This is a genomic window from Ruoffia sp. FAM 26254, assembly GCF_045528545.1.
GTDB lineage: Bacteria > Bacillota > Bacilli > Lactobacillales > Aerococcaceae > Ruoffia > Ruoffia halotolerans.
In genome coordinates this window covers 57,672-115,342 of the sequence record NZ_JBGQQY010000002.1, presented here as the reverse complement: position 1 = coordinate 115,342, position 57,671 = coordinate 57,672, and the positions used below count along the sequence as shown (strand labels likewise).

Sequence of the window (57,671 nt, the reverse complement as noted above, 5' to 3'; positions counted from 1 at the left end):
AATTACGCACTTACAAAATGAAACGAAAATAACACGAAAATCAATTGTGGAAATTTTAACTCAATCGGGTAATTTAGGTAAATTTAAACAAAATCCAATCAGTTATATGATGCAAGCAGCCAAAATTATAAATCAACATAAAGAAAATATGATTGTTGATAATATTGAATATTATAAAACTGGTGAAGAATTTAACGATCTTATCTTTAGAGATACGAGCCAAGGTTCTACTTACGTAGATGAAAGTTCCACTGATTATAAAGTTATAAACAACTCAGATAAAACTATTGTTGATTTTATTCGAACAGATTCTAATGTTGAACGAGATTTTGCTCAAGAATTGGATCAAAGTCGTAGTATTAAGTTTTATGTTAAACTACCAGACAAATTCACAATTGATACACCAATAGGCGGATATAACCCAGATTGGGCGATTGTAAAAGAGGTCGATGGTGAAAATAGAATTTATTTTATTGCTGAGACTAAAGGATCAACGAATCGAATGTCATTAAGAGTAACCGAAAGACAAAAAATTAATGCCGGTGAAAAACACTTTGATTCACTTCAGACAGGAATTGATTATGAGGTTGTTACAAAATTAGATGATTTACATTAATATGTTCATAAATAGCAACTCTTCAATAAAGGAGGGTTGCTATATGTTCTCATTAGGTTTATATAAGTAGATTGGATTTTAACAGAATCGGTTGTAAGCGTAATCAATTTGTGCTGTAGTATTAAGTACCTTGTTAATAACAATCTATCGAATTTAGAGAGGTGTTTGTAGTGAAATTAATTGAAGTAAAAATAAAAAACTTTAGAGGTTATAAAGAAGAGACAAAATTAGAATTGAATAATTTAACAGCCTTATTAGGAAAAAATGATGTAGGTAAATCTACGATTATGGAAGCATTAGAAATTTTTTTTAACAATAAAACAGTTATAATTGAGAAAGAAGATTTATCAATTAATCATGATGAGAACAACAGAGATATTGAAATAACATGCGTTTTTGATAATTTGCCTTCTAGTTTATCTATAGATACATCATCTACAACTACATTAGAGAGAGAATTTTTGTTGAATAGTGATGGATTATTAGAAATTAAAAAGAAATTCAGTGCTACTACTCAGAAACCTAAGCCAAATACAAAGATTGTATGCCAACATCCAATTAATCAAAATTATAATGACTTGTTAAGTCTCAAAAGAACAGAATTAAAGAAACGGGCAGAATATTTAAATATAGACAAAAATATATATGATGCAAGAAATAATGTGAGTATGAGAGATGCAATCTATAATGATTGCACGAATATCGAGTTAATTAGAAATGAAATTGAAGTAGATATTGCTGATGGCAAAAAAATATTTACTTCAATAGAAACTTATTTACCAGCATTTGCATTATTTCAAGCTGATAGAAATAGTTTGGACACTGATGTAGAAGTAACTGATCCTATGAAAATTGCAGTTCAACAAGCTTTAAGTACAGTAGAGAATGAAATAAATATTATTAAAACTATAGTACAAGAAAGAGCCCTAGATACAGCAAGAAGAACGTTGGATAAGCTACAAGAAATGGATGAAACACTGGCTGCTACTTTAGAACCTGAATTTAAAACAGAGCCCAAATTTGATTCTCTTTTTAAGTTAGCTATAAATTCAGATGATGGCATATCTCTGAATAAAAGAGGTAGCGGAGTAAGAAGGCTCATATTAATGAATTTTTTTAGAGCAGAAGCTGAAAGAAGATTAAATGATAATGAGAGAAATACAAATATCATATATGCAATTGAGGAACCAGAAACTGCACTTCATCCAAGTCAACAAAAAATGCTTATAGCTTCTTTAAAAAAATTGTCTGAAAAAAAAGATTGTCAGATTCTCGTTACCACACATAATCCTGCATTAGCAGAATTAATAGAATTGGAAAGTTTAAGACTTATAAAGAAAGAAGACTTAATCGTTTCAATTAAAGGGGGGGATAGTAATATTTATGATGAAATCACTAAAGAGTTAGGAATTTTTCCTGAACCTATTTACGAGAATGTGCGAGGAGTAATTCTTGTTGAAGGGAAAGATGATATTAAGTTTTTAGAACATTTATCAAATGTTCTAAAAGAAGAAAAAATATGTGAAGAAAACTTTAATGATAGGAAAATTTCTATTATTCCTACAGGTGGTTGTAACAACTTGAAATTTTGGGTTCAAACTAAAATAATCGAAGAATTTAACATCCCGTGGGCCGTATTTTTAGATTCTGATAAAAAAGAAGAAACAATGCACACAGATAATGTTCGCACTATAAATCTTTATAAAAAATCCGGTCATATAGCAATTTGTACTAGGAAAAGGGAAATAGAGAATTACTTTAGTCCTGAATTATTTAACCACGAAATTACAATCCAAGATTTTAACGATGCAAAACAGGAAATTAAAGATTTTAAAAGAAGTAAAAGTATAAGAGATAAAGGTAGTCCAATCCAGTTGTACTGGCCACAGATGGAGCTTAAACATATTGAGGTTTCGGGTAATTACATAAATGAAATTGGAGAAGAGTCTAATGAATTATACGAAATCAATGAAGCACTATTGAATATAGTAGAGTAATTATCATTAATAGTTTCTTTACATATGTCATGTTAATATTTAGTATCAAATTTAAGGGGTACACCAACCAATTAATTTACATAAAACATAGGCGTATGCGTGAGGATTTAGTACAAACCATTACCAAAACCATTACTATATGACTCAAAACATTGATGTGAAGGGGCTCAGATGAGCCCCCTCATCTCCATCTTGATTTTCCCGATAATACTGAAAACAAATATTTTTAACACAAGATTGTAGAAAGAGTAAAACACTTCATAGTCTTGTGTTTTTTATACCCCAAGAAACAAAAAAGAGATGCAATTTTTTTTGCATCTCTTTTAGTCATATAATTAATTAAACACTCCAAAGATATCTCGCATGAAGTTAGTAATCGCGTTGTCACGGTTGTTTTCAATTGGGGTACTATCTTCTGTCGTTGTATCTTCTTGGGCTGCTTCTTCCACTAATTCCTCAGCAGGCTCTTGTGCTTTGAGGTTAGTAGGTAGGTCAAGGTCGATCACCTCTGGATGATCTAATAAGCCGTCTAACAGGATTTCGATCTCCCAGTATGAGCTCATACCTTCACCAAAAGTTCCCATCGCTACCGCAATAAAGTCACGGTCTGCTTGATTACCTGTTGCCACAAAGTTCAATCCAGCAGCATCAGTGAAACCAGACTTCAAGCCAGTAATACCAGAACGACCATAAGTGCCACCTTCAAGTAATTGGTTTGGATTGAATAAAATTTGTTCCTCGTCTGTACCTTCCATATAGGTATATTCGCGGGTTGTTGTAATATCTAAGATTTGTGGATATTCTTCAATCGTATGTTGGGCCACTAAGGCCATATCTGCTGCGGACATCGTATTCTCGCTCATCTCATTCGAACCAGGCATCCACCATGATTCTGGAACTTCAATGTTTGGAGCACCTGAAGTTGAGTACATCTGAGCATTTGTTATTCCCCACTCAGTTAACTGATCTTGCATCGCTTGTACAGCAGCTTGTTCGCTACCATAGATCTCCCACATTAAAGCAGAAGTCGCATCATTGGCAGATTGTAACATGACGGCATACATTAAATCCTCAACGGGGTAAGTAATCCCTTCTACCAACCAGACGTTTGATAATTCTACATTAGATGAGATATCTTCCACTATTTCTGTTGGAATCTCGATCTCTTGGTCAAGTTTCAAAGTACCTTCATCTAAGGCTTGATAGATTAAGTACATTGATAATACTTTCGTCATTGAAGCAATAGGGTAAGGAACATTCCCTTCACGATTGGCAAGAATTTTGTTTGTTGCCTGATCAATCATGACATACGAACGAGCGTCCATATTACTATCGTACCATTCTTGCAATTCACTAGGGTAATCTTCTGGCAGTTCAATTGGTTCTGAAGGTTCTAACAATACATTGTTAGAGTTAAAGATAGGTGTTTTACTTACAGCTTGGGCTGTAGTTGGATATAGATTGGCATAACACATGCTTGTTAAAGAAAGCACGGTAAGCCACTTTATTGTTCGTTTATTGAACAAAGTGATGACCTCCTCAAATTTAATACCAATTAATTATAGCGAACTATTTACGCATTTCAAATAGCCTTGGAATATTTTTACTTTATTACATATCTTTTCACACAAAATTCAAACTTTGTTTATGCATTTTCTTGAATTTGTATTATTAAAAAGTAATAAAGTAGACTATAATGTAAATAATCACATTGAGGGGGATGAGAAATGAAATCGGCTTGGAAAAAATATATTCGGCCTAATTTGTTTTATATTGTTTCTATTGCCATATTACTACCTATTTATCTTCACGCTGTTGTACTATTGCTTGCGATTACCTACTTAATATGGCAGAAACGTAGCTTAACAATGCGAACGTTTATTAAAAACAAATGGTTGAGCATATTTATACTTTATGTTCTAATCGTTTCATTAATTAATCGAAACTACATCGGTGTTTTAATCACCTTAGTCTTTTTCTTATTTGTGATTTACTTTAGTAGTTACTTGAAGTGGATCACAGTAGAAAGATACTTGAAGACGTTGAATATATTCGTACTGGGAAGTATTCCTGTCGCTATCTATGCACTCCTTGTCTATGTCTCTTATGTATTCCGTGAAGGTTACACTTTACTCTATGTATTCCAATATGCGAATGTTCAGACGAGGGCAGAGTCGACCTTCTTTAATCCGAATTATTACGGCTTATACTGTATCTTTGCGATTAATATTGGTATGTATCTACTATTAAAGAGTGATTATGCTAAGAGATTTAAAGCCTACTATTATTTTTCATTTGTCCTGAATATCATGAGTATCTTACTAACGGCTTCGCGGATGGTGCTCCCTACAGTCGCGGTGGCGATTGTTTGGTTTGTCTTTTGGACGAAGCGGTCATATGTATGGTATATGTTGGGACTGGCAGCAGTTGGAGGGATTGCTTTATTCGTTAATCCAGACTTAATCCCTAGGTTTAGCTCGATTGCTTACGCCTTTCAGGATCGGTTTGCGCTATGGGATGTTGGTTGGCAGATTTTTATGAGTAATCCGCTGTTTGGTCGTGGGGCCATGAGTTATATGAATTTATATTACTTATATACTGACAAAGCAGATATGCATGCACATCAGTTAGGGATTAATACCTTAGCTGATTACGGTGTGATTGGGGTCATTATCTTAGGCTTTATGATGAAAGATTACTTAAAGTCTATAGTCAGATTAGCGAAGCAGATGGAGTACCGTAAGGAATTTGCTTTAATTTCAACGATGCTCGTGACTGTGATCGTCCATGGAATAATGGATGTATCAATCCTTTGGACACAAACGGGGTACATTTTCCTAGCAGTTGTCTTGCCAATACAACAATTAACAGAAAAAACAAAATAAATTTAAAAAAACATTGCACTTCGATAATCTATGTGGTACTATGTGTTAGTTGAGAAAACAAGTAGAAACGAGCCGTTTCTCGCCAAAGTGAATTTGGCAAATACATAGTCTGCCACTAGGAGTGGTGTGTCTATATTTAACGGCGAGTTTATATTTATTTTATAAACTTGCTTTTTTTATTGTTACTTGTTTCTCAAAATACATGGAGGTGGAGATCATAAAAGAATTACCTATCAATGATGGCATTCGTGCACGTGAGGTACGTGTTATTGGAGATCAAGGCGAACAGATTGGCGTTAAGTCTCTTCAGGATGCTCTTACTATTGCCGAGTCGTTTGAATTAGATTTAGTGCTTGTGTCTCCTAACGCAAAACCCCCTGTCGCTCGAATCATGGATTACGGTAAATATCGTTATGAGCAACAGAAGAAAGAGAAAGAGCAACGTAAGAATCAAAAAACTGTCAGCTTAAAAGAAATTCGTTTAAGCCCAGGGATTGAAGACCATGACTACCAAACAAAATTACGTCAAGCAATTAAATTCCTTGAAAAAGGAGACAAAGTTAAAGTTTCAATTCGTTTCCGCGGCCGTGCAATTACACATAAAGACTTAGGACGCGACGTTATCATGGATTTCCTTGATGACGCGAATGCAGTGTCAACTGTTGAAACAAAACCTAAGATGGATGGGCGTAGTATGTTCGCAATTCTTGCTCCAATAAGTAGCGAAGAATAGAACATTATTATTTAAAACATAGGAGGATTTATCATGCCAAAACAAAAAACACATCGTGGATTAGCAAAGCGTGTTAAAAAGACAGGTTCAGGGAAATTAAAACGCTCTAGAGCCTTTACTTCTCACCGTTTCCACGGTAAAACTAAGAAACAACGTCGTCAATTACGTAAAGCAGCGTTAGTATCTAGTTCAGATTTCAAACGCATCAAACAACAAATTTCACAACTATAATATCAACGAACTAAAAGGAGGAATTCACAATGGCACGTGTTAAAGGTGGATACGTTACTCGTCAACGTCGTAAACGTACAATTAAATTAGCAAAAGGTTATTACGGAGCAAAAAGTATTTCATTCAAGATGGCTAAACAACAAGTCATGAAATCTCATACTTACGCTTACCGTGACCGTCGTCAGAAAAAACGCAACTTCCGTCGTTTATGGATTACGCGTATTAACGCAGCAGCTCGTATGAACGGAATGAGCTATAGTGTATTAATGAATGGTCTAAAAAAAGCAGGTATCGAAATGAACCGTAAAATGTTAGCTGACTTAGCAGTTAACGATGAAGCAGCTTTCTCAGCTTTAGTAGAGCAAGCAAAAGCAGCTTTAGCTTAATCTAAGATTTGAGTCTCAGTAATGAGACTCCTTTTTTATTGTTAAAAATACCAAAAAAAATGAAATATTACATCTGTATTTGTTGCCATAATAAATACGGATGTTTAAGATAGAACTTAGACAAAGGAGGAATCATATGAATTATATTTGGCGTTATATTAAGAATTATCCCGGACTGCTTGCATTAGATGTGTTCGGAAGCCTTTTTTTTGTATTAGTAAACTTAGGCTTACCTACAGTGCTATCAATTATGATTGACCAAGCAATTATTCCAGGGGATCAAAGTTTATTATTTACTCTAGCCATGGTGATGTTAGGGATTATTATATTGGGTGCACTTGGACGTATTCTATTATCCTATGCCTCAAGTAAATTAACCAATATCATGATCCGAGATATGCGTAATGACATCTTCGATTATACGCAAAAGTTCTCACATGAAGAATTTGAAAAGATTGGTGTTCCATCTTTAGTAACGCGTGTAACAAACGATGCATTCGTGTTAATGCAGTTCGCTGAGATGTCACTGCGTTTAGGTGTGAATACACCGTTAATGTTCTTCGGAAGTATTGTGATGATCATTATAACCAGTCCGTCATTGGCTTGGATTGTAGCTGCGTCAATGCCGTTTCTGTTAGTTGCGATTTATGTCATTGCTAAGAAATCTAGACCGTTATCTGAAGCTCAACAAACGTCTCTAGATACAATTAACCAATATGCGAGAGAGAATTTAACAGGACTACGTGTGATTCGTTCTTTTGCTCGTGAGGAGTATCAAGAAAATCGTTTCAATAAAGAAAGTCGTCATTATTCAAATATCGCCACGCGTTTATTCAAATTAATGGCAGCAGCAAACCCAATCTTCATGCATATCCTCGTTTGGATGATTGTTCTTATTATGGGACTATCGCTACAACCTTTAGCAGTTGGAGAATTACAAGTAGGTAACTTGGTTGCTTTTGTGGAATATGCCTTTCACGCTTTATTTTCAGTGATGATGTTCTCACAATTATTCATTATGTATCCAAGAATGAATGTTTCTTCGAATCGTTTACAGGAAATAATGAATACCGAGATTTCGATCTCTGTGAATGAAGATGGTATAACCCAAACTGAAACACATGGTTACGTAACTTTTGATAATGTGACATTCGCTTATCCAGGAGAAACTGAGAATCCAGTCCTTCATAATATTAGTTTTGAAGCGAAACCTGGAGAAATGGTTGCCTTTATCGGAAGTACCGGAAGTGGTAAGTCGACTTTAGTTCAACTTATTCCGCGTTTCTTCGATGTTACTTTAGGACGTATCATAATCGATGGTGTGGATGTACGTGATTATAACTTAAAAGCTTTACGTCAAAAGATTGGTTTCATTCCTCAGAAAGCATTGTTATTCACTGGAACGATTGGAGAAAACTTACGTTACGGGAAATACAATGCAACGGAAAACGAATTAGAACGTGCCAGTGATGTGGCGCAAGCAAGTGACTTTATCCATAAGACTCAAGAACGTTACCACTCATTCTTAGCTGAAGGTGGAACAAACTTATCTGGTGGACAAAAGCAACGACTATCGATTGCGCGTGCAGTTGTGAAACAGCCCGATGTATATATCTTTGATGATAGTTTTTCTGCACTGGATTATAAGACCGATGCGGAATTACGTCGTCGCTTGAAAGAAGTGACAACAAATTCAACGGTATTAGTCGTTGCTCAACGTGTGAGCTCAATTATGAATGCTGATCAAATCATCGTTTTAAACGAAGGTGAGATTGTCGGACGCGGAACGCATGAAGAATTAATGGTTGAGAATGAGATTTACCGTGATATTGCAAATTCACAAATGAAAAATCCAACTATAGAAGAGTAAAGGAGTGAGCTAGATGAAAGAAATAAAAACATTTGGAAACTTATGGAAATACTTAAAAACATATAATAAACAACTAATCCTAGCCCTCGTACTCTTAATCATTAACGTTTTAATGACAGTGGTTGAGCCGTTCGTATTAGGATTAGCTATTACGGAAATTACTCAAAACGTCGTGGATATCGCCCGTGGAGCTGAAGGAGCGGCAATCAATTATGAATACATTATTACCATTCTAATTGTTTATGTCATTCGTGGATTTATTGTTCAAGGGACAAATTATGGATCGAACGTCTACATTACAATTGCGGTTCAGAACATGACCCGTGATTTACGTGATGATATCATCCGTAAGATTCACCGTCTCCCCGTGGCTTATTTTGACCGTAACCAATTTGGAGATATCTTAGGACGTATTACTAGTGACGTTGAGACAGTTTCCAACTCACTGCAACAAGGAATAATTCAAGTGACAACAGCATTCTTTTCGATTATCTTTGTCACGATCATGATGCTGACTTTGAATTGGCAATTAGCGCTCATTGTCTTTATTAGTATGCCGATATCTTACTTTGTTGCTCAAAGTGTAGTGAAGATTTCTCAACAACACTTCAAGAAACAAGCGGATGTCTTAGGTAGAATGAACGGTTTCGTTCAAGAGAACTTTACTGGGTTTAATATTATTCGTTTATATGGGCGTGAAGATAGTTCTGTAGAGGAGTTCCGTACGATTACGGGAGAGTTAGCAGATGTCGGCTTTAAAGCAAGCTTTTTATCAAGTTTAATGATGCCCTTAGTATCCGTCGTATCTCACTTAGCTTACTTAGTTGTTGCGGTGGTCGGTGGTATGTTCACGATGGCAGGACGCTTAACGGTTGGTAACTTACAGGCCTTTACTCAATATGTATGGCAAATTAACCAACCGATTCAAATGGTGACTCAAATTACTGGGTTATTACAAGCGGCTGTTGCTGCAACGCAACGTATTTGGGAAGTATTAGACCAAGAAGAAGAATTGAACGAAGTAACGGAAGAAATACCTTCACCTGTGACAGGGCAAGTGACTTTCGATGATGTTTCTTTCCAATACACTCCAACAAAACCATTAATTAGAGATTTCTCTGTAAAGGTTAAACCGGGTGAAACGATTGCGATTGTTGGTCCAACAGGTGCAGGTAAGACAACGATGATTAACTTACTGATGCGCTTTTATGATGTGGATAAAGGGTCGATTAGATTGGACGGCGTAGACAACCGAGCCGTTTCAAGACAAAAATATCGCGAGCAATTCGGGATGGTATTACAAGATGCTTGGTTGTTCGAAGGAACGATTAAAGAAAATTTACGTTTCGGTAATTTAGATGCGACAGACGAGCAAATTGTTGAAGCTGCCAAAGCGGCTAACGTGGATCATTTTATCCGTACGTTACCAGGTGGTTATGAGAATCGTATGAACCAAGAGTCGAGTAACATTTCTCTCGGTCAAAAACAATTACTAACGATTGCACGTGCTTTATTATCTGATCCTAAAATCTTGATTCTAGACGAGGCGACAAGTTCGGTGGATACTCGACTAGAGCAGTTGATTCAAAAAGCGATGGAACGCTTGATGGAAGGGCGTACGAGTTTCGTTATTGCCCACCGCCTTTCAACCATCCAAGATGCCGATCGTATCTTAGTGATGAAAGATGGTCAAATCATTGAACATGGTAACCATGAGCAATTATTAGAACAAAAAGGCTTCTACTATGACTTATATCAAAGCCAATTTAATACTTAATATATAAAGATTGAATGCAACCTTTCATTTAATGCTAATTTCGATTACAATATTAGCAATAGATAATGGAAAGTGACATTGAATACAATAAACCCACAGTCACTCATCAGAGCAATCTGAGTGACTGTGGGTTTTTATTTTTGGGGGAATTTGGATGCGTATAGGATATCAAGGTGTTGCCGGTTCTTATAGTGAGGCAACGTTACAAGATTATATAAAGACATTGGATGATACAACGACAGAGATAGTACCAGTACCTTATGGAGATTTTAAAGCGGTCGTGAATGATTTATTAGATGACAAGTTGGATTTAATTGTCGTTCCAGTTGAGAACTCAACGACCGGCATCATTGCTCGTGTCACAGATTTACTGCGTTATAAGCCTGTCATGGCGATTGCAGAGGCTTACCAACCTGTTCGACATACTTTATGGGGAGTGGAAGGAAGTCGCTTAGAAGACATTCAGATGGTATATTCACATCCTGAAGCCTTGTCGCAATGTCAGGTGTTCTTTAATTCGTATCCACTGATTGAAAGCAAGGTATATGAAGACACTGCCAAAGCTGCGTCATATATTCAAACATTAAATCGACGAGATATTGCTGCAATTGCGAGTCCTCGAGCAGGGGAGTTACATCAATTAGTTCCATTAATGGAGAATGTGCAAGACGAATCAACAAACACGACCCGTTTCTATGTGATTGAAAAGATTCAAGAAAGAGAATATACCGGGACTTGCTTAAGTCTATATGTTGAGACTCGTCACGAATCGGGTGCTTTATCTAAGTTGCTTCAAGTATTTGATATTTTCAATTGCAACTTACAAAACTTAAGCGCCAGACCGATTGAGAATCAGCCATTTACTTATGGATTCTTTATAGAAGTGTCGATTAAAGAGATGAGTTCACCCGTGAACATATTGATTCAGACTTTATATCAAGTATCAGAATACCTTCAAATCATGGGGCAATATGATCAAGTGTCAAAAAGTATTTATTTAGACGTTTAGGAAGGGGATAAAAATGAAAAAGATTGCAATTGTTGGTTTAGGTGTCATCGGAGGTTCCTTTGCGAAAGCATTTAAGGCTTCGGATAGTTCGAATTATTATGTGATGGGAATTGATAGAAACCAAGCGACACTCGACAAAGCCCTGGAAGCCGGTGTGATTGCAGAAGGTGAAGTTGAGAATGAAACGATTCTACAACGTGCTGATATCGTTATTATTGCCCTATACCCTGAGAATATTAAAGAATTTATCCTACAAAACTCAGACGCTTTCAAAGAGGGTGCCATCCTAACTGAAACGACAGGGATTAAACAATATGTGATTGACAGTATCTTGCCAATTTTACCTAAACAAGTCGACTTTATCTTTGGACACCCAATGGCAGGGCGAGAATCACAAGGCTTTGAATACTCAGACCACACAGCCTTTATAGGAGCGAATTATATATTAACACCACTCGCTTCGAATAAGTCAGAGAACCTGGAAGTATTTAAAGCCCTTCTTAAGAAAATTGGCTTCCAAAGATTAACCCAAGTAACGCCAATCGTTCATGACGAATTAATCGCTTATACGAGCCAATTATGCCATTGTATTGCAGCGGCGTTAATTAATAGTGATCAACCTGAACGTAATACGGTTCAATTCATCGGTGACAGTTACCGAGATTTAACTCGAATTGCGAAACTAAATGAGAATCTGTGGTCAGAATTGATGTTAAATAATAAGGATGTGCTTGTTCAAGTTATTAGCGAATTTGAAGCAGAAATGACAAAAATTAAAGAATCGCTCTTAACGAATAATAAACGTGAATTAGAAGAAGTCTTTATTGAAGCCACTCGCCGCCGTGAAGATTTTGAAAAGAATGACTTAATGATTTAATTTCAATTTAAAGTATTAAATTCCTTGCAATTAGAATCTAAGTGAGTTATATTATAATCACATTAAAAATAAATGATAAAAGAGGTTATCTTATGTTTACCCATTTCAACAATATTATTATTGTCATTCAAAGACCGGACTTGTTAAATTGATTTTATAATCAGTTTAAAAAGTCCTATTCGTCTTGAATGAATGGGAACAGATAACAAACCCCCATTCTAGTAATCTAGAGTGGGGGTTTTTATTATTCAAAGGAGTGGTAAAACGATGAGTGACATTGAAAGCGACGTCCATATTTATCAAATTACACAGAAAACAATAGGAGGATTCATCCATGAATTTATTTAAACAATTTAATAGCGCTTTTACAAGTAACCTGTCAATGTTCGTAGTATTAACGGCTTTATTAGCCTTAATGTTCCCAAGTTTTTTCACACCTTTAAGTGGTTATGTGAGTGTATTACTTCAAATCATTATGTTCACCATGGGCTTGACATTGAAAGCATCTGACTTTTCTCATGTTCTTAAAAACCCAACGAGCGTGATTATGGTTTCTGCCATCCAATACTTATTTATGCCACTGAGCGCTTTTGCAATTGCGAAATTATTCGGTCTATCAGGTGATGTGGCTTTAGGTTTAATCATAGTTGGATCAGTTCCTGGAGGGACCGCATCGAACATTATGGCTCTCTTAGCTAATGGGAATGTGCCACTTTCAGTGAGTGCTACAACGGTGTCTACATTATTATCCCCATTCGTTACACCACTTCTGATCGCGACTTATGGCGGAGCATTTATTGAAATTGCTTTTTGGCCAATGTTCTTATCCATCACACAAATCGTCTTAGTGCCAATTGTCTTAGGATTAGTTGTGTCTCATCTCTTAGGGGACAAGTCAGAAAAGATCAAGACAGCGATGCCATCATTCTCATCGATGGCGGTACTGTTAGTTCTCGCTGGAACAGTATCAGTGAACCGTGAGAATTTACTAACCGGTGGTCTAACGGTTGTCCTAGCAGTATTAGTTCATCATTTATTAGCTTATGCAATTGTTTACTTTATCTATGGGTTATTCAATGCTTCTGCGATAACAAAACGTACGTGTGCGATTGAAGTTGCGGCACAAAATACAGGGCTATCCGCAAGTTTAGGTTTAACGCATTTTTCACCAGAAGCAGCCTTAGCGGGTGCAGCTGGAACGATCGTCCATACACTTGTTGGAATGATGTTTGGTAGTTTATGTGCTAAGAAAGATATGAAAGAAGCCGAGGGAGGAAAAGCAGCAGCGCGAGCAAGAAATGCGAGATCAACAGTTTTACAAAGAACATATTAATTTTAGATTTGTGTGGAGTGTCAATAGGTAAGTGAGTGAAAAACACACGCACCACCCAAACAAAAAAGGCTCAACAATCGTGGTGACATTTGTCCACAGTGTTGAGCCTCTTGTTATGCGCATAAAAAAGAAGGGCGATAGGTCAGCCCCTGTTAAATTAAGTTTTATAGAAGTCGTAATGCTGCCACATTCGCACCTGATTCTTCATGATTAGTGCCATCACATATTAAAGCATCAATCTCATCTAAGATTGTTTCTAAAGTTATTGGATAGCCTTCTAATAACCTTGCTTCGCCTGTGACGTATTCATAAATAACTAGAGAAGGGGTAGATTCAACTGACATATCGATGGCAGTCTTTTGGTCTTTTAAGAACAAATGTTTAACAAAATCCGACTGCATATCTTGTTGAAATATCTCGACATCTAGTCCAACGTCATTGGCAAGATCAATTGCGAATTCTTCACTAAATTTAGAAATATCGCCATTGATTGTCTCCTGAAGGCGCATTAAGAAATAACGACCTAATCGTTTCCCTTGCATACATGCTGCTTTATATGCGAGAGATGCCCGGTATACCGATTGAAAGATGTAATTTCTCTCCTGCAAGTTTGTTTTTTTGATACCAAGTTGTTGCATATAGTCTTCAACTAAACGTTGATTATGAAAAGGTAGGATGTGCAAATCTATGTTTGACGTTACTAAATCAATTAATTTTAAAACTTCATGTTGACAAGTGTAACAATTTTTCCCTAATGGATTAACGAATAAAAATAATTCAAATACACTTGGAACGCCATTGTGTCTATATTCGATTTGATATTGACTCATTTAGAAATTCCTCCTCCTTTCTTATATTTGGTATAGTTAATATTAACAATAAAGTAAACTATTAGCGAATGATAGGCTTGTTCATTTATTCATTTGTAGAGTATCGATGTGCGCGTGATAACTTCGTTTCTGCTTGTTTGTAAGATATATCAACACTCGCTAACAGTGAATTAAATTGTTCTAAAGCAACTTCAATATCTTGAGATTCAAGTTCCAATTCGTAATCTTCAGCTTGCGGATATTGAGTATAGTCTAACGCATATAATCCATAAGGAACGTCGATATTATAACGTTCTGTAATGAGACTCATTGTTCTTTTAATATCAGTCCAGACGATATTTCTTGAAGCAATAAACTCTTGGATATCCGCTGAATAAATAATGTCTTCATTCAATGATTGTGGCACGTCTATCACTTTCTCTCGATTGAATTGAGTAAGTTCAATCGATTCAAGTTCAGACACTCTCTCTTTAATTGTCCATTCACTCGAACCATTATCAAACACTCTTAATCTCAGCGCTGAATTATTTTGCTTGAAAATTTCATCTGCTGTATCATAATAGTAATTGGATTGAATGATTTTTGGTTGATTTTGTAAATTAAAATAAGTATAAAGCTTTTCATACTCAGCTTTACTTAGTAGTGTTTTTAATTCTCTTTCAATTGAAGATACCATGTATATATCCTTTCTTAGCTAAATTATGTACAATGTAATATATACAAAAAATAAAAAAACTGTATGTCCATTACAGTCCGTCATTTATCCTATAATAATTCATTACTATATGCAAATAAATATACTTATACAAAAATAAGAAAGTCGGTGACTAAATTGATAGAAGATAATTTTATCGAGAATTGGGACTTATTCTTAGCTCCTTATGAACAAGCTGTAGAAGAATTAAAGCTGAAACTAAAGAATATTCGAAAAGAATACCGAACTTTACACCGCCATACGCCGATAGAGTTCGTTACAGGACGTGTGAAGACACGCGAGAGTATTCTCGAGAAGATGGAAATGCGAGAAATTGAACCTGAAGATATGTTAATTGGTGTTCAAGATATCGCTGGAATCCGAATCATGTGTCAATTTGTTGAAGATATCTATGAAGTAGCCGAATTAATAAAAGAACGGACGGATTTCAAAGTATTATTGATTCGTGACTACATTCACCACCATAAGCCCAGTGGCTACCGATCATATCATATGGTTATTGAATATCCTGTACAACGCGCAAAGAATGTGGATACCGTCATTGTAGAGGTTCAAATAAGAACATTAGCGATGAATTTCTGGGCGACGATCGAGCATTCGCTGAACTATAAGTATCAAGGAGAGTATCCAAAGCACATTCTTGAACGACTGGAAAGAGCTTCAGAAGCAGCATTTATGCTGGATCAAGAAATGTCAGAGATTCGAGAAGAGATACGCGAAGCGACACAATTCTTCGAACAAAGATATGAGGACCCCGATACAGCAATAAATAAAGGGAATTATGAGGTGAATCAATGAAACCAACGGTACTAATTTATTCAAATACAAAACCTCAATCTCAATCTATTAAAACTGAACTCACAAACAAATTAAATAAACACCAGATTGAAATTGTGGATGAACGTGAACAACCAGATTTTATTATTTCAATTGGAGGAGACGGAACCTTCTTATCTGCCTTTCATCATTTCGAACAATATATTGAACATTCGAGATTCGTCGGAATCCATACTGGACATCTAGGCTTCTATACGGATTGGCTTAGCAATGAAGTGGATGCGGTTGTGGATGGATTATTAAATGCATCCGATCAATCGGTGTCTTATCCTTTACTCAATGTCGAAATTTATTTAGAAGATGGGCGGTGTAAGAAGATGTTAGCTTTGAATGAATTCTCCATCCGTTCAACGATGGGAACCATGGTGAGTGACGTCTATATTAAAGACCACTTCTTCGAGACTTTCCGAGGAGATGGCATTAATATTTCAACACCAACCGGATCAACAGGCTTGAATAAATCATTAGGGGGAGCAGTCATCCATCCGCGCCTAGATGCGATTCAAATGACTGAGATGGCTTCAATAAATAATCGAGTGTATCGTACCTTAAGTTCTCCAATTATTATTCCTTCAGATGAATGGTTTACTTTGAAACCAGAGAATACGCAATCTGCGATTCTTTCCGTGGATAATCAAAGTTGGTTGAATTATGAAGTATCCAAAGTGACTTGTCAGGTTGCTAAACAACGGATCCATTTCGCAAGCTTCAAACATACCCACTTTTGGGATCGGGTTGAAAATGCGTTTATTGGGAGAAAACAATCACTTTAAAGGAGAATGTTATAAATGCAGCGGATTTTGAAAGTTATAGGTCTAGTCATGACGGTTGGTTTGGTAGTGGCTTGTAGTAGCCAGAGCGATGAGTTTGAACATACCGCACTCGCCGGAGTTGAGCGAATCAACGCACCCGTTACTATTCCAGGAGATACGTCGTTGTTAACAATGAATGAGGACGCAAAAGGCATGATCTATGATTCTCTAGATAAGATAGGGACATTTGCCGAAGGAACGCAATCTCCAGTGGATTATTCACAGATTGAAGCGGTTCAAACAGAAGCAGATTATATTGAGTTTCTGCAAGAGACGAGTGACCAAGCGAAGTTATTATATATTGGCTTTGATGAATGCCCTTGGTGTAAAGCTTTATCACCTAAGATTAACCAAATTGCTAGTGAATTAAACGTTCCAATCTATTACTATAATACTCGATTACACGAACACGATGCGACCTTCCAAGGAGCCATGCAAACATTTGGTGTCGAGACTGTTCCGTATGTCTTTGTGATGGAAGATGGCGAAGCAAAAGAGCGAATCAGTCATGAGTCATCAATGGAACAAATTGAACAATTCTTCACGCTCTATACTGAAGAATACCAATAGAAAATTTTAACAAGTTAGGAAGATAATGTGATTTTAACATGGGAGTATCAAGATACTTTAGAACAAACGATTAAACACTTTTTACACTTTGAAGGGATACCAAGAAATTTTGTAAAAGCGGTGAAGCACAACGGTGGGCAGATCTTACTGAATCAAGAAGAAGTGACCGTGAGAGCAACTTTAAACCAAGGTGATGTATTAACACTCATCGCACCGGATGAACACGGACATGAAACGGTAGCACCGTCAGATATCCCGATTGATGTCGTTTACGAAGACCGTGATTTCTTGATTGTGAACAAACCGAGTGCTTCGGTTTCCATTCCTTCAAAGCAAAATCCAGATAGCTCGATGGCAAATCGTATTAAAGGTTATTATGTAAGAGAAGAATATAAAGACCAAGTGATTCATATCGTCACTCGTTTAGACCGCGATACGACCGGGTTGATGTTGATTGCTAAACACCGTCTTGCCCATGCATACATGGACCGGATGATCCAAAGCAAAGGTTTAACTAAAATCTATTATGGTTTGTCACATAAAGTGGATTGGGATAAACATGGTTATATCGATGCACCGATTGGCCGTAATCCAGAATCAATTATCAGTCGAATAGTGGATCCAGCAGGGCAAGCTGCTTTAACTGAGTATTGGTTAAAAGAACAAGTAGAAGAGGCAAGTTTACTAAGAATGCAGCTTCACACAGGACGTACACATCAAATCAGAGTTCACTTAGCCCACAAGGGTGGGCCTTTAGTTGGCGATGATTTATATGGCGGAGTAAAAGATTCCGTGATATCAAGACAAGCCTTGCATTGTGGTGAGTTACAGTTTGTTCATCCATTTACAGGAGAAGACATCCACATCAAACAAGCCATACCAGAAGATATGCACACGTGGTTAAATATCAGAAAAGAGGAGATAGAAAATGGAAATATTTGAAAGATCTCTTGAAGAGAGTATCGAAACGTTTAAAAAATTATTGAACGAAAACCGAATGACTCGATTTAGAACCGAGTATCTAGCCTTACATAATTATGAGCAAAGTATGATATTTGCGAATTTGGAAAAAGAGGATCGTGAAAAGATTTATCAATATTTATCTCCTTCAGAATTAGCAGATGTCTTCGACATGCTCGAATCGCAAGACGAGACGATTGATATCTACTTTGAAGAGATGTCTCCACCTTATGCTGCGTCAGTTCTAGGCGAGATGTATGCCGATAATGCGGTTGATGTGTTGAATAGCTTAAAAAACCGTGAACGTATTAATCTCTATATGAACCTAATGCCTGCAGAAAGTGCTCGTGAAATCAGCTCGCTGATTAATTATTTAGACGAGACAGCTGGGGCGATTATGACGACTGAATTTATCTCTGTTCAAGAAGGCTTAACTCTAGGTGCCGCTTATCACAGACTGAGAGAGCAAGCGATTAAAGCTGAGACAATTTACTATGTATATGTTGTAGATGAAAATAATCGTCTCGTTGGTGTAATCTCATTAAAGGATTTAATTATTAATGATGAAGATAAGCTGATTCATGACGTGATGAATACGCGTGTGATTTCGGTTCAAGTAAATGATAACCAAGAAGAAGTAGCCAAGATGGTTCAAGATTATGACCTATTAGCGCTTCCTGTTGTTGGTTTTGACCGTGAATTACTCGGTGTCATTACGGTTGATGATGTCTTAGATGTTATACAAGATGAGGCAGATAGTGACTACTCTGGTTTAGCGGCGGTTGACGTTAGCGAGAGTCATGACACGCCACTATCAGCGGCAAGAAGTCGTCTTCCTTGGTTGGTCACTTTACTATTCTTAGGAATGGGAACAGCGACTTTAATTAGTCAGTATGATGCGCTAATTTCTGAAGCAAGTGTCTTATCTGCTTTTGTTACTTTAATTACTGGTACAGCCGGAAATGCTGGGACACAGTCATTGGCCGTAGCTGTAAGGAAATTGACAAATAAATACGATGACGAGAACTTCTTTACTTCATTAATGTTTGAATTAATTACTGGCGCGATTACTGGACTCATTGTCGGAATTACAGTGATGTTAATCGTCTTAGTCTGGCAACAAAATCTTGTTCTAGGTGCAGTGATTGGAATAGCGATGATGGCTGCAATTATTGTAGCAAATCTTGCAGGTTCATTTATACCGAAGATTATGGACAGACTTGGTTTTGACCCTGCAGTTGCGAGTGGACCATTTATCTCAACGCTGAGTGACTTAACATCAGTATTTATCTACTTTAGTATTGCTCAATTATTCTTATCAGCTATTATTTAAAGCAATACATAACGAACGACCCTTTGACTATTTTAAAACAGTCAAAGGGTCGTTTTTTAATTGATTTGTTTTTCCATGTCATGATGAGGGATGTTGGCATCCAAGTAGCCTTCTTCATTTGTGATTGCGTAATTTAATTTCTCATAGAAGGGGATAGCTGGATCTTGAGCAGATAAGCTAAGTACCTCAATGGAAGGGTTAGTTTCTCTTGCCCATCTTTCAATTTCTTCCATCAATTTAAATCCTAAGCGCTGACCTCTTTGTTCTTTTAGAACTGCCACACGTTGGATCTTTGCTTTTGTCTTAGCGTCATTAAGATTGATTCGTGCCGTTGCGACGGGACGATTGTCAATATATCCAATTAGGTGAATTAATTGCTGATCCAAACCATCTAATTCAAGTCCTGGATCAACATTTTGTTCGTAAATAAAGACTTTCTTACGAATATCGAATGCGTCCTTTAATTTTGAAGTGTCTCCATCTAATACCCAAGTAAATTTCATTTAAAACCCTCCACGATTTCATGTATAATTAATCACAGTGACATTATTGACGTTATTTTACTATAATACAGAATATAAATACAATGAGCAAAGGGTGTTTTTTTATGACAGAAATAAAAGAAGTATCAAAAAAACGATTAGAAAATGTAAAAAACTTAACAACGATTCCATCTCCAACGGGTTATACAGCAGATATTATTCACTATATTTGTGGTTTGTTTGATGAGATGGGAGTCACTTATGAAGTGACGCCCAAGGGCGGGTTACTTGTAAGTATCGATGGTAAGAATAAAGAAAGTCACCGCTTTGTGACAGCTCATGTGGATACATTAGGTGGAATGGTTCGTGCGATTAAACCGAATGGTCGCTTAAAACTTGATTTGATTGGTGGCTTTACTTTTAACGCGATTGAAGGAGAGTACTGTACCGTTCATTCAAGTTTAGAAGATAAAGAGTATAACGGAACAATCCTTATGCACCAAACGAGTGTTCACGTCTATAAAGACGCGCGTACAGCCGAACGTAATCAAGATAATATGGAAATTCGCTTAGATTATAAAGTGAAGAACCAAGAAGATGTTGAAGAACTTGGTATTCAAGTGGGCGATTTTATCTCTTTTGACCCAAGAGCTATGATTACAGCCGAAGGCTTTATTAAATCACGTCATTTAGATGACAAAGTCAGTGTTGCGTTATTAATTGAATTGGTTGAGAATATTCACCGTAATCAGATTGATTTAGCACATACAACGCATTTCTATATCTCAACCAATGAAGAGATTGGTTATGGAGGTAATTCTAATATTGCTTCTGAAGTGAAAGAATATCTTGCGGTAGATATGGGAGCCATGGGCGATGACCAACGGACGGATGAATATAGTGTGTCGATTTGTGCGAAAGATGGATCTGGTCCATATCACTTAGGCTTACGTAATCAATTCGTTCAATTATGTAAAGCAAATGATATTGAATATCAATTAGATATTTACCCATTCTATTCAAGTGATGCATCAGCAGCCATGAGAGCTGGGGCAGATGTTCGTCACGGTTTAATCGGAGCAGGCATTGATTCTAGTCATGCTTACGAGCGCACTCACTTCGAATCTGTAGACGCTACATATGAATTAATTGCAAGTTATTTAGAATCAGAAATGATTGATTAAATTAATATGTAAAAAGAACGTGTAAAATGCCTTGAAATTTGCTACTATAAGAAGTACATAACATAGTGAGAGTTAGAGTGTAGAGGAGTGATATGAGTGGTAGATATATCGAAAAGTTTATTTGGCTATAATACAAGTCAAGTAGATTCGATGATGAGTCAACAGACAAGTAAAATTGACGAATTGGAAAAGAAGATTGAAAGCTTAGAAAGTCAACTAGCGACCTATATCGAATTAGAGTCAGCCCTAAAAGAAGGAATCGTTGACGCAAGACAAAAAGGTTCACAAATAATCGAAGATTCAGCTGGACAAGCTGAACAAATCATTAGTAAAGCGAATGAGCAAGCAACTCAATTAAAAGAGGAAACAATTAATCGTGGGAATGATTTATTGAATGGTGGGAATGCTTTAAGAGATCGCTTAACATTCATGAAAGACGAAATGCGTGAAATGGTTGATCAAGTATCAGAGTTTATTGATGGCACAGATTTTGAATCACTATTCCCTAAAAGTGAAGTGGATCAATTTACGATGCAGATTAACGAATTTTCAGATGGCAAAGTTGAAAAACGCAAAGAAAGCGACGAAGAGTCAGTCTCTGAGAGTACTTTAACAGATGAAGAAAAACGTGAATTAGAGAAATTAATTCATGAAGTGATTGCCAATGATGCAGCTTCAAAAGAAACTCAAGGACCTGAACGTAATATCGAGAAAAAATTAATCGAGTTGAGAACACTAAACGGATAATTTTTATGTTATGAACAATGCAATGATGAACTCAATCACATTGCATTGTTCCATTTTTTTGAAACGGACAATAACGAAAGGAAGTAACTATTTGGTAAATAATTTAGAGCAAGAAGTCAAAAGAAGACGGACATTTGCGATTATCTCCCATCCGGATGCGGGTAAGACAACCATTACCGAAGCAATGCTGTTATACAGTGGAGCCATACGTGAAGCAGGGACAGTTAAGGCAAAGGGTAAAAAATCAAACAAATTCGCAAAATCTGACTGGATGGAGATCGAGAAACAAAGAGGGATCTCTGTAACCAGTTCGGTGATGCAAGTAGATTATGACGGACATCAAGTTAATATTGTCGATACACCGGGACATGAGGATTTCTCAGAGGATACGTATCGTACATTAATGGCCGTGGATGCGGCAGTTATGGTTGTTGACTCTGGTAAAGGGATTGAGCCACAGACGAAACGATTATTCGAAGTTGTAAGTCACCGTGGAATCCCCATCTTTACCTTTATTAACAAATTAGACCGTGACGGACGTGAGCCTTTAGAGTTAGTGGCTGAATTGGAAGAAGTCTTAGGTATTGACGCGTACCCAATGAATTGGCCGATGGGTATGGGACGAAATTTAATCGGTCTTTATGATTTATATAATGAGCGTGTTGAATTAAGAGGGAATGATGAAGAAGAGGAAGATATCTTTATTCCTTTAGATGAAGACGGTGAAGCTCAAGGTGAGCATACGTTTAAAGAGTCATCGATATATTCTCAAGCTTTAGAAGACGCACAATTATTGCATGAAGCAGGAAATGAATTTGATTTAGACAAGATCGCTAACGGTAAGTTAACGCCAGTCTTCTTTGGATCAGCTTTAACTGGTTTTGGTGTTCAAACATTCTTAGATGCATTCGTTGAGTTAGCACCAGCACCAGAATCTATTGAACTTGAAAGTGGCGATGAAGTAGATCCAGTTGAGGATGACTTTACTGGCTTTGTCTTTAAGATTCAAGCGAACATGAACCCGGCTCACCGAGATCGTATCGCCTTTATTCGTATTGCTTCAGGGCAGTTTGAACCGGGCATGAACGTGACCTTAAACCGTACACAAAAGAAAATTCGTATGGCTCATACGACACAATTCATGGCAGACACTCGTGAAGAAGTAAGTACAGCCGTTGCCGGAGATATTATCGGTCTGTATGATACAGGGAATCTGCAAATTGGAGATACGTTGTATTCAGGTAAGAAGGCTGTTGCTTTCCCGCCATTACCACAATTTACGCCTGAGATGTTCATGAAAGTCAGCCCTAGAAATGTTATGAAACAAAAATCATTCCATAAAGGGATTGAACAATTAGTTCAAGAAGGTGCGATTCAGTTATACAAAACATATCATACGGAAGAATATATTATCGGAGCCGTAGGACAACTTCAATTCGAAGTCTTCCAATACCGCTTACTGAATGAATATAATGCCGAAGTTGATATGACTCCAATGGGGAATAAAATTGCACGTTGGATTAAAGAGGATGACTTGGATCCAAGTATGTCATCGAGTCGTAATTTACTTGTTCGTGACCGCTTTGGAGCTCCAGTATTCTTATTTGAGAATCAATTTGCTGAACGCTGGTTCCAAGATAAATATCCAGATATTGAGTTAGAACAACTGTTATAATCACGGATATTATTGAAGGATATATTTAAATAGAGGATGCTTTAAACATTAAAGATATTAAATCAAGAGTTTTATATTGTTGAAACGCTAAAAAAATGGTATTCTTATATAAGTAAGGGTTTTATTTATTTGAAACTCGTATTAAAATTTCATTTATAAAGGAGATTTTTCGAATGGAAAAGAAAGAATTTAACGTAATTGCTGAGACTGGGATTCACGCACGTCCCGCGACATTATTGGTGCAAACTGCAAGTAAATTTGCTTCAGACATTAACTTAGAGTATAAAGGTAAATCAGTTAACCTTAAGTCTATCATGGGGGTTATGTCTTTAGGTGTTGGGCAAGGTGCTGATGTTGTAATCACTGCTGAAGGTGACGACGAAAAAGAAGCCATTGAAGCTGTTGCAGAGACAATGAAAAACGAAGGATTATCTGCATAATGACAAAAATCGAAGTTACTGGGATTGCTGCTAGTGATGGTATTTCAATTGCACCAGTGTATCTATTAACAGAACCAGATTTAACTTTTGATCGCACTACAGTGGAAGATGCTGAAGCAGAAGCAGTTCGCTTTGATAAAGCGGTTGAACAAGCGACAGCTGAAATCACACAAATTCGCTCAATTGCTGAAAAATCATTAGGTGAAGAAGAAGCACAAGTCTTCGATGCTCACTTAATGTTCTTATCTGACCCAGAATTTACTGGGCAAGTAAGAGAAAAAGTTTCGAGCGAAGGAATCAACGCTGAAGCTGCATTAGGCGACGTGAGTGATATGTTCATTCAAATGTTTAGTGCCATGGAAGATAACGCTTATATGCAAGAACGTGCTGCAGACGTTAAAGACGTTTCAAAACGTATTCTTGCTGCATTATTAGGCGTTAAATTACCTAGCCCAGCGACAATTAGCGAAGAAGTTGTTATTATTGCTCATGATTTAACACCAAGTGATACTGCTCAATTAAACAAGCAGTTTGTGAAAGCGTTCGTTACAAATATTGGTGGACGTACTTCTCACTCGGCAATCATGGCGCGTTCTTTAGAGATTCCAGCAATTGTTGGTACAAACTCAATTGTATCTCAAGTTAAAGATGGCGATTTAGTTATCGTTGACGCAATGGAAGGTCACATTATTGTTGATCCGACAGAAGAACAAGTGAAAGAATACGAAGAAAAAGCACAAGCTTTTGAAGAACAAAAAGCAGAATGGGCTAAACTTGTGGATTCGCCATCAGAAACTAAAGATGGCCACGCAGTTGAACTCGCTGCCAACATTGGTACTCCTAAAGACGTGACGGCTGTTCTTGAGAATGGTGCCGAAGCGATTGGTTTATACCGTACTGAGTTCTTATATATGGATTCTTCTGACTTCCCAACTGAAGACGAACAATACGACGCATACCGTGAAGTGCTAGAAGCAATGGATGGTAAAGCAGTTGTTGTTCGTACGATGGATATTGGTGGAGACAAAGAGTTACCATACTTAGAATTGCCAGAAGAGATGAACCCATTCTTAGGATACCGAGCAATTCGTATCTCGTTAGACAAGAAAGATATGTTCAAAACTCAATTACGTGCTTTATTACGTGCATCTGTACATGGTAAGTTACGTATTATGTTCCCGATGATTGCCACTTTACAAGAATTCCGTGAAGCAAAATCATTCTTACTAGAAGTTAAAGAAGAATTATTATCTGAAGGTGTAGAAGTTTCAGAAGATATTCAAATTGGTATTATGGTTGAAATTCCTGCAGCAGCAATGTTAGCGGATCAATTCGCCAAAGAAGTTGACTTCTTCAGTATCGGAACAAACGACTTAATTCAATATTCAATGGCAGCAGACCGTATGAATGAACGTGTCTCTTACTTATACCAACCATATAACCCATCAATTCTACGTTTAATTAAGAACGTGATTGATGCTTCACACGCTGAAGGTAAATGGACAGGTATGTGTGGTGAGATGGCAGGAGATCAAACGGCTGTACCATTATTACTTGGTTTAGGCTTAGATGAGTTCTCTATGAGTGCTTCAAGTGTATTAAAAACACGTAGTTTAGTGAGACGTTTAAACTTAACTGATATGCAAGCATTGGCTGAAAAAGCAATTAATGAATGTACATCATCTGAAGAAGTAGTCGCATTAGTTGAAGAAGCAATAAAATAAATTTAATATAGCATCCTAGGTTATTTACTTAGCCTAGGATTTTATTATTCACTATACGTCAACCATATATTATATATGGTTGACCAAAGGAGTAAAAGATGACATTAAAAAATAAATTATTAAAGAAATTATCTGAAGGAAACAGTACAGTCCATTCAGGTCAAGAATTAGCCACTGAATTTGCAGTGACACGAAGTGCTGTTTGGAAAGCAATTGAAGAATTACGGGAACAAGGTTATGTGATCCAAAGTATCCCAAGAAAAGGTTATCAATACATTCAAAGTACGAAAAGTATTGATCCAGAACAAATAAGTTTATTACTAGGCGAACATGGAGCAGACTTAAAAATCACACTTTATGATGAAGTCACTTCAACGAATGATGTCGCAAAAGTACATGCAGCTAACCATCCGAACGAAGGTAAGTATGTGATCTCAAGAAAGCAAACGAAAGGAAGAGGTCGATACGGTAAGAGCTTTCATTCTACTATAAAAGAAGGACTCTACTCATCTTTACTCGTTCCTGTTAACCAAACACGACCAGAACATATTCCATTATTCACGATTGCAACGGCTACAGCGATGTCAGAAGCGATTGAGGAAGTCACTGGGAAAGTCATTGATATTAAATGGGTTAATGATTTATTTTATGAAGGAAAAAAAGTCAGCGGGATTCTATGTGAAGCAATCAGTGATATCGAAAGTGGCCAGATTACATCGGTAGTTATAGGTTTAGGGCTGAATCTAGCAGGTGACTTCGATGAAGCTGATGAGATGACACAAGGTGTTGCAGGAACCTTGTATGGGAGTGAGTTACCTAAAGAACTAAACTTAAATGTATTACTCTCAACTTACGTCTATCGCCTCCTCACTTATATTAAAGAGATTGATAAGAAAGAATATTTACCTTACTATTCGACTCATCTATTAGGGATTAACAAACCTGTGACGTATTCCGTTAAAGCTGAGGAAAGACATGGTATCATACGCGGAATAAACGAAGAAGGTCACTTAATTGTGGAGTTGCCTTCAGGTGAGATGGAAGAATTATTCGGACAAGAAATTCATTTATCAAGTAGTCAGTTTGCTAAGGGAGGAAACTAAATGAAAACAAGACAATTGACACAAATGGCTTTAATGCTAGCTTTACTAATTATATGTTCACAACTAACCATTCCTTTTGGTCCGGTCCCATTAACATTACAAACATTTGCAATATTAATGATAGGTTTAGTATTACCAGCGAAATACGCGGGATTAACGACGTTAATTTATTTAGTTATTGGACTATTCGGACTGCCTGTATTTAGTGGTGGAACTGGAGGGTTTGGATCATTCATATCGCCATCCTTTGGGTTTGTGATTGGTTTTATTCCAGCGAGTTTTATTATTAGTTATCTCAAACAACGATTGAAACCTGAAACAAATTCGAAACTTATTGGTATCACATTAATTGGAACGGTTATTTTATATATAATTGGTTTAAGTTACATGTATATTATCTTTCGAAACGTATTAGATATTGAAACTGGCTTTATGCATGTTTTACAACTAGGGTTGATACCTTTTATACCAGGAGATATATTTAAAGCGCTCTTAGCAATCTTTATCTATAAAAGACTTCAACGCATCTTATAAATGTAAATCTACACATTGAAAATACCTTGTGATACAATAAGTCTACACTTTAAAAAGTACTATAATTTGTATGAGAAATTATAGTCGAGAGGGGTATTTGATGCGAATTGGCATGTTTACTGACACATATTTTCCACAAGTAAGTGGAGTGTCGACTTCAATCAAGATACTTTGTGATCAGTTAAGAAAAGTTGGCCATGAAGTCATAATATTTACAACAACAGATCCAGAAGCACGACCAGAAAATGGCGTAGTTAGATTACCAAGTATACCTTTTGCGAGTTTTGAAGATCGCCGAATAGCTTTTGGTGGTTTAGATCGATGCGTAAAGATATCAAGAGAATATGACTTAGATATAATCCATACACATACAGAATTTAGCTTAGGTTTAGCAGGTAAATATGTTGCAAGTCGATTAAAAATTCCAACGATTCATACTTATCATACGATGTATGAAAATTACACTCACTACATTTGGGATGGGCGTTTAATTAAACGACAGCACGTACGTTGGTTTTCAAAAGTATTCTGTGGACAAGCAGACGGAGTGATTACACCAAGTGAATTAACTTACGCAACGTTAAAAGACTATGGTGTTGAATCGCCGATGCGCATTATTCCCACAGGCGTTCTTTTACCAGAATTCAACGAAAATTATCGTGCGATGACCCGTAAGAAATTGAATATACCACATGATGCACCGGTATTACTATCATTATCGCGCTTATCGAAAGAGAAGTCTTTAGACGAGGTTATTATGGCATTCCCGGCGGTTCAAGAAGCGTATCCAGCGGCTCATTTAGTCATAGTTGGAGACGGACCTTACCGAGAGACTCTAGAAACCATTGCTAAAGGATATGAATTGGAGAATGTTCACTTCATAGGTGAAATTTCACATAATGAAGTCAATCAATATTACCAAATGGCTGATTTATACATAAATGCGAGTGAATCGGAGTCCCAAGGTTTAACATACTTAGAGTCAATCGCGAATCGATTGCCAATTGTGGCGAAAGAAAATGATTACTTAAACTTAATTATTCAAACAGGAGAATTCGGACAACTCTATGCACCGAATGGGTCATTATCAGAAGCCATCGTTAAATATTTAAACAAGAAGTACGCGGGTGAAATTGAGAATATTAATCCTGAATCATTAGAAAGTATCTCTGCTGAACGCTTTGCAGAGAATGTTTATGCGTTCTATGATAATATCATTCAAAACACAGATCAGTCACGATCAAATTTCTTTGATAGAATGTTAAGTGAGATTAAAGAACCGTGGAGTAATATGTAACTTATGCAGTAGATGTAGAAAAATAAGAATGAATCAAAAATAGTTTATGTAACTTCTTGCAATTTCAATGCATTTTGTTAACATATACTATATTGAAAAACTAACCTAGTTTAGTTTTGCTGCTCACATATTGAGCAATTCTGTTAACGAAAGGAATCAACTATGAAAACTTCAGTTTTGACAGGTATTATCCAACGCTTAGAAGCAATGGTAAATGCTAATAATAGTGAACCAGAGGTTCGCCGTTTTGAATTAGATGGTGTTGAAAAATGCCAAGTAACTTATCATGCAGATGATAAAGCATTCGAATTATCAGATAGTCAACGAGGAACAACTTACCGTTTCGACGATATCGATTTAGTAGCAATTGAAATTTACGAATTATTAGGTTAATTAAACTCAGCAAATAATCCCAATAAATTATTCAATGTTATAGATTTATAACATGAAGTAATAATTTATTAGGATTATTTTTTTGTTAGATAGAGGTTTTATTTGTCAATGTGATCAAATAGTGTTCAGTACTCTGATTTAATATGTTATTATAGTATGTTGGAATAATATGTTATAATATCAAAGACAATATAAGAATTTAAAAGGGGACTATATGAAAAAATTATTGACTCCAACCTGGACCATCAATTCAATTTACGCAATTAAGCCAGATGATTTATTGAGACATGATATTAAAGCAATCATATGCGACTTAGATAATACGCTTATTGCGTGGAATCAGTGGGAGCATACTGAAGAGATGGCTGAATGGTTAACAAGATTTAAAGACGCAGGGATTGGTATTTATCTCTTATCAAACAACAACTATGATCGAGTACTTAAAGTAGCAGAACCATTAGAGTTAAGGTTTACTTCTAGTGCTTTAAAACCACGCAGAAAGCATTTTGTACTTGCTATCGAGGATTTACAAGTACCTAAGGAGAATGTCGCTGTTATTGGAGATCAAGTTATGACAGATGTGATTGGTGCGAATCGTAATCATCTTAAGAGTATCTTAGTCAAACCGATTGCACCAAATGACAATATATATACAATAATTAATCGTATGTTAGAAAAGCTAGCATTTAAAATCGTCGGCATAGACCGAACAGGTGATTGGGGGAATACGCTTGAGTGAGCAAGAAACATTTCAATGTATCGGTTGCGGGGCAACCATTCAAACAGAGAATCCAGATGAGATAGGTTACTTACCACAATCTGCGTTAAATAAAGGAATTGAAAAAGGTGAATTTTACTGCCAACGTTGTTTTAAACTAAGACATTACAATCAATTACAAGATTTAGATATTGATGATGATGTATTCTTAAATAAATTGGGTGAAATTGCTAATGATGATGCCTTTGTTGTATTAGTCGTAGATATCTTTGATGTTGAAGGAAGTTTAATCTCTGGTTTACATCGATTTATCGGGAACCAACCATTTATCATTGCAGCAAACAAATTTGATTTACTTCCTAAAGTAACGCGTAAATCAAAAGTAAAAGATTGGATAAGACAAACAGTAAACCGTCATGGTTTGTATCCTGAAGATATCGTATTAACTTACGGGACAAAGCGCGCGGGGATTTATTCTTTAGCTGAGAAGATTGAAGAAGTGATTAGCGATCGCAATGTTTATATCGTAGGGGTGACGAACGTTGGAAAATCAACATTGATTAATCAATTGATTGGTTACTACGGTGGAGATAAAGAAGTGATTACAACGTCAAACCATCCTGGTACAACGTTGGATTTAATTCAAATTCCATTAACGGATGCACATGCTATCATTGATACACCAGGTATCATCCGTCGTACTCAATTAGCACATCATTTAAGTCGTTCTGACAACCAAAAAGTGTTACCAAATAAACCTATCAAACCAAAAACCTTCCAATTAAACGAAGGACAAACAATCTTTTTAGCCGGTGTGGGGCGAGTGGATCTCGTTCAATCAGAAGTTGAAAAGACAGCGATGACTTTTTACGTTTCAACTGATCTGTACTTACATCGGACTAAAACTGAGAATGCAGATGAGTTGTATCAGAAACATGTTGGTGAGATGTTAACACCACCAAGCAAGGATTATGTAGATGAGTATCCAGAGCTGGAAGAACAAACATTCACACTCGACCCAACCCAAGACATTAGTATCACAGGTTTAGGTTGGTTAACAGTAAATGCAAAAGCAGAAATAAAAGTTTGGCTACCTAAAGAAATTAGCGTATCTAAACGTACAGCAATTATTTAAACGAAGGGAATTAATATGATTACATTAAACAAAGCACAAACAAAATTTTTGCGTAAATACTCGCATAATTTAAAACCTCTTTTCCAGATGGGGAAATTAGGATTAACAGATGTATTTATCGAGCAAGTGGACAACGCAATTGAAAAGCGTGAATTAATTAAATTTGTCATCTTACAAAACAGTGATGAAGATTTAGATGACGTTGCTAACAAAATTGCGGATGAAATCGGTGGTGTTATTATTCAAACAATCGGAAGTACAGCGATATTATACCGTCCATCATCAAAAGAAAAACATCAGGAAATCAGTCAACAAGTAAATCGATTAAGCTAAGGGGACGTGTAGAATGGGTATTTCAAATGGCACATTAAATGCGCAAGAGTTTATGTCAATTGAAGAAGCACTCGAACCGATTATTCTGAGCCAATTTACTCCGGATTCATCGGGAGATGAGCGTAAACGGATTGGTATTTTAGGTGGAACATTTAATCCACCTCATCTCGGTCATTTATTAATGGCAGAACAAGTTGGGAACCAATTGGAATTAGATGAAGTTTGGTTTATGCCTACAGCGAAACCGCCTCATGCACCTGGAAAGACAACAATTGCTTCACAACATCGTGTTCAAATGATTCAATTAGCAATTGAAAACAATCCACTATTCAAAGTTCAACCTTATGAAATTCATCGTGGTGGCGTGAATTATACTGTCGATACAATGAGACATTTCGTTGAGACTTATCCAGAATCTGATTTTTATTTCATTATCGGTTCGGATAGCGCGAACGATTTGTCAACTTGGAAGCAAATTGATGAATTAGTTCAATTAGTTCAATTAGTTGGAGTCAGACGTCCGGGTGAATTCCCTTACCAAGGTCAATATCCTATTCTTTGGGTCGATTCACCTTTGATTGAATTGAGTTCAACCGAGATACGACTCAGAGTATACTTAGAACAATCAATCCGCTATCAGGTTCCAAGTAAAGTGTCAGCTTATATCCAAGAACACAGACTTTATGAGATGGATTAAAGAAAGAAGGCAAGAGTTTGGTATCAGAAATCCTATACACTAAAGATTATATAAATGTGACACGAGAAGAACTACTTAATAATCTTAAAGAAGAACTCAAACCAAAAAGATTTAAGCATGTTCTTCGTGTTGAAGAAACAGCCTTAGAATTAGCAGGACAATATGATTACAAAGATATAGAAAAAGTGAGTATCTCTGCTTTAATGCATGATCATTGTAAAGATTATTCAGACGAAAAGATGTATCAACTTGCGACAATGTATGCACCGTATGAGCCCTTAAGAGTTGCGAACGAAGCAGTATGGCACGGCCTAGCTGCGGCAGAATTAGCGCGTGCGAAATATAGTGTGTTAGACGATGAAATCATTCATGCCATTGCACAACACACGATAGGTGCTAAGGAAATGAGCTTACTGAGCAAATTACTCTTTGTGGCAGATTATATTGAACCTGGTCGCAACTTTGATGGGGTGGCTGAAGCTAGAAAATTAGCCGAAACAGATTTGGATGCAGTTGTCTTTTACAAGATGAGAGAAACAATCAAACATCTTGTTGAAACGAATAAGAAAGTATATGTTGAAAGTGTGGTTATTTATAACCACTGGGCAAAAAAACAGGAGGGTTAATTATTATAAACACAAAAGAAAAATTAGAAGTAATTGTACGCGCCGCAGATGATCGTTTAGCACATGACATCATGGTCTTAGACGTCGCACAATTGACACCATTAGCAGAGTACTTTGTCGTGATGGATGCTAAAAATGACCGTCAATTATCAGCAATCGTTAATGAAATTACTAGCGTGATTGATGAGAATAATTTCGAATTGAAAAACGTTGAAGGTAAAAACGGTGGTAAATGGGTATTAATTGATATGAATGATATTATTATTCATGTATTCAACTATTCTGAACGTGCAAATTACAACTTAGAAAAAATCTGGCAAGATGCACCATTAGTTGACGTTAGCGACTGGATCTCAGAATAATGAGTTTCAGCCAAATAGCAGATGTATATGATCGATTCAATGATCTATCTGTGTATGAATATTGGGTTGACTATACTTTAAATAGTTTAGATCGTAAGCCTAAAAAAATGTTAGACATCGCCTGTGGAACAGGTTGGTTTACGCAACTGATGATCCCTTTCGTTGATTCAGTCACTGGGATTGATATTGATGAGGATATGTTAGAGGTTGCACGTCAAGAAGTAGTTAATTTACCGAATGTTGAATTCAAGTATGGTGATATGACGCGTTTGTCAGCGGATTTAAGGGGCTTTGACTTGGTTACTTGTTACTTGGATTCGCTATGCTTTCTAAACGACTACGAGGCCATTAAAGAGGCGTTTAAAGGGATGTATCGCACTTTGTCTGAGCAAGGAACGTTATTGTTTGATGTTTGGACACCGTATCAAATGACGGATGTCTTTTCTGACTTTGAATACTTTGATCAAGACGAGTCAGCAACTTTAATTTGGGAAAGCGCCAGTGATGCTGAATCACTTAGCGTTGAGCATTACTTGACTGTCTATAGACAAGTTGAGGGGGCGCAGTTTGAACGTGTCGATGTTGAACTTCAAGAGCAAACTTTCCCATTAGAGAAGTATATGGATGCTTTAATTGAAGCAGGCTTTCAACCGGATAAGATTGAAGTGTTTGTTGATTACGGAAGTAAATATTATGACAAGAGAACAGATGAAGAGGCAGACCGTTGGTTCTTTAGATGTAGTAAGTAAGAGTTGGGGAGTGTTATAAGATGAAGCTTGTTTCAGTCATTGCCGAATATAATCCTTTCCATCTTGGCCACCAATATCAATTAGAACAAATGAAGCAAAGAACTTCGGCAGATGCGCTCGTTGTATTGATGAGTGGAAATGTTGTTCAACGCGGAGAATTTGCTGTAATTGATAAATGGCAAAGAGCTGAGATTGCATTGGAATACGGTGCTGACCTCGTCTTAGAGTTACCACTCTTAGCAAGTTTACAAGCAGCGGATTACTTCGCGTATTGGGCGGTTAAGACACTAGAATTATTAGGTTCAGATCAGCTTGTTTTTGGAACAGAATCTGCTACCTACGAAGCCTTGAATTCTTATGTTGATTGGTTAGTTGAGAACGAAGAAGCAATCGATAGAAGTGTTAAAACTTATCTCAACGACGGCTATTCTTATGCAGCGAGTTATCAATCTGCTTTAGAAGCTATAGATAACTCTTCTGAAAAGGCGAAACTTTTAACAGACTCACCGAATCATTTATTAGGGATTCAATACATTAAGGCATTGAAGCAATTAAATTCTAAGATGGATGTTATAGCTATTTCTAGAATTAAACACAATGAAAATATGCAAGAAGTCTTAAGTGGCAGCCAAATAAGAGAATTGAATCGTCAACAATTAGTCACCGAGGATACTGTACCTAAGCGGATGTTTCAAAAACTAGTGAGTCATCCAAACGTGCAACTTGCTGATTATTATGATTTACTAAAGTACCAAGTACAAAGTCAAAGTGCTGAACGCTTAACTCAATATCAAGGCATTGATTATGGTGTTGAACATTATATTTATCAGCAAATTTTGGAAACTAGTAATTTTGAATCTTTAATTGATGCACTCACATCTAAAAGATGGACGAAAGCATCCATCCAAAGAAAGCTAATGATGATTTTGTTGAATATAACAAATAAGGAATGGCAGGAAAGCATTGATTTAAATAATGAAGAGCTGACTATTCGAGTGTTAGGTTACACAGATGTAGGAAGAAAAGTACTTAAGATGAAGCGAAACCAAACTGGATTAAAATTATTTAGTAATTTGACTCAAGACAACGCACAAAATTATCAATTAAATTTACGTGCGGATACAGTCTTTTCACTCAATCCAAAACATAGAATAATGCAACAAAACACTGGAAGATTCCCAATTCACTATTAATTGAAAAGGAATCGTGTTAATATTAAAATAATCTTGACAAGAATTGTAAACTTCAATATAATAAATCTTGTCGTTTTAGAGGTGATAATAGATGAAATGGACAATCCGCCAATTAAAAGATCATCCTGATGATATGATTAATTTTGAAGAATCTTTAGATATAAAAGAACAGCTCATGGAGCGAAACCCTTCAATCTTAGATGTGGAATCAGTGATTGTAAACGGATATTTCGTACCTTCTAATGAAGATATCATTCTTCATGGTCAAATCGATACTCGACTGACGGTGCCGTCATCGAGATCATTAGAACCAGTATCATTACACTTAAACATTCCAATTAGCGAACGTTATGTGTATGAGGAATATGATGGAAACGTCGGGGAATATGAAGAGACTACGATTGTACTTCAGTATGATTATATTGATTTAGATGCAGCAGTGACTGATAACATCGCGATTAATATACCTACAAGAGTATTGAAACCAGGAGAAGAAGACGGAGATTTACCGTCGGGTAATGATTGGACAGTCGTCACCGAAGAAGAATACGAGCAAAACTTAGCGGAAGAGAAAGCCGAAACGGTTGATCCTCGCTTTGCAGCCTTAAAAACGCTATTAGATAACGAAGATGAGGAAGAATAACCTCAAACATCAACTAGGAGGTGTAGAGAATGGCAGTACCTAAACGTAAAACATCAAAAGCAAAGAAAAGAGCACGTCGTACACACTACAAGTTACAAGTACCAGGAATGAATACTTGTGCTAACTGTGGAGAATTAAAATTAAGCCACCGTGTATGTTCATCATGTGGACACTACGATGGAAAAGAAGTTGTATCTAATACAGCTGAATAATTTTGTTGAGCTAATCTTTTTGATTAGCTCTATTTTTTTTGCTTTAAATTCAGAATAGTATAAAAACACTGTATTTATGAAACTTTGTAAAGTTTACGTAACATTTACATAGAATTTACATTGTATTTACAATGGCTTGTTAAACTATATTTATAAGCACTGTGGATAGCTTATAAAAATATGAGGAGGATTTCAAAGAATGAAAAATTTAAGTCTTAAGAAATTGATCACTGGATCATTACTTGCTGCTCAATTACTCTCACCAGTAGCGACATTAGCACAAGATATTGAACGAAGTGAAGAAAAGCCAACTGTAGCGGAGGTAGCACCTAATAATACGCCAAACCGTCTTATTACTACGTTTAATGGTGATCCTAGTACGCAAATGGGATTCAACTGGTACACAACTGAATTAGCTGAAGATGCTAAAGTTTGGGTTTCTACTAATGAAGATTTAAGTGACGCCTTAGAATTTGAAGCGACTGCAGAAGAAGTAGTAAACACTTATGGTGAACGTGATGAGAATGGTTACTTTATCTTTGCTGACATCGAATATGATGAAGAAGGCGAAGTAGTCACTGACGATAACGGCGAACCACAAGTTAACGGATACTATACTGACGAGAATGTTTCAGGTCCAGAATGGACTTCAGGTTCAGCTGTTGGATCGATGGATTTAGTAGAAGTGACTGAATATTCATATAAAGCAAATGCAGAAGGCTTAGAGCCAAACACAACTTACTACTATCAAGTAGGTAGTGAAGCAGGAGAAACAAGTGAAGTAGGTACTTTCACAACTGCTGGTGAAGCAGGAGAAGAATTTACATTCGTACAATATACAGATACTCAAAACGCATACTGGAATGAGCATGTATATAACGAAGCAGCATTTGGTGCTGACACTGTTGCTACAGCATTAGAAGAAACTGAAGCAGATTTCGTATTACATACAGGTGACGTGGTTGAAGTTGCTGAAGTTGAAGATGAGTGGGTTGACATCTTAGAGCAATCTAAAGAGTCTATCTTACAAGTACCATTCGCTGTTGCAGCAGGTAACCACGATGAGTATGCCTTATCATATGGAGATCCTCAATTAACAACTAAATTTAATGAGCATATTAACGTTCCAGCTGAAAACGATGCTGTCGATGGTGGATCATACTACTCATTCGATTATAACGGTGTTCACTTTGTTGTAGCAAACACTAACGACAACAAAGAATCTGAAGATAATCCAGAAGGAAAAGCTTTAGGACAAGAACAAATTGATTGGATCAGAAATGACGTTGAAGAAGCACGTGCTAATGGTGCTGAGTGGGTTGTATTATCTTACCACAAACCATTATTCTCTAAATCATATCACTCATTACAAGATACAGATGTTCAATTAGTTCGTGAAGAATTCATGGAATTAATTGACGAGTTAGATGTTGATTTAGCTTTACAAGGTCATGACCACGTAATTTCACGTACTAAACCATTAAACTATGTTCCAACTGATGAGAACTTCTCTAACGGTGTTGTGGATGAAGCTGAAACGACTACAGAAGGTGATGTAGAGTATTACGTAAATCCTCAAGGAACAATCTTCGTATTACCAAACACTGATGGTACTAAAGAGTATGACGATATTTATTCTAAAGGTGTAGAACACGTACACACTGTTCGACCTAACTTAGATTGGATGACTCAAGAAGACGTTGATTACTATAACAACTTATTCGCATTCGGTGGACAACCACAAGAATCAGAAGCATTCGATACAAGTCATTCAAACAACCGTGATTCAGCAGTTCAAAACTTCGCTGCATATACTGTAAGTGGAGATGAATTAAGAGTAGATATCTACCAAATCGAAGGTAACTTACACGAAGGTGAAGAACGTACAGTATCAATCGTTCACTCATTCGGAATTACTAAAGGTGGAGAAACTACAGAAGAAGGTACTGAAGAAGCAGCTTCAGAAGAAACATCTGAAGAGAGCTCAGAAGAAAGTTCAGAAGAGTCATCTGAAGAAAGCTCAGAAGAATCTTCAACTGAAGAAGAAACATCTGAAGAAAGTTCAGAAGAATCTGAAGAGTCTGCAGAATAATCAAGATTGATAAAGAACTAATCAGAAGCTGAGTGTAAAAACTCGGCTTCTTTATTTTTGTATATTAGTACGTCGATATAAGGGGTAAATAATGCAAAAAATCTTACCGAGTAATATTCTTGACCTTTATTGACCTATGAGTTATACTTGGTTAGAAAGTTGTTTAACAGCTTTAAATTCGCGAAGGAGGAATACTATGAATTTAGTACCTACAGTAATAGAACAAACATCACGTGGAGAACGTGCTTATGATATTTATTCACGTTTACTAAAAGACAGAATTATTATGTTAAGTGGTCAAATCGATGATAACGTAGCAAACTCAGTGATTGCTCAACTTTTATTCTTGGACGCACAAGATCCAGAAAAAGATATCTTCCTATATATTAACTCACCAGGTGGGAGTGTAACAGCTGGGATGGCTATGTACGATACAATGAACTTTATTAATGCAGATGTACAAACAATTGTTATCGGTATGGCAGCATCAATGGCTTCAGTTTTATTAGCAGCCGGAGAGAAAGGTAAACGCTGGGCTTTACCAAATGCTGAGGTAATGATTCACCAACCATTAGGTGGCGCACAAGGACAAGCAACAGAGATTGAAATTGCTGCTCGTCATATACTTAAAACTCGTGAGCGTTTAAATAAAATCTTAAGTGACAAAACAGGTCAACCAATTGAAGTCATTGAGCAAGATACTGATCGTGATAATTTCAAAACAGCTGAAGAAGCACTTGAATACGGCTTAATTGATGGAATCATGGAAAGTAGCAAAGCTTTAAATAAAAAATAATATGACATAGATAAATAATCTATAATTTATACGTCCGTTCAATGGATATTACTCGCAATACTTAGGTATTTCGTGCGATAATAGCATTGTACGGGCGTATTTGTTTGGTTTTATTCCTAATAAATTAATAATAACTGACCTCGTTGGACATATTGTGACCCGTTAGGTTGTTTTTTAGCCAGGATAAAGAGCTTTTCAGTTGCAAGGTGACTCAAGTCATGGTATGATAATGACATGGTGTGAGACTCATTTAGATTTTCTGAGTGAGTTGTAGCTCTGTATGTAATGGTCGCCTTTTGACCATCTAGGAGGGAATTAATGGCCGATATATTCACAATTATTCAGTCAATTGTTCCTGAAGTGAGTGATTTGTTAGCTGAGAGGCTCGCAGTATTACGTGTTTTGGATGATGTAAACAAACGAATTGGTCGTAAGTTTATTTCACAACAGACTAATTTCACTGAAAGAACGGTAAGAACGATATTAGAGATGCTGAAAAGTCAATCACTCGTATCCGTAAACCGTAGTGGCGTAAAACTAACACAACAAGGGAGAGACCTTATTGTGATGATTGATGAGCATTTGCTTAATCAACAACAACATAAGTTTTACGAAGTGGAAGAGGCTGTAAAGAGAAAGCTTAATATTGAACATTGTCGGATTGTACCAGGTGATGCAGATAAAGATGCATCAGTTTATCAGTTCTTAGGTCAAGTCGTTCATTTAATTTTGGACAAACACTTACCTGAAGGTGATAATGTGGTTGCAGTTACAGGTGGATCTACTTTATCTAAAGTAGCAGAATCATTCACACCAGAATTATCAGATGGAAGAAGTATTACATTCGTTCCTTCACGTGGAGGATTGGGAAGTTCGATTAATATCCAATCAAATAGCGTGGGGAGCTTAATGGCGCAGCAAACAGACTCTAAGTATATTCCGTTGTTTATACCTGAGAATTTAGGTAAAGAAACTTCGGAGATATTGCTCAAAGATCCAATGATTAAAGAAGTCATTGATATGAGTAAGAGTGCAAATTGCTTGTTATTAAGTATAGGAACTGCTAATGTAATGGCGGAACGTAGAGAGATTACAGACGAACAACAAGAAATTATCGAGAATGGACACGCCGTTGGAGAAGCATTTGGTATATTTTTCGATTCTTATGGAGAAACGGTTTTACGTTATCCTAGGATAGGGTTGAAATTTAAAGATTTATCTAATATACCTTTGTTACTTACAATCGTGGGAGGATCTTCTAAGGCGAAAGCTTTAGAAGCGTTCTTTCAAAAAGCCCCGAGTCATGGATGGTTAATCTGTGATGAAGGTTTAGCAAATATGGTTTTAAATGGGGAGACCCTTTGAAATAAAATCCTTAAGGAGGAATTTTTTAATGGCAGTAAAAGTTGGTATTAATGGTTTTGGACGTATCGGACGTTTAGTATTCCGTCGTATTTTAGAAACAAACGCAGATTTAGAGGTTGTTGCAGTTAACGATTTAACTGATAATGATAACTTAGCTTACTTATTAAAATATGATACAGCTCACGGACGTTTTGATCACGATGTTGAATTACAAGGTGAAAGTTTAGTAGTTGACGGTAAAGAAATTAAAGTATTTGCTGAAAAAGATGCTAATAACTTACCATGGGGAGACCTTGGAGTAGATATCGTCATCGAAAGTACTGGATTCTACACTTCAGCTGAAAAATCACAAGCACATATCAATGCAGGTGCTAAACGTGTAGTTATCTCTGCACCAGCTAAAGATGCAGATACTAAAACAATTGTATTCGGTGTTAACGAAGATATCTTATCTTCTGATGACGTTATTATTTCAGCAGCATCATGTACAACTAACTCATTAGCTCCAGTAGTTAATGTATTACATAATGAATATGGAATTAAAGCTGGTAACATGGTTACAGTTCATGCTTACACTTCATCACAAGTATTACAAGATTCACCAAGCGGAAGCTTCCGTGATGGACGTGCAGCAGCACAAAACATTATCCCATCATCTACTGGTGCTGCAAAAGCAATCGGTAAAGTAATCCCAGAAGTTAATGGATTATTAGATGGATCAGCATTACGTGTTCCAACAATCACTGGTTCACACACAATCTTCTATTCATTATTAGAGAAAAACACTACTGTTGATGAAATCAACGCAGCTATGAAAAAAGCTTCAAACGATTCATTTGCATACAATGAAGATGCAATTGTTTCTTCAGATATTATTTCAACACATGCAGGATCAATCTTTGATTCTACATTAACTGAAATCCAAGAAGCAGCTGATGGATCTCAATTAGTTAAAACTGTTGCTTGGTATGACAACGAAGCTGGCTTCGTAGGAAACATGGTTCGTACTTTAGAATACTTCGCTAAATTATAATTAATTGCATAGCGTTTATACCTAAGCGTCTATCCAAAATAGCGGGGAGGCTTAAGCTTCCCCGCTATTATTTTTTTAAGGACTTTATATAGGAGGATATATAATGGCAAAGAAAACATTAAATGATATTCAAGTAAATGGTAAGACAGTCTTAGTCCGCGTTGACTTCAACGTACCTATGGCTGATGGAAAAATCACCAACGATAACCGTATCGAAGCGGCTTTACCAACAATCAATTATTTAATAGAAAACAATGCGAAAGTAGTATTGTTCTCTCACTTAGGACGTATTAAAACTGAAGAAGATAAAGCTAACAACAGTTTAGAACCAGTTGCAAAACGTTTAAGCGAGTTATTAGATAAAGAAGTTCTTTTCTCAGACAAAACACGTGGAGAAGAATTAGAAGAAGCAGTAGCTAACCTATCTGAGGGTGGCGTTTTATTAGTTCAAAACACTCGCTACGAAGATTTAGAAGGTAAGAAAGAATCTAAGAATGATCCAGAATTAGGTAAATACTGGGCTTCATTAGGTGACTTATTCGTAAACGATGCATTCGGAACAACTCACCGTGCTCACGCATCAAACGTTGGAATTGCATCAAACTTAGACTCTGCTGTAGGATTCTTAGTTGAAAAAGAATTAAAATTCTTAGGAGACGCAGTTGATAATCCTGAACGTCCATTTGTAGCTATCTTAGGTGGTGCGAAAGTATCTGATAAGATTAAAGTTATCGAATCATTATTAAACAAAGCTGATAAAGTAATTATCGGTGGAGGAATGGCTTACACATTCTTGAAAGCACAAGGTAAAGAAGTTGGAGAATCATTATTAGAGGAAGACCGTATTCCTTTAGCTAAAGAATTACTAGAAACTGCTGGAGACAAAATTGTTTTACCAGTAGATGTAGTCATTGCAGATGATTTTTCAAATGACGCAAATACAGACGTTGTTTCTGTAGATGATATCCCTGCTGACTGGCAAGGATTAGACTGTGGACCAGAATCTGTTAAAGTATTCGAAGATGTATTAAAAGATGCTAAAACAGTTGTATGGAATGGCCCAATGGGTGTATTCGAGATGGAATCATTCGCAAAAGGAACCATTGGTGTTTGTGAAGCCATTGCTGATCTAGAAAACGCGACGACAATTGTTGGTGGGGGAGATTCAGCAACTGCGGTCGCACAATTAGGTTATGAAGATAAATTCTCACACATCTCAACAGGTGGAGGAGCTTCATTAAACTATCTAGAAGGTACTGAATTACCAGGTGTTACTTCAATCGACGAGAAATAATTACTGAGACTTTAAATTAAGGAGAGTATATATATGTCACGTAAACCAATTATTGCTGGTAACTGGAAAATGAACAAAACAGCTCAAGAAGCTGCAGATTTTGTTGAAGCAGTTAAAGGGAAAATCCCTTCAGCGGATGCTGTAGATTCTGTCGTAGGTGCACCAGCACTATTTTTAGAAACAATTAAACGTTTAAGTGAAGGTACTGAATTAAGAACAGCTGCACAAAACAGCTACTTCGAAGATGAAGGTGCATTCACTGGGGAAACAAGTCCTAAAGCATTGGCTGATTTAGGTGTTGAATATGTAATTATCGGACACTCCGAACGTAGAGAATACTTTGGAGAAACTGACGAAGACATCAACAAAAAAGCAAAAGCAATCTTACGTAACGGTATGTTACCAATCATTTGCTGTGGAGAAACTTTAGAGCAACGTGAAGCTGGAGAAACAGCTGACTTTGTATCTGGACAAGTAAAAGCAGCATTAGAAGGTTTAACTGAAGAACAAATCGCTTCATCAGTTGTTGCTTACGAACCAATCTGGGCAATCGGAACAGGTAAATCATCATCTGCTGAATTAGCAAATGAAACTTGTGGCGTAGTTCGTAAAGCTATTGCAGAAGTTACATCAGAAGAAACAGCTGAAAAAGTACGTATTCAATACGGTGGATCTGTAAAACCAAATAATATTGCTGAATATATGGCACAAGAACATATTGACGGTGCATTAGTTGGAGGAGCAAGTCTAGAAGCTGATTCATTCATCGAATTATTGGAGGCAGTAAAATAATGAGTAAAATCCCATATGCCTTAATTATCTTAGACGGATTCGCAATTCGCGATGAAGTCAGTGGTAATGCGGTAAAAGCAGCGAAAAAACCTAACTTTGATCGTTATTGGAACCAGTTTCCACATAACCAATTAAAAGCATCAGGACGAGACGTCGGTTTACCTGATGGCCAAATGGGGAACTCTGAAGTTGGTCATTTAAACATCGGTGCAGGTCGTATAGTATACCAATCTTTAACTCGTATTAATTTAGCGATTGAAGACGAATCATTTTACGAAGTGCCTGAATTAGTTAAAGCTGTTGAAGAAGCAAAAAGAAAAGGAACAGCTTTACATTTAATGGGGCTATTATCTGACGGTGGTGTCCACTCACATTACAAACATTTAATTGCTTTAGTTAAATTAGCTAAAAAGTATGGATTAGAAGAAGTATATGTTCATGGTTTCCTTGATGGGCGTGATGTTGGACCGAGAACCGCTGTGAAATATATTGATGATTCTGAGAAAGCATTCGAAGAAATTGGCGTAGGTAAATTCGCAACAATTTCAGGTCGTTACTATGCAATGGACCGTGACAATCGTTGGGAACGTGTTCAGTTAGCTTATGATGCAATCGTTCATGGTGAAGGTAGAACAGCTTCTTCAGCTAAAGAAGGCGTAGAGCGTTCTTACGAAGAAGATATTGTTGATGAGTTTGTTGTTCCATTTACAATTAAAGATGAAAACGACAAACCAGTCGGTACAGTAAACGATGGTGACTCAATCGTATTCTTCAACTTCCGACCTGACCGTGCGATTCAATTAGCTACAGCTTTATCAAACCCAGGTTTTAAAGATTTTGACCGTGGTGAAACTCCAACGGACAACTACATGACAACATTCTCACCTTACAGTGATACGGTTGTAGCAGAAGTTGCATTCAAGAAAGAAGACTTAGTCAATACTGTTGGGGAAGTATTAGCAGATGCTGATAAGACACAACTAAGAATTGCTGAGACTGAGAAATATCCACACGTTACATTCTTTATGAGTGGGGGACGTCATAAAGAGTATGCAGGTGAAGAACGTATCCTAATCCCTTCACCAAAAGTAGCGACTTATGACCTACAACCTGAAATGTCAGCTTACGAGGTGAAAGATGCCTTAGTGCAAAAAATCAACGAAGAAACGATCGATGCGATTATCTTAAACTTTGCAAATCCTGATATGGTTGGACATAGTGGTATGTTAGAACCTACTGTGAAAGCAATTGAAGCAGTAGACGAGTGTCTTGGTGCTGTGGTTGATTTAATACTAGAAAAAGGTGGAGCTGCGATTATTACAGCTGACCACGGTAACTCTGATGAAGTGATTGATATCGAAGGAAATCCAATGACAGCTCATACAACAAACCCAGTTCCAGTGATTGTGACTAAGGAAGGTGTTGAATTAAGAGACGGAGGTCGCTTAGCTGACCTTGCTCCAACATTATTAGACTTAGTTGGTGTTGAAAAACCTGAAGACATGACAGGAACAAGCTTAATTAAATAAGCAAAACATCCGATATGCTTTGCTTTTTGAGTAAATAATTTATAGAATAGAAGAGTAAGGTATGGAGTCAATTCATGCCTAACAAACTAAAGGAGAGAATAAAATATGCCATTTATTACAGATATTTATGCAAGAGAAGTTTTAGACTCACGTGGAAACCCTACAGTTGAGGTAGAAGTTTATACAGAAAGCGGAGCTTTTGGTCGCGGAATCGTACCTTCAGGTGCGTCAACTGGTGAACACGAAGCTGTTGAGTTACGTGATGGAGACAAAGACCGTTATTTAGGTAAAGGTGTCCTTAAAGCTGTTGATAACGTGAATAACGTAATCGCTGAAGCATTATTAGGCTATGATGTATTAGAACAACAAGCCATTGATAAATTAATGATCGAGTTAGATGGTACTCCGAACAAAGGTAAATTAGGAGCTAACGCTATCTTAGGTGTATCGATTGCTGTTGCACGTGCAGCTGCAGATTTCTTAAATATTCCTTTATACCAATATTTAGGTGGATTTAACACTAAATTATTACCAACACCAATGATGAACATCATTAACGGTGGATCTCACTCAGATGCACCAATCGCTTTCCAAGAATTCATGATTATTCCTTCTGGAGCAGAAAGTTTCAAAGAAGCTCTACGTTGGGGTGCTGAAATCTTCCACGCACTTAAATCATTATTAAGCGAACGTGGATTAGAAACTTCTGTTGGTGACGAAGGTGGATTCGCGCCGCGTTTCGAAGGTACAGAAGATGGTGTTGAAACAATCTTAGCAGCAATCAAAAAAGCTGGTTTAGAACCAGGTAAAGATGTATTCTTAGGATTCGACGTTGCTTCTTCAGAATTCTACGAAGATGGCGTATACAACTATGCTAAATTCGAAGGTGAAAACGGAGCAAAACGTTCTGCTGAAGAACAAGTTGACTACTTAGAAGAATTAGTTAATAAATACCCAATCATCTCTATCGAAGATGGTATGGACGAAAACGACTGGGACGGATGGAAATTACTTACTGAACGTTTAGGAAGTAAAGTTCAATTAGTTGGTGACGATTTATTCGTTACAAATACTGAAGTTCTTGCTCGCGGTATCAAAGAAAACGTTGGTAACTCAATCTTAATCAAAGTTAACCAAATCGGTACTTTAACTGAAACATTTGACGCGATTGAAATGGCTAAAAAAGCTGGTTATACAGCAGTAATTTCTCACCGTTCAGGAGAGACAGAAGATACAACTATCTCTGACATTGCTGTTGCAACTAATGCTGGTCAAATTAAGACTGGTTCATTATCACGTACTGACCGTGTTGCTAAATACAACCAATTATTACGTATCGAAGATATGTTAGCTGATGTTGCAGCTTACGACGGAAAAGACGCATTCTACAACTTAGATAACAAATAATTATTTGCAAGGTAGAAAAGGGCGACTAGCTAAGCTAGTTGCTCTTTTTTTGTGGTTCATAATTTCTATGTCGAAAACACTTGCAATTTTAAGTGAACCTTCATACAATAGTCATACTTGTCATGCATACTAAAGGTAGTAGAGAAGTAAGAAAATGTATATCTACCTTTAAGGAGGTCATAAAAAATGAAAATCAATACAAAATTCAATAAAAAACTTCTCACAATTCTGTCCCTTTCTGCACTGGCAAATGTTGCTCCTTTGGCACCAAATGACGGTTTAGCAAGTAACTTAGCACTTGTAGAAGCGCAAGCTTCAAGTGAAACAAATGCAAGTGATATCGAAGCAATTAAACAATCAATGATAGATGCAACTCCTATAACAGAAAATCAATTTGCGCAAATCTCTGAAGATGCGTGGTTGGCTTATGTTGAACAAGGTAATAATCAAGGAGGAGACCCAAGTGCAGTTTATGACTGGGCCATCGAAGATTATCCAGAAGTATTTGAACCAGAAGCGACAAATTTCCGTATAGCAATGGTTGAAAACTATAATCTTGATGAAGAAAGCTTAAATACTGTAAGTGATCGAGATTTATTATGGTTAGAATACCAAATTTGGGTGGCTGCAGACGGTCAAGAAGATTTACCAGCGCTGGCTGATGCTTTAGTGGAAGACTTCGGAGTAGAATACGGCCAAGATGATAATGAACGAGTAGAAGCATTGAAAGAAACGATGTTAGCTTCTACACCTTTAACAGATGAACAGTTTGATGCGATTCCTGCTCAAGATTGGTTAGGTTATGCTGATGAAGTCAATGAAGGTGGTGGAGACCCAAGTACAGTTTATAATAATGCTGTCGAAGATTATCCAGAAGTGTTTGAGGAAACTTTGAATTATATTTGTGGAACTTTAGTTTCAGACTATAACTTAAATGAGGAATCTTTAAACTCAGTATCGGATATTGACTTACTATGGTTAGAATATTCAGTATGGGTTGATGCAGGTAACACTGAAGACTTTGAAACATTAGCACAACGTCTAATTGACGAGCATGATGTTACTCAAGATGATGACGAAGAATCGCCTGGCGATGAACGTCTAGAAGCGATCAAACAATCGATGATTGATGCAACACCTTTAACAGATGACCAATTTGAAGCCATTCCAGCAACTAGCTGGTTAGAGTATTCAGATCGAGTGAATGAAGGTGGTGGAGACCCAAGTACCGTTTATAATTGGGCTGTCGAAGATTATCCAGAAGTGTTTGAAGATACCATTGCTTATATTCGTGGAACATTAGTTTCAGATTATAATTTAAATGAGGAGTCTTTAAACTCAGTATCAGATATTGACTTACTGTGGTTAGAATATTCGGTATGGGTGGAAGCAGGTAACACCGAAGACTTTGAAACATTAGCACAACGTCTAATTGAGGAACATGATGTTATTCAAGATGACGAAGAGACACCTGGAGAAACTGAACTTGAAAGAATTAGAACGGTGATGATTGAGTCAACACCAATTACACCAGACCAATTCGAAGCGATTCCGGCAACAACTTGGATTTCATATACAGAGCAAATTAATGAAGAAGGTGGAGACCCAAGTACTGCTTATAACTGGGCATTACGTGATTATCCTGAAGTATTCGAAGATACGATTGCTTACATTCGTGGAGAATTAATCAACCGTTATAATCTAGAAGAAGCTTCATTGAATGAACGTGTATCTGACCAAGAATTATTATGGGAAGAGTATACCGTTTGGTTACAGAACGGTGAAGAGAATTTAGAAGCATTAAGTCAAGTCTTAGTTCAGGAATACGGAGTGCGTACAACATCGACTCAAGTTCCTGATGAAGATGAGGAAAATACAGCACCAACATTACCGAATACAGGTGAAACTAGAACAAGTTATAGCACATATATTATGATTGCTATTGTAGGACTAGTTGGAGCTGCCCTCTTATTGAGAGATTACTTTGTGAATAATAAAGAAGCTTAACGAATCTCAAGTCGCTAGTTAAGGCTAGCGGCTTTTTTATTTTGCTATTTTTAGCTCTCAAATACAGTGCAAGAATTTTGAAGTGTTGCGTATTTTCGATATAATTAAGGAGGATTTGTTTAAACCGTATTATAGTATATTCAGATGAAAAGGAGCTATTATGCAATATTACGATCAACACTTACACACATATTTTTCTCCCGATTCAAAAGAACAATTTGAGAATTATTTATCTCAAGGCGAATTGCCTGTTGTAACGACAGAGCACATTGATTTCTATAGTCCAGATCAATCGCACGATGATGTGATTCCAGATTACGAAGGTTATTCGAAGAAGATTGCTGAGTTGAACGAAGAATATGATAATCGTCTTCTTCGAGGGATTGAGATTGGGTTTACTTATGCCGATCGAGATAAGATTGAACAGTTTTTAGAAGGAAAAGACTATGATATTAAGTTACTCAGTATCCATCATAACGGAAGACATGGTTTTATGACCTTAAACCACGATGTAAAGGACTTGAAGACACATCTAGAGGAATACTTCGGTTTGATGCTGGAAGCCGTTAGAAACGCTCCATATGCGAATGTTTTAGCGCATTTTGATTTTGGGCTGAGAGGCTACGATGCAGTGAAGGTTGAAGATTTACATGATAGTGAGGACTTACTTCTTCAAATCTTTGAAACCATGGTGTCAAATGAACAAGCATTAGAATTAAATACTCGAAGTATGTATCGTTATGACAACGACCATCTTTATGACTATGCGATTGATTTATATAAAAGTGCTGGGGGAGACATGTTCACAGTAAGTTCTGATGCGCATGTGGCCGGAGATTATCAGTTAGGGTTTGAAGAAGCTTTTAACAAATTGAGAAATCATGATGTGAATCAATTAGTTGTATTCCAAAAAGGTGTCCCACATTACGTTGATATACCCCAATAATAAATAAAACCTTCTTGCTGAGGCAAGAAGGCTTTTTTTAATCGAATTCAATTTTAAATGACTCATCTTTATGTGCACGCCAGCATAGTTCTATTTGTTCATAAGTTGTTTTGCCGTCATTTAACGTTGGTAAATGGTCCATATCGAAAAAGTCCATGCCGATTGTTTCACTGTTTAGTTTGAATTCACCGTTAATATAGTGACATTCTACGAAAATTTTAATAATAGTAAAAATTTGATTCACAGCGTTATGGCGGTGATGGTCATGGATGGCAATAATTCGGTCTGCTTTTCCAACCACACCAGCTTCTTCGAACAATTCTTTTTCGGCATTAGATGAGACGGTTTCTGTAATGTCCATCCAACCACCAGGAAGGGCCCAACGACCGTCATTCTCTTGGACTAAAAGGATCTTATCCTCTTTCCAAACAACCGCTCGTGTATCGACTTTGGGTGTTTGGTAGCCGTCTTCAATGTGGAATAATGCTTTGATCTCATTCATGTCGCTATCGTTTAAGGTTGCGAGCATTTGCCAACTCATCTCGCGGATTCTCTGGAATCGTTCTTTATCATAGACATCTTTTGTGTAGTGAAGACCGGTTTGGGCAAGGGCTTGCAATTCTTTTGCCCATTCTAACCATTGCTTTGACACATGAATCATTTCCTTTCAATTAGCTAGACTTATTCGTTTTCTTGGACGTGATCAACAATTTGATGAAGGATAGTGAAGACATGATCATCATCTAATTCATAAATCATTGATTTACCTTGTCGTTCCGCTTTGACTAAGCGTGAGTCTCTTAATATCTTTAATTGGTGTGATACCGCTGATTGCTCTAAATGCAAGGCTTCAACAATCTGAGAGACTGAACGTTTCTGTTCTTTGAGTAAGTAAAGAATTGATAAGCGATTATAATCACTTAGTATTTTAAAGTAGCGACTGACCGCTAGTATGTTCTCTTCATTTTGCATTTGATTACTCCATTCTTTATCAATACTCATAATTTATCATGTTTGAATTTGCTGTGTCAAAGAAAGTCGCATGGGTGATGATAATTTCGTCAGATTGCGGTTGATTGTTAATTAGGATTTACAGTATAATGATTATTAGCAGGAACATTAATTGATAATATATATAATAAATGATATTATGAGTAATGGATATTTTATAGAGGAGGTAAGACCTTTGTATCAAGTTTTACTTACAGCTTTGATTATTGTAGCAATTTTAATGATTATTTTTGTTGTTATGCAACCATCTAAGAGTAATGCAGCAAGTATGCTCGGTGGGGGCGATGACGGACAACCGAAGACACGTGCAAGAGGATTTGAAGTTTTCTTAATTCGTGCAACAACTATTTTAGGAATTTTATTCTTTGTCTTAACAATTACATTGGCTTATTTATCAAATAAATAAGTTATATATTAATTAATCAGAACAATGTTCAAAGTAATTCGTGCTTGATGGATTGCTATATGGGCTTGTTCTTTTTTTAATCTTATTAGTTTAACTATTGATCAATATCATGTAAACTTTGTTTATAAAGTTTTTGGGAGGGTTCATACTTGAAATTAAACGAAATAAAAGATGCAAAGTATTATGAAGGTGAGAATAAAGAGATTGGAATCATTTTATTCCACGCCTATACCGGCTCACCAAATGATGTGAATCTATTAGCGAGAGAGCTAAATCGCAGCGGTTACGGCGTATTATGTCCAAAATTTGAAGGGCATGCCACAAAAGATATGAATGATATTTTGAATGCAGATATTAATACATGGAAGCAACAAGCCTTGGATGCGGTTGAAGCCATGCAAGGTGAGTATGACAGAATACTTGTCTTTGGCTTGTCATTGGGCGGTATATTTGCGACATGGTTAATGTCTCAGTCAAATCTTGAAATTCAAGGTGGGGGAGTATTTAACTCACCAGTATACACTGAGAAACCAATTGATGTTGAAGTGCATTTTATTTCTTATGTTAAAGCGATATTTAAACGCTTTTCATCTGAAGATAATTACAATCAAGAGATCGACGGCATCCTCACTAAGCATAGAGACCAAATGAAGCAACTTGAAGCTTTCAAGAGCGAATTCCAAGGTCAACTTGAAAATATCGAACAACCATTTTTTATCGCACAATCAGGTAAGGATGAGATGATCAATGAAGACGATGCAGAAAAATTACAAAGTGTGTTAGTAAACGCGAAAGTGGACTTCAATTGGTTCCCAGAAAACACGCACGTGATTACGGTGAATCGAAATCGTAAAGATTTTGAAGCAGCACTTTTCGACTTTATAACAAGATTTAAATAGTCGTACAATAAATATTGTACAGAAGGAGGGCACTATGAGTTTATCAAAATTAGAACAACGAATTTTAGAATTCTTACAACAGAATCCCGATAGGAATTATCAAACAAATGAAATCGCCCAACATTTTAATTATCAGGGAAGTAAAAATTTCAAAAAATTAGTCAAAGCTCTAGCATTTTTAGAGCGAATTAATGAATTAGAAGTAACAGAAACGGGTCGCTTTAAAGCGAAAAGCACTAAAAAAGAAACGGCTGTCGGAACTTTCCGTGGAAATGATCGTGGATTTGGCTTTATTGATTATGATCCAGAGCAACCGGATTTATTTGTACCACCTGGAAAAGTTGGAAATGCCATGGACGGCGATACAGTTGAAGCAACAATTATTAAACATGTCAATCCATCAACAGGTAAAGGGTCAGAAGCTCGTGTAGATAACATTGTTGAAAGAGCATCAACTCAAATCGTTGGTGAATTTGTTGCCTATGATAAAGAAATGCGCGACTCAACTGGCTTTTTAGGCTTTGTCATTCCACAAGGAAAATTCAGCGATGAATTGAAAGTAGAAGTATTACCAGATGGCTTGAAACCAGTGAATCATTCGATTGTAATTGTTAAGATTAAAGATTACCCAACGATGGAGGAGCCAAACAATTTAACTGGTTTAGTTGCGAAAGAAATTGGTCATAAAGATGCGCCAGGTGTCGATATTCTCGCTATCTTATATCAATTCAATATTCCATCAGAATTCCCAGAACAAGTCTTAGAGGAAGCACAAGCGATTGAACAAGATATCAATCCAAAGGATATTGAAGGGCGTCGTGACTTAAGAGATGAATTAATTCTTACGATCGATGGGGCAGACGCAAAAGACTTAGATGATGCAATATCATTAAAAAGACTAGATAATGGGAACTACCGTTTAGCGGTGCATATTGCGGATGTTTCTCACTATGTGACTGAGAATTCACCGATTGATTCGGAAGCACTAGCCAGAGGGACATCTGTCTACTTAACAGATAGAGTGGTTCCGATGCTTCCACAAAGATTATCGAATGGGATTTGTTCGCTATTACCGAATGAAGATCGCTTAACTGTATCTTGTGAGATGACCATAGACTCAAATGGTCGCGTCGTTGATCAAGATATCTTCCTGAGTGTGATTAATTCTTCATATCGAATGACTTATACGGATGTGAATGGTATTCTAGCTGGTGATGAAGATTTAAGAAGAGAATACCATGAGATATCTGAGATGCTGGATCAGATGAGCGAATTACACTTTATTCTGGAAGGTATGCGTCAAAAGCGTGGAGCGTTAAGCTTTGAAACATCTGAAGCGCAAATTATCGTTGATGAAGATGGGAAACCTATAGATATCGTTCACCGCCAAAGAGGGGTCGGAGAAAGACTAATTGAGTCCTTTATGTTAGCAGCGAATGAGACAATCGCAAGAACATATACGGAGAAAGACTGGCCGATGATTTACCGTGTCCATGAGCAACCAGATGAAGAACGTATGCAACGCTTTGCGGAATTTATAACTGCGTTTGGTGTGGTCTTAAGAGGTCGCGCTGAATCAATTAAACCAAAACAATTACAAGAAGCTTTGGATGAATTATCTGATACACCTTATGAAGAAGTGGTATCGATGATGATGTTAAGAAGTATGCAACAAGCACGTTATACGGATGAACCATTCGGTCATTACGGTTTAGCTGCCAAAGATTATACGCACTTTACTTCACCGATTCGACGTTATCCAGACTTAATGGTTCACCGTTTAATTCATAAATATTTAGAAGCAACACCAACTTCAGAGCAAAAGAGAAAGATTTCTGAAAAATTACCAGACATTGCAGAACATTCTTCTAAGATGGAGCGTCGCGCAGTAGAGGCCGAACGTGAAACGGATGCACTGAAGAAAGCAGAGTACATGTTAGATAAAGTTGGAGAACAATTTGAGGGAACTGTAAGTTCAGTGACGTCATTTGGAATGTTTATTCAATTAGATAATACAGTTGAAGGTTTAATTTCATTGCAAGAATTGAAAGATGATTACTACCGTTATGATCAACAACATTTAATTCTTATTGGTGAAAACACAAACAACGTGTACCGAATTGGTCAAAGAGTCTTAATTGAGGTTGAACGCGTAAGTGTTGAAGACCGAGAGATCGATTTCAAACTCATTGAAACGTACCCAACGGATAACAAAGATTTAGAACATGTCATCAGTGAGAATAAGAATCGTAGTGAGAAGAAAAGTCGTAAACCTAAAAGACAAAGTAAGAACAGACAATCCTTTAAACAAGTTGCGAAACAATCGTCTAAAGGGAATAATAAAAAAGGCAAGAAATTCCAAATTAGAAAACGGAAAAAGTAGCCTTTGATGTAAATGAGGGATGACTATGGCGAAACAGCAAGACAAACCATTAGCACAGAATAGAAAAGCACGGCATGACTATACTATACTAGAGACCATCGAAGCGGGACTCGTATTACAAGGAACTGAAATTAAATCGATCCGACAAGGGAAGATAAACTTAAAAGATGGATTTGTTTCAATTCGTCAAGGCGAAGCTTTCCTTAAAAATGTTCATATAAGTCCTTATGAACAAGGGAATATATTTAACCATGATCCGTTACGAAATCGGAAGTTATTACTTCACAAAAAAGAAATAGAAAAATTAGAACGCGAAGTTAAACAAAATCGCCTAACAATTATACCTTTAAAAGTTTACATTGTTAGAGGGAGAGCGAAAGTTCTTATCGGATTAGCTGAAGGAAAAAATCGATATGACAAGCGTCATTCATTAAAAGAACAACAAATGAAGCGTGATATCGACCGTGCTTTAAAGGTAAGATAATAAAAAAGTGCTTAAGATTTTCGAAATGAAAATTCTTAAGCACTTTTTTTGTTTGATCGGATTAAACTTTATGCATTCGGATGTGTATGTTTGAATTCCCAACGGGCTAAGATTGGTGTCACAATACTTGAAATAACGACACCTAATGCAATTTGTGCAGTGGCACTTTCCACATAAATAGCATATTCAGAAGCTGAAAAGGCAATCAAAGCTGGAACTGACACGGACATACTCGCAATTGAAGATATTGCTAGAGACGATACACACCATCTTCATGTAAGATTCTTTGTTCAAAAACAACTAAAATTGGGGCTAATAGGACGTAAAAGATTACTGTTAACAAGATTCCTTGTAGTCCAGATTGAAGTGCATCGAATAAATTAATTCCAGCACCGAACACCCAACCTATAAAGGGAGTTAACACCACTACACCAGCAGCTAAGTAATCTGCCATATTTTTATCAAGGTTTTCCACAATCATACCAAAGATAATCGGTACAAGCGTTGATAGAATAGGTGTCCAGTCAACTGTGGTAGCCTGCACCCGAACAGAAACAAGCTGCCCAAATGACGTAATTTAATCCACTTGGTGTAAACAAGGCTTCACTCACTCGGCTGAAGTTAGTGAATAAGTTTGGTAGAAAAGTATTCATTAAAGCTGCTAGAAGTATCGGTACTAATAATAGGCCTCCGGGAATTTTTCGCATAAAATCAGACATTATTTTAACCTTTTTTCTATTTTATTAACTTAAAATTATACTCAATTGAATCATTAGACAATTAAAGAGACAAAAAAAGTGCCAATGATTTAACATAGGCACTTCAAACATTATTTGCTACTGCGTTTACGAACACCTTTATTAACATCTAATAAAACCGGTAAAATCATAGGAGAACGTTGAGTACGTTCAAATAAGATCGGTTTGATTTGATCAAAGATAATATCACGAATTAATTTTTCGTTAACGTTATTTCCGTTTTCATTTAAACCACGGTTAATTGCAGATTTCATAGCTTGTTGAATCTCTTGAATTAAATCAACTGATTCTCTCATATAGATAAAGCCACGTGACATAATATCTGGACCACTAATGAGTTGTTTGTTTTCGTAATCAATCGTTGCTGTAACAATAACTAAACCATCTTCCGAAAGTGTTTTACGATCTCGTAAGACAATGTTTCCGACATCTCCAATACCACTTCCGTCCACATAGACGTCTTGGGCATTAAAGAAGCCAGCTCGTCTTGCGCTATTCTTAGTTAAAGCAAGCATGTCACCGTTTTTCATAATGAATGTGTTCTCACGGTCAATCCCAGTTAATTCAGCCAGTTTTGCTTGGATACTTAACATACGGTATTCACCATGGACTGGCATGAAGAATTTAGGCTTCATTAGACGTAACATTAACAATTGCTCTTGTTGGCTACCATGTCCCGATGTATGAATGTTATTCACTTTACCATGGATGACGTTGGCACCAGTCTCAACTAATTGGTTAATGACACGATTCACACTTAAAGTGTTTCCAGGAATCGGTGAACTTGAGAAGATGACTGTATCATTATGTTGAATTGAAATTTGACGGTGTGTCCCGTTCGCAATTCGGCTTAAAGCAGCCATAGGTTCACCTTGAGAACCTGTACATACGATAATCATTTCTTCTGCAGGATATTGATCTAATTGACGATTATCAACAAAGATATCCAAGCCATAATCATCAATATAACCAAGTTCAATCCCAGTTTTAATTGAGTTTTCCATACTACGTCCGAAGACTGCAATTTTACGATTTGTTTTAATCGCTGTTTCTACAATTTGTTGAAGACGTGACACATTCGATGCGAAAGTCGCAAAGATAACACGCCCCTCAACACCTTGGATAATATTATGAATCGATTGACCCACAACCCGTTCTGAAAGGGTGAAAGTCGGAATTTCTGCATTTGTACTCTCACCTAATAGGAGTAGAACGCCTTCGCTACCAATTTCAGCCATACGGTGAATATCAGCAGGCTCTCCTACAGGTGTAAAGTCAAATTTATAATCCCCTGTAAAGACAATATTTCCTTCAGGTGTTTTTACAACTATACCATATGCTTCAGGAATCGAGTGAACGGTTCTGTAAAAGCTAATTGACAATTTACGGAAGTTAACGACTGTATCTTCATTATATTCTGTAATTTCCGCATCACGTAATAAGCCATTTTCTTGCAGTTTGTCGCGAATTAACGCGGCTGCAAGAGGGTCAGCATAGATTGGCACATTGAGTTGTTTTAATAGATATGGAATTCCACCAATATGGTCTAAATGCCCATGACTGATAAAAAGCCCTTTAACTTTATGACGATTTTCTAAGATATATTGAAAATCATTAATTACGTAGTCAATTCCTAATAATTCATCTTCCGGGAAGAGAATTCCGCAGTCTAAAATAACAATTTCGTCTTGGAATTGGACACCATACATGTTTTTCCCAATTTCGCCTAGTCCACCAATGGCGAATACTCCGACTTCATTGTTTCTAAGATTTACTGCCATCTAGGGTTTCACAACCTCAAAGTCAGGATCGTTTTCTTTTTCATATTCTAAGAAATCGCCTGATATTTCAGTGATGTGTTCGATCATGTATGGTGTAGTTTCAGATAAATATTCACGCACTTCACTTACTGCATTCGCTTCCACGTACATAGTTTTAGTATGTTCACGACGTGGTGCTTCATTTGTTGTTTCTTGATAAAATACTTTAAATATCATTAATATTTGCTCCTTTTCATTAATTTGTTTTCAAACGAGTAGTGAATTAATTGAATTCACAGCTATAACCATTTTATCACATTCATTATTTCAAGTATATCCCAATTTAGTTAACTCATCTAAAAAGGAAAAAAACGGATGAACTTACTCCAATACTTCATATTATCCTTTCAAATCCAGAATAGTCAAATGTTTTAACCCGAAATTGCTTTTTTTAAAAAAAGTAAAAATAAAATAATGGAAATGGCCATTTTTTACGTATATATATATAGGCTAGTTTAAAGGAGTGAGATGATGATTGAAGGTGATGCTAAAAAACTAATACAAGCGGCAATCGATGAATCGGTTTCTGATATTCACATATTACCAACGAAGGAAAAGTATGTGATTCATTTCAGAGCGAATGGACGGTTAATGTTATTTCAGGAGAAGTCATTAGAGTGGGGAAAGCGAT

61 protein-coding genes (2 of these 61 cut by a window edge) are annotated in these 57,671 nt (G+C 36.7%); 50 read left to right on the top strand and 11 right to left on the bottom strand.

The genetic code is table 11. The features are described 5' to 3' along the window. Both ACEN3Z_RS01350 and ACEN3Z_RS01345 read left to right on the top strand, forming a co-directional pair. On the top strand, positions 1-616 hold the final stretch of the coding sequence (locus ACEN3Z_RS01350) for a DEAD/DEAH box helicase family protein (RefSeq protein ID WP_407089261.1). The gene continues 2,447 nt to the left of window position 1, outside the view; the window shows 616 of its 3,063 coding nt (coding positions 2,448-3,063); its start codon lies off the left edge, out of view; its stop codon occupies positions 614-616. A gap of 170 nt (positions 617-786) precedes the next feature. Next, a complete protein-coding gene (locus ACEN3Z_RS01345; protein ID WP_407089260.1) occupies positions 787-2,613 on the top strand; it encodes an AAA family ATPase in 1,827 nt (608 codons plus the stop codon). A gap of 335 nt (positions 2,614-2,948) precedes the next feature. On the opposite strand, the gene ACEN3Z_RS01340 is transcribed toward ACEN3Z_RS01345, so the two are convergent. Then, entirely contained in the window at positions 2,949-4,139 is a 1,191-nt protein-coding gene (locus tag ACEN3Z_RS01340) for a D-alanyl-D-alanine carboxypeptidase family protein (protein ID WP_407089259.1), read from the bottom strand. 201 nt (positions 4,140-4,340) lie between these two features. Between ACEN3Z_RS01340 and ACEN3Z_RS01335 the strand changes: the two genes are divergently transcribed. The 9 genes from ACEN3Z_RS01335 to ACEN3Z_RS01295 all read left to right on the top strand — a co-directional run bounded on the left by ACEN3Z_RS01335 (position 4,341) and on the right by ACEN3Z_RS01295 (position 13,714). Beyond that, complete coding sequence (locus ACEN3Z_RS01335; protein ID WP_407089258.1) at positions 4,341-5,498, top strand: O-antigen ligase family protein; 1,158 nt, start codon at positions 4,341-4,343, stop codon at positions 5,496-5,498. A 202-nt stretch (positions 5,499-5,700) separates the two neighbouring features. Next, positions 5,701-6,231, top strand: coding sequence for a translation initiation factor IF-3 (infC, locus tag ACEN3Z_RS01330; RefSeq protein ID WP_138404854.1), 531 nt, complete (start codon positions 5,701-5,703; stop codon positions 6,229-6,231). A 33-nt stretch (positions 6,232-6,264) separates the two neighbouring features. Continuing rightward, positions 6,265-6,462: a 50S ribosomal protein L35 gene (gene rpmI / locus ACEN3Z_RS01325; RefSeq protein WP_138404822.1), complete on the top strand. Its 198-nt coding sequence runs from the start codon at positions 6,265-6,267 to the stop codon at positions 6,460-6,462. 29 nt (positions 6,463-6,491) lie between these two features. Further along, complete coding sequence (gene rplT, locus ACEN3Z_RS01320) at positions 6,492-6,848, top strand: 50S ribosomal protein L20 (RefSeq protein ID WP_138404823.1); 357 nt, start codon at positions 6,492-6,494, stop codon at positions 6,846-6,848. A gap of 136 nt (positions 6,849-6,984) precedes the next feature. After that, positions 6,985-8,718, top strand: coding sequence for an ABC transporter ATP-binding protein (locus tag ACEN3Z_RS01315; protein ID WP_407089257.1), 1,734 nt, complete (start codon positions 6,985-6,987; stop codon positions 8,716-8,718). 13 nt (positions 8,719-8,731) lie between these two features. Then, on the top strand, positions 8,732-10,495 hold the full coding sequence (locus tag ACEN3Z_RS01310; protein WP_407089256.1) for an ABC transporter ATP-binding protein: 1,764 nt from the start codon (positions 8,732-8,734) through the stop codon (positions 10,493-10,495). 154 nt (positions 10,496-10,649) lie between these two features. Continuing rightward, positions 10,650-11,504: a prephenate dehydratase gene (locus tag ACEN3Z_RS01305; RefSeq protein WP_407089255.1), complete on the top strand. Its 855-nt coding sequence runs from the start codon at positions 10,650-10,652 to the stop codon at positions 11,502-11,504. Between the two features lie 13 nt (positions 11,505-11,517). After that, positions 11,518-12,381: a prephenate dehydrogenase gene (locus ACEN3Z_RS01300; RefSeq protein ID WP_407089254.1), complete on the top strand. Its 864-nt coding sequence runs from the start codon at positions 11,518-11,520 to the stop codon at positions 12,379-12,381. Between the two features lie 334 nt (positions 12,382-12,715). Beyond that, entirely contained in the window at positions 12,716-13,714 is a 999-nt protein-coding gene (locus ACEN3Z_RS01295) for a bile acid:sodium symporter family protein (protein ID WP_407089253.1), read from the top strand. 164 nt (positions 13,715-13,878) lie between these two features. Here ACEN3Z_RS01295 and ACEN3Z_RS01290 read toward each other — a convergent pair whose 3' ends face one another. Both ACEN3Z_RS01290 and ACEN3Z_RS01285 read right to left on the bottom strand, forming a co-directional pair. Then, entirely contained in the window at positions 13,879-14,544 is a 666-nt protein-coding gene (locus ACEN3Z_RS01290) for a DsbA family protein (protein ID WP_407089252.1), read from the bottom strand. An 85-nt stretch (positions 14,545-14,629) separates the two neighbouring features. Continuing rightward, positions 14,630-15,220, bottom strand: coding sequence for a CYTH domain-containing protein (locus tag ACEN3Z_RS01285; protein ID WP_407089251.1), 591 nt, complete (start codon positions 15,218-15,220; stop codon positions 14,630-14,632). Positions 15,221-15,376: 156 nt separating this feature from the next. Here ACEN3Z_RS01285 and ACEN3Z_RS01280 point away from each other — a divergent pair, with 156 nt between their 5' ends. Genes ACEN3Z_RS01280 through mgtE form a run of 5 tightly spaced genes read left to right on the top strand, consistent with a single transcriptional unit; the run spans position 15,377 to position 19,771 of the window. Further along, on the top strand, positions 15,377-16,057 hold the full coding sequence (locus ACEN3Z_RS01280) for a GTP pyrophosphokinase family protein (RefSeq protein WP_407089250.1): 681 nt from the start codon (positions 15,377-15,379) through the stop codon (positions 16,055-16,057). Next, positions 16,054-16,869 (top strand): NAD kinase, encoded by an 816-nt coding sequence (locus ACEN3Z_RS01275; protein WP_407089249.1) that lies wholly within the window; start codon positions 16,054-16,056, stop codon positions 16,867-16,869. The genes ACEN3Z_RS01280 and ACEN3Z_RS01275 overlap by 4 nt, the downstream gene beginning before the upstream one ends. Positions 16,870-16,884: 15 nt before the next feature. After that, complete coding sequence (locus tag ACEN3Z_RS01270) at positions 16,885-17,478, top strand: thioredoxin family protein (protein WP_407089248.1); 594 nt, start codon at positions 16,885-16,887, stop codon at positions 17,476-17,478. Between the two features lie 27 nt (positions 17,479-17,505). Further along, a complete protein-coding gene (locus tag ACEN3Z_RS01265) occupies positions 17,506-18,420 on the top strand; it encodes an RluA family pseudouridine synthase (RefSeq protein WP_407089247.1) in 915 nt (304 codons plus the stop codon). Next, on the top strand, positions 18,407-19,771 hold the full coding sequence (gene mgtE / locus ACEN3Z_RS01260) for a magnesium transporter (RefSeq protein ID WP_407089246.1): 1,365 nt from the start codon (positions 18,407-18,409) through the stop codon (positions 19,769-19,771). The genes ACEN3Z_RS01265 and mgtE overlap by 14 nt, the downstream gene beginning before the upstream one ends. Positions 19,772-19,827: 56 nt before the next feature. Here mgtE and ACEN3Z_RS01255 read toward each other — a convergent pair whose 3' ends face one another. After that, the gene (locus tag ACEN3Z_RS01255; protein WP_138404836.1) at positions 19,828-20,274 is read right to left on the bottom strand and encodes a GNAT family N-acetyltransferase; all 447 of its coding nucleotides are present in this window, start codon (positions 20,272-20,274) and stop codon (positions 19,828-19,830) included. 104 nt (positions 20,275-20,378) lie between these two features. Here ACEN3Z_RS01255 and ACEN3Z_RS01250 point away from each other — a divergent pair, with 104 nt between their 5' ends. The 29 genes from ACEN3Z_RS01250 (at position 20,379) to ACEN3Z_RS01110 (ending at position 49,279) form a co-directional block, all read left to right on the top strand. Then, positions 20,379-21,437, top strand: coding sequence for a M42 family metallopeptidase (locus ACEN3Z_RS01250; protein ID WP_407089244.1), 1,059 nt, complete (start codon positions 20,379-20,381; stop codon positions 21,435-21,437). Between the two features lie 96 nt (positions 21,438-21,533). Further along, positions 21,534-22,184, top strand: coding sequence for a DivIVA domain-containing protein (locus ACEN3Z_RS01245; protein WP_138404838.1), 651 nt, complete (start codon positions 21,534-21,536; stop codon positions 22,182-22,184). A 91-nt stretch (positions 22,185-22,275) separates the two neighbouring features. Beyond that, positions 22,276-23,859: a peptide chain release factor 3 gene (locus tag ACEN3Z_RS01240; protein ID WP_407089243.1), complete on the top strand. Its 1,584-nt coding sequence runs from the start codon at positions 22,276-22,278 to the stop codon at positions 23,857-23,859. Between the two features lie 173 nt (positions 23,860-24,032). Continuing rightward, positions 24,033-24,299 (top strand): phosphocarrier protein HPr, encoded by a 267-nt coding sequence (locus tag ACEN3Z_RS01235; RefSeq protein ID WP_138404840.1) that lies wholly within the window; start codon positions 24,033-24,035, stop codon positions 24,297-24,299. Beyond that, the gene (ptsP, locus tag ACEN3Z_RS01230; protein WP_407089242.1) at positions 24,299-26,023 is read left to right on the top strand and encodes a phosphoenolpyruvate--protein phosphotransferase; all 1,725 of its coding nucleotides are present in this window, start codon (positions 24,299-24,301) and stop codon (positions 26,021-26,023) included. Before ACEN3Z_RS01235 ends, ptsP begins: the two co-directional genes overlap by 1 nt. Positions 26,024-26,121: 98 nt before the next feature. Continuing rightward, on the top strand, positions 26,122-27,126 hold the full coding sequence (locus ACEN3Z_RS01225) for a biotin--[acetyl-CoA-carboxylase] ligase (protein WP_138404842.1): 1,005 nt from the start codon (positions 26,122-26,124) through the stop codon (positions 27,124-27,126). Then, positions 27,127-27,660: a biotin transporter BioY gene (locus tag ACEN3Z_RS01220; protein ID WP_407089241.1), complete on the top strand. Its 534-nt coding sequence runs from the start codon at positions 27,127-27,129 to the stop codon at positions 27,658-27,660. 100 nt (positions 27,661-27,760) lie between these two features. Then, positions 27,761-28,957, top strand: coding sequence for a glycosyltransferase family 4 protein (locus tag ACEN3Z_RS01215; protein ID WP_407089240.1), 1,197 nt, complete (start codon positions 27,761-27,763; stop codon positions 28,955-28,957). A 162-nt stretch (positions 28,958-29,119) separates the two neighbouring features. Next, on the top strand, positions 29,120-29,350 hold the full coding sequence (locus ACEN3Z_RS01210) for a YkuJ family protein (protein ID WP_138404844.1): 231 nt from the start codon (positions 29,120-29,122) through the stop codon (positions 29,348-29,350). Positions 29,351-29,564: 214 nt separating this feature from the next. After that, positions 29,565-30,089: a YqeG family HAD IIIA-type phosphatase gene (locus ACEN3Z_RS01205; protein ID WP_407089239.1), complete on the top strand. Its 525-nt coding sequence runs from the start codon at positions 29,565-29,567 to the stop codon at positions 30,087-30,089. Continuing rightward, positions 30,082-31,203 (top strand): ribosome biogenesis GTPase YqeH, encoded by a 1,122-nt coding sequence (yqeH, locus tag ACEN3Z_RS01200; protein ID WP_407089238.1) that lies wholly within the window; start codon positions 30,082-30,084, stop codon positions 31,201-31,203. Before ACEN3Z_RS01205 ends, yqeH begins: the two co-directional genes overlap by 8 nt. Before the next feature lie 15 nt (positions 31,204-31,218). Continuing rightward, entirely contained in the window at positions 31,219-31,536 is a 318-nt protein-coding gene (gene yhbY, locus ACEN3Z_RS01195; RefSeq protein ID WP_407089237.1) for a ribosome assembly RNA-binding protein YhbY, read from the top strand. Positions 31,537-31,549: 13 nt separating this feature from the next. Continuing rightward, positions 31,550-32,233 carry a nicotinate-nucleotide adenylyltransferase gene (locus ACEN3Z_RS01190; RefSeq protein WP_407089236.1) on the top strand — a complete coding sequence of 228 codons (684 nt, stop codon included), beginning with the start codon at positions 31,550-31,552 and terminating at the stop codon, positions 32,231-32,233. A 17-nt stretch (positions 32,234-32,250) separates the two neighbouring features. Further along, complete coding sequence (gene yqeK / locus ACEN3Z_RS01185; protein ID WP_407089235.1) at positions 32,251-32,859, top strand: bis(5'-nucleosyl)-tetraphosphatase (symmetrical) YqeK; 609 nt, start codon at positions 32,251-32,253, stop codon at positions 32,857-32,859. Further along, complete coding sequence (gene rsfS, locus ACEN3Z_RS01180) at positions 32,835-33,221, top strand: ribosome silencing factor (protein WP_407089271.1); 387 nt, start codon at positions 32,835-32,837, stop codon at positions 33,219-33,221. The genes yqeK and rsfS overlap by 25 nt, the downstream gene beginning before the upstream one ends. Further along, positions 33,221-33,970 carry a class I SAM-dependent DNA methyltransferase gene (locus tag ACEN3Z_RS01175; RefSeq protein WP_407089234.1) on the top strand — a complete coding sequence of 250 codons (750 nt, stop codon included), beginning with the start codon at positions 33,221-33,223 and terminating at the stop codon, positions 33,968-33,970. The genes rsfS and ACEN3Z_RS01175 overlap by 1 nt, the downstream gene beginning before the upstream one ends. 20 nt (positions 33,971-33,990) lie before the next feature. Continuing rightward, complete coding sequence (locus ACEN3Z_RS01170; RefSeq protein WP_407089233.1) at positions 33,991-35,163, top strand: nucleotidyltransferase family protein; 1,173 nt, start codon at positions 33,991-33,993, stop codon at positions 35,161-35,163. Positions 35,164-35,254: 91 nt separating this feature from the next. Continuing rightward, positions 35,255-35,806: a YceD family protein gene (locus ACEN3Z_RS01165; protein ID WP_407089231.1), complete on the top strand. Its 552-nt coding sequence runs from the start codon at positions 35,255-35,257 to the stop codon at positions 35,804-35,806. A gap of 29 nt (positions 35,807-35,835) precedes the next feature. Next, on the top strand, positions 35,836-36,018 hold the full coding sequence (gene rpmF, locus ACEN3Z_RS01160) for a 50S ribosomal protein L32 (protein WP_138404853.1): 183 nt from the start codon (positions 35,836-35,838) through the stop codon (positions 36,016-36,018). A 199-nt stretch (positions 36,019-36,217) separates the two neighbouring features. Beyond that, on the top strand, positions 36,218-38,110 hold the full coding sequence (locus ACEN3Z_RS01155) for a metallophosphoesterase (protein WP_407089230.1): 1,893 nt from the start codon (positions 36,218-36,220) through the stop codon (positions 38,108-38,110). A gap of 196 nt (positions 38,111-38,306) precedes the next feature. After that, positions 38,307-38,906: an ATP-dependent Clp endopeptidase proteolytic subunit ClpP gene (clpP, locus tag ACEN3Z_RS01150; RefSeq protein WP_138405480.1), complete on the top strand. Its 600-nt coding sequence runs from the start codon at positions 38,307-38,309 to the stop codon at positions 38,904-38,906. Between the two features lie 318 nt (positions 38,907-39,224). Beyond that, entirely contained in the window at positions 39,225-40,271 is a 1,047-nt protein-coding gene (locus tag ACEN3Z_RS01145) for a sugar-binding transcriptional regulator (RefSeq protein ID WP_407089229.1), read from the top strand. Between the two features lie 28 nt (positions 40,272-40,299). Further along, positions 40,300-41,304, top strand: coding sequence for a type I glyceraldehyde-3-phosphate dehydrogenase (gene gap, locus ACEN3Z_RS01140; RefSeq protein ID WP_138405478.1), 1,005 nt, complete (start codon positions 40,300-40,302; stop codon positions 41,302-41,304). 103 nt (positions 41,305-41,407) lie between these two features. Beyond that, positions 41,408-42,598: a phosphoglycerate kinase gene (locus ACEN3Z_RS01135; protein ID WP_209494335.1), complete on the top strand. Its 1,191-nt coding sequence runs from the start codon at positions 41,408-41,410 to the stop codon at positions 42,596-42,598. A gap of 33 nt (positions 42,599-42,631) precedes the next feature. Continuing rightward, on the top strand, positions 42,632-43,390 hold the full coding sequence (tpiA, locus tag ACEN3Z_RS01130) for a triose-phosphate isomerase (RefSeq protein WP_138405476.1): 759 nt from the start codon (positions 42,632-42,634) through the stop codon (positions 43,388-43,390). Then, complete coding sequence (gene gpmI, locus ACEN3Z_RS01125) at positions 43,390-44,919, top strand: 2,3-bisphosphoglycerate-independent phosphoglycerate mutase (RefSeq protein ID WP_407089228.1); 1,530 nt, start codon at positions 43,390-43,392, stop codon at positions 44,917-44,919. Before tpiA ends, gpmI begins: the two co-directional genes overlap by 1 nt. Positions 44,920-45,024: 105 nt before the next feature. Continuing rightward, a complete protein-coding gene (eno, locus tag ACEN3Z_RS01120; protein ID WP_407089227.1) occupies positions 45,025-46,326 on the top strand; it encodes a phosphopyruvate hydratase in 1,302 nt (433 codons plus the stop codon). A 186-nt stretch (positions 46,327-46,512) separates the two neighbouring features. After that, entirely contained in the window at positions 46,513-48,333 is a 1,821-nt protein-coding gene (locus ACEN3Z_RS01115; RefSeq protein ID WP_407089226.1) for an LPXTG cell wall anchor domain-containing protein, read from the top strand. 160 nt (positions 48,334-48,493) lie between these two features. Beyond that, complete coding sequence (locus ACEN3Z_RS01110; RefSeq protein ID WP_407089225.1) at positions 48,494-49,279, top strand: PHP domain-containing protein; 786 nt, start codon at positions 48,494-48,496, stop codon at positions 49,277-49,279. 37 nt (positions 49,280-49,316) lie between these two features. Here the strand turns inward: ACEN3Z_RS01110 and ACEN3Z_RS01105 are convergent, their stop codons facing one another. Beyond that, positions 49,317-49,931 carry an NUDIX hydrolase gene (locus ACEN3Z_RS01105; protein WP_407089224.1) on the bottom strand — a complete coding sequence of 205 codons (615 nt, stop codon included), beginning with the start codon at positions 49,929-49,931 and terminating at the stop codon, positions 49,317-49,319. 29 nt (positions 49,932-49,960) lie between these two features. After that, positions 49,961-50,251: a helix-turn-helix transcriptional regulator gene (locus tag ACEN3Z_RS01100; RefSeq protein WP_197104493.1), complete on the bottom strand. Its 291-nt coding sequence runs from the start codon at positions 50,249-50,251 to the stop codon at positions 49,961-49,963. A 214-nt stretch (positions 50,252-50,465) separates the two neighbouring features. Here ACEN3Z_RS01100 and secG point away from each other — a divergent pair, with 214 nt between their 5' ends. From secG to smpB, 4 genes are all read left to right on the top strand, one after another. Further along, positions 50,466-50,696 (top strand): preprotein translocase subunit SecG, encoded by a 231-nt coding sequence (gene secG / locus ACEN3Z_RS01095; protein WP_407089223.1) that lies wholly within the window; start codon positions 50,466-50,468, stop codon positions 50,694-50,696. Between the two features lie 149 nt (positions 50,697-50,845). Continuing rightward, positions 50,846-51,595 carry an alpha/beta hydrolase gene (locus tag ACEN3Z_RS01090; RefSeq protein ID WP_407089222.1) on the top strand — a complete coding sequence of 250 codons (750 nt, stop codon included), beginning with the start codon at positions 50,846-50,848 and terminating at the stop codon, positions 51,593-51,595. Positions 51,596-51,629: 34 nt separating this feature from the next. Further along, positions 51,630-53,978, top strand: coding sequence for a ribonuclease R (gene rnr / locus ACEN3Z_RS01085; RefSeq protein WP_407089221.1), 2,349 nt, complete (start codon positions 51,630-51,632; stop codon positions 53,976-53,978). Positions 53,979-54,003: 25 nt separating this feature from the next. After that, positions 54,004-54,462, top strand: coding sequence for an SsrA-binding protein SmpB (gene smpB / locus ACEN3Z_RS01080; RefSeq protein WP_407089220.1), 459 nt, complete (start codon positions 54,004-54,006; stop codon positions 54,460-54,462). Positions 54,463-54,530: 68 nt separating this feature from the next. Here the strand turns inward: smpB and ACEN3Z_RS01075 are convergent, their stop codons facing one another. The 5 genes from ACEN3Z_RS01075 to ACEN3Z_RS01055 form a co-directional block, all read right to left on the bottom strand. Then, positions 54,531-54,692, bottom strand: a complete 162-nt coding sequence (locus tag ACEN3Z_RS01075; protein ID WP_407089219.1) for a 2-keto-3-deoxygluconate permease — start codon at positions 54,690-54,692, stop codon at positions 54,531-54,533. 20 nt (positions 54,693-54,712) lie between these two features. Beyond that, positions 54,713-55,006 (bottom strand): 2-keto-3-deoxygluconate permease, encoded by a 294-nt coding sequence (locus ACEN3Z_RS01070; protein ID WP_407089218.1) that lies wholly within the window; start codon positions 55,004-55,006, stop codon positions 54,713-54,715. Beyond that, entirely contained in the window at positions 54,987-55,181 is a 195-nt protein-coding gene (locus ACEN3Z_RS01065) for a 2-keto-3-deoxygluconate permease (RefSeq protein ID WP_407089217.1), read from the bottom strand. The genes ACEN3Z_RS01070 and ACEN3Z_RS01065 overlap by 20 nt, the downstream gene beginning before the upstream one ends. A 110-nt stretch (positions 55,182-55,291) precedes the next feature. Beyond that, on the bottom strand, positions 55,292-57,001 hold the full coding sequence (gene rnjA, locus ACEN3Z_RS01060; RefSeq protein WP_407089216.1) for a ribonuclease J1: 1,710 nt from the start codon (positions 56,999-57,001) through the stop codon (positions 55,292-55,294). Beyond that, entirely contained in the window at positions 57,002-57,217 is a 216-nt protein-coding gene (locus ACEN3Z_RS01055; RefSeq protein ID WP_407089215.1) for an RNA polymerase epsilon subunit, read from the bottom strand. It lies immediately after the preceding gene. Between the two features lie 291 nt (positions 57,218-57,508). On the opposite strand from ACEN3Z_RS01055, the gene comGA reads away from it, so the two are divergent. Continuing rightward, positions 57,509-57,671, top strand: partial view of a competence type IV pilus ATPase ComGA gene (gene comGA, locus ACEN3Z_RS01050; protein ID WP_407089214.1) — the start only. The gene runs 854 nt beyond the window's last position; only the first 163 of its 1,017 coding nucleotides appear in the window; the start codon lies at positions 57,509-57,511; the stop codon falls past the right edge of the window.

What these genes read in the sequence shown, in the direction of transcription:
- ACEN3Z_RS01335 (WP_407089258.1), top strand. Translation starts at nt 4,341, where the DNA reads ATGAAATCGGCTTGGAAAAAATATATTCGGCCTAATTTGTTTTATATT.
- infC (WP_138404854.1), top strand. Translation starts at nt 5,701, where the DNA reads ATGGAGGTGGAGATCATAAAAGAATTACCTATCAATGATGGCATTCGT.
- rpmI (WP_138404822.1), top strand. Translation starts at nt 6,265, where the DNA reads ATGCCAAAACAAAAAACACATCGTGGATTAGCAAAGCGTGTTAAAAAG.
- rplT (WP_138404823.1), top strand. Translation starts at nt 6,492, where the DNA reads ATGGCACGTGTTAAAGGTGGATACGTTACTCGTCAACGTCGTAAACGT.
- ACEN3Z_RS01315 (WP_407089257.1), top strand. Translation starts at nt 6,985, where the DNA reads ATGAATTATATTTGGCGTTATATTAAGAATTATCCCGGACTGCTTGCA.
- ACEN3Z_RS01310 (WP_407089256.1), top strand. Translation starts at nt 8,732, where the DNA reads ATGAAAGAAATAAAAACATTTGGAAACTTATGGAAATACTTAAAAACA.
- ACEN3Z_RS01305 (WP_407089255.1), top strand. Translation starts at nt 10,650, where the DNA reads ATGCGTATAGGATATCAAGGTGTTGCCGGTTCTTATAGTGAGGCAACG.
- ACEN3Z_RS01300 (WP_407089254.1), top strand. Translation starts at nt 11,518, where the DNA reads ATGAAAAAGATTGCAATTGTTGGTTTAGGTGTCATCGGAGGTTCCTTT.
- ACEN3Z_RS01295 (WP_407089253.1), top strand. Translation starts at nt 12,716, where the DNA reads ATGAATTTATTTAAACAATTTAATAGCGCTTTTACAAGTAACCTGTCA.
- ACEN3Z_RS01290 (WP_407089252.1), bottom strand. Translation starts at nt 14,544, where the DNA reads ATGAGTCAATATCAAATCGAATATAGACACAATGGCGTTCCAAGTGTA.
- ACEN3Z_RS01285 (WP_407089251.1), bottom strand. Translation starts at nt 15,220, where the DNA reads ATGGTATCTTCAATTGAAAGAGAATTAAAAACACTACTAAGTAAAGCT.
- ACEN3Z_RS01275 (WP_407089249.1), top strand. Translation starts at nt 16,054, where the DNA reads ATGAAACCAACGGTACTAATTTATTCAAATACAAAACCTCAATCTCAA.
- ACEN3Z_RS01270 (WP_407089248.1), top strand. Translation starts at nt 16,885, where the DNA reads ATGCAGCGGATTTTGAAAGTTATAGGTCTAGTCATGACGGTTGGTTTG.
- mgtE (WP_407089246.1), top strand. Translation starts at nt 18,407, where the DNA reads ATGGAAATATTTGAAAGATCTCTTGAAGAGAGTATCGAAACGTTTAAA.
- ACEN3Z_RS01255 (WP_138404836.1), bottom strand. Translation starts at nt 20,274, where the DNA reads ATGAAATTTACTTGGGTATTAGATGGAGACACTTCAAAATTAAAGGAC.
- ACEN3Z_RS01250 (WP_407089244.1), top strand. Translation starts at nt 20,379, where the DNA reads ATGACAGAAATAAAAGAAGTATCAAAAAAACGATTAGAAAATGTAAAA.
- ACEN3Z_RS01235 (WP_138404840.1), top strand. Translation starts at nt 24,033, where the DNA reads ATGGAAAAGAAAGAATTTAACGTAATTGCTGAGACTGGGATTCACGCA.
- ptsP (WP_407089242.1), top strand. Translation starts at nt 24,299, where the DNA reads ATGACAAAAATCGAAGTTACTGGGATTGCTGCTAGTGATGGTATTTCA.
- ACEN3Z_RS01225 (WP_138404842.1), top strand. Translation starts at nt 26,122, where the DNA reads ATGACATTAAAAAATAAATTATTAAAGAAATTATCTGAAGGAAACAGT.
- ACEN3Z_RS01220 (WP_407089241.1), top strand. Translation starts at nt 27,127, where the DNA reads ATGAAAACAAGACAATTGACACAAATGGCTTTAATGCTAGCTTTACTA.
- ACEN3Z_RS01215 (WP_407089240.1), top strand. Translation starts at nt 27,761, where the DNA reads ATGCGAATTGGCATGTTTACTGACACATATTTTCCACAAGTAAGTGGA.
- ACEN3Z_RS01210 (WP_138404844.1), top strand. Translation starts at nt 29,120, where the DNA reads ATGAAAACTTCAGTTTTGACAGGTATTATCCAACGCTTAGAAGCAATG.
- ACEN3Z_RS01205 (WP_407089239.1), top strand. Translation starts at nt 29,565, where the DNA reads ATGAAAAAATTATTGACTCCAACCTGGACCATCAATTCAATTTACGCA.
- yhbY (WP_407089237.1), top strand. Translation starts at nt 31,219, where the DNA reads ATGATTACATTAAACAAAGCACAAACAAAATTTTTGCGTAAATACTCG.
- ACEN3Z_RS01190 (WP_407089236.1), top strand. Translation starts at nt 31,550, where the DNA reads ATGGGTATTTCAAATGGCACATTAAATGCGCAAGAGTTTATGTCAATT.
- ACEN3Z_RS01175 (WP_407089234.1), top strand. Translation starts at nt 33,221, where the DNA reads ATGAGTTTCAGCCAAATAGCAGATGTATATGATCGATTCAATGATCTA.
- ACEN3Z_RS01170 (WP_407089233.1), top strand. Translation starts at nt 33,991, where the DNA reads ATGAAGCTTGTTTCAGTCATTGCCGAATATAATCCTTTCCATCTTGGC.
- ACEN3Z_RS01165 (WP_407089231.1), top strand. Translation starts at nt 35,255, where the DNA reads ATGAAATGGACAATCCGCCAATTAAAAGATCATCCTGATGATATGATT.
- rpmF (WP_138404853.1), top strand. Translation starts at nt 35,836, where the DNA reads ATGGCAGTACCTAAACGTAAAACATCAAAAGCAAAGAAAAGAGCACGT.
- ACEN3Z_RS01155 (WP_407089230.1), top strand. Translation starts at nt 36,218, where the DNA reads ATGAAAAATTTAAGTCTTAAGAAATTGATCACTGGATCATTACTTGCT.
- clpP (WP_138405480.1), top strand. Translation starts at nt 38,307, where the DNA reads ATGAATTTAGTACCTACAGTAATAGAACAAACATCACGTGGAGAACGT.
- ACEN3Z_RS01145 (WP_407089229.1), top strand. Translation starts at nt 39,225, where the DNA reads ATGGCCGATATATTCACAATTATTCAGTCAATTGTTCCTGAAGTGAGT.
- gap (WP_138405478.1), top strand. Translation starts at nt 40,300, where the DNA reads ATGGCAGTAAAAGTTGGTATTAATGGTTTTGGACGTATCGGACGTTTA.
- ACEN3Z_RS01135 (WP_209494335.1), top strand. Translation starts at nt 41,408, where the DNA reads ATGGCAAAGAAAACATTAAATGATATTCAAGTAAATGGTAAGACAGTC.
- tpiA (WP_138405476.1), top strand. Translation starts at nt 42,632, where the DNA reads ATGTCACGTAAACCAATTATTGCTGGTAACTGGAAAATGAACAAAACA.
- gpmI (WP_407089228.1), top strand. Translation starts at nt 43,390, where the DNA reads ATGAGTAAAATCCCATATGCCTTAATTATCTTAGACGGATTCGCAATT.
- eno (WP_407089227.1), top strand. Translation starts at nt 45,025, where the DNA reads ATGCCATTTATTACAGATATTTATGCAAGAGAAGTTTTAGACTCACGT.
- ACEN3Z_RS01115 (WP_407089226.1), top strand. Translation starts at nt 46,513, where the DNA reads ATGAAAATCAATACAAAATTCAATAAAAAACTTCTCACAATTCTGTCC.
- ACEN3Z_RS01110 (WP_407089225.1), top strand. Translation starts at nt 48,494, where the DNA reads ATGCAATATTACGATCAACACTTACACACATATTTTTCTCCCGATTCA.
- ACEN3Z_RS01100 (WP_197104493.1), bottom strand. Translation starts at nt 50,251, where the DNA reads ATGCAAAATGAAGAGAACATACTAGCGGTCAGTCGCTACTTTAAAATA.
- rnr (WP_407089221.1), top strand. Translation starts at nt 51,630, where the DNA reads ATGAGTTTATCAAAATTAGAACAACGAATTTTAGAATTCTTACAACAG.
- smpB (WP_407089220.1), top strand. Translation starts at nt 54,004, where the DNA reads ATGGCGAAACAGCAAGACAAACCATTAGCACAGAATAGAAAAGCACGG.
- ACEN3Z_RS01075 (WP_407089219.1), bottom strand. Translation starts at nt 54,692, where the DNA reads ATGTCCGTGTCAGTTCCAGCTTTGATTGCCTTTTCAGCTTCTGAATAT.
- ACEN3Z_RS01065 (WP_407089217.1), bottom strand. Translation starts at nt 55,181, where the DNA reads ATGTCTGATTTTATGCGAAAAATTCCCGGAGGCCTATTATTAGTACCG.
- rnjA (WP_407089216.1), bottom strand. Translation starts at nt 57,001, where the DNA reads ATGGCAGTAAATCTTAGAAACAATGAAGTCGGAGTATTCGCCATTGGT.
- ACEN3Z_RS01055 (WP_407089215.1), bottom strand. Translation starts at nt 57,217, where the DNA reads ATGATATTTAAAGTATTTTATCAAGAAACAACAAATGAAGCACCACGT.